This window comes from Massilia pseudoviolaceinigra (genome assembly GCF_030846505.1).
Lineage (GTDB): Bacteria > Pseudomonadota > Gammaproteobacteria > Burkholderiales > Burkholderiaceae_D > Telluria_A > Telluria_A violaceinigra.
Genome location: NZ_JAVCWL010000003.1, coordinates 56706 through 114376, shown reverse-complemented (window position 1 = coordinate 114376; position 57671 = coordinate 56706). Strand labels below are relative to the sequence as shown.

The 57671-nt window shown below is 64.9% G+C and carries 50 protein-coding genes and 1 tRNA gene (2 of these 51 cut by a window edge); 10 read left to right on the top strand and 41 right to left on the bottom strand.

Going from position 1 to position 57671, the window contains the following annotated elements:
• The 10 genes from RBA40_RS04100 to RBA40_RS04055 all read right to left on the bottom strand — a co-directional run.
• A protein-coding gene (locus tag RBA40_RS04100) for an O-antigen ligase family protein (RefSeq protein WP_306646197.1) crosses the window boundary here: on the bottom strand, positions 1–410 show its beginning. It extends 1120 nt beyond the left edge of the window; the window shows 410 of its 1530 coding nt (coding positions 1–410); the start codon lies at positions 408–410; its stop codon lies off the left edge, out of view.
• Positions 411–441: 31 nt separating this feature from the next.
• Positions 442–2049, bottom strand: a complete 1608-nt coding sequence (gene xrtB / locus RBA40_RS04095; RefSeq protein WP_306646196.1) for an exosortase B — start codon at positions 2047–2049, stop codon at positions 442–444.
• Positions 2046–2924: a chain length determinant protein tyrosine kinase EpsG gene (gene epsG, locus RBA40_RS04090; protein ID WP_306646194.1), complete on the bottom strand. Its 879-nt coding sequence runs from the start codon at positions 2922–2924 to the stop codon at positions 2046–2048. The genes xrtB and epsG overlap by 4 nt, the downstream gene beginning before the upstream one ends.
• Positions 2925–2957: 33 nt before the next feature.
• Entirely contained in the window at positions 2958–4367 is a 1410-nt protein-coding gene (gene epsF / locus RBA40_RS04085) for a chain length determinant protein EpsF (RefSeq protein WP_306646193.1), read from the bottom strand.
• A 73-nt stretch (positions 4368–4440) separates the two neighbouring features.
• Positions 4441–5229: a polysaccharide export protein EpsE gene (gene epsE, locus RBA40_RS04080; protein WP_306646192.1), complete on the bottom strand. Its 789-nt coding sequence runs from the start codon at positions 5227–5229 to the stop codon at positions 4441–4443.
• Between the two features lie 55 nt (positions 5230–5284).
• Positions 5285–6271: an EpsD family peptidyl-prolyl cis-trans isomerase gene (locus tag RBA40_RS04075; protein WP_306646191.1), complete on the bottom strand. Its 987-nt coding sequence runs from the start codon at positions 6269–6271 to the stop codon at positions 5285–5287.
• Positions 6272–6510: 239 nt separating this feature from the next.
• On the bottom strand, positions 6511–7893 hold the full coding sequence (locus RBA40_RS04070) for an undecaprenyl-phosphate glucose phosphotransferase (protein WP_306646189.1): 1383 nt from the start codon (positions 7891–7893) through the stop codon (positions 6511–6513).
• Positions 7894–7901: 8 nt separating this feature from the next.
• Entirely contained in the window at positions 7902–9149 is a 1248-nt protein-coding gene (epsL, locus tag RBA40_RS04065) for an XrtB/PEP-CTERM-associated polysaccharide biosynthesis outer membrane protein EpsL (protein WP_306646188.1), read from the bottom strand.
• A gap of 40 nt (positions 9150–9189) precedes the next feature.
• Positions 9190–9909, bottom strand: a complete 720-nt coding sequence (locus RBA40_RS04060) for a CAAX prenyl protease-related protein (protein ID WP_229413742.1) — start codon at positions 9907–9909, stop codon at positions 9190–9192.
• 49 nt (positions 9910–9958) lie between these two features.
• A complete protein-coding gene (locus tag RBA40_RS04055; RefSeq protein ID WP_306646186.1) occupies positions 9959–11866 on the bottom strand; it encodes an ATP-binding cassette domain-containing protein in 1908 nt (635 codons plus the stop codon).
• 180 nt (positions 11867–12046) lie between these two features.
• Here RBA40_RS04055 and RBA40_RS04050 point away from each other — a divergent pair.
• A tRNA-Arg gene (locus RBA40_RS04050) sits at positions 12047–12121 on the top strand.
• A 65-nt stretch (positions 12122–12186) separates the two neighbouring features.
• Here the strand turns inward: RBA40_RS04050 and RBA40_RS04045 are convergent.
• The 21 genes from RBA40_RS04045 to RBA40_RS03945 all read right to left on the bottom strand — a co-directional run bounded on the left by RBA40_RS04045 (position 12187) and on the right by RBA40_RS03945 (position 37353).
• Positions 12187–12522: a hypothetical protein gene (locus RBA40_RS04045; protein ID WP_306646184.1), complete on the bottom strand. Its 336-nt coding sequence runs from the start codon at positions 12520–12522 to the stop codon at positions 12187–12189.
• 143 nt (positions 12523–12665) lie between these two features.
• Positions 12666–12947 (bottom strand): hypothetical protein, encoded by a 282-nt coding sequence (locus RBA40_RS04040; protein WP_306646182.1) that lies wholly within the window; start codon positions 12945–12947, stop codon positions 12666–12668.
• 200 nt (positions 12948–13147) lie between these two features.
• Entirely contained in the window at positions 13148–14083 is a 936-nt protein-coding gene (locus RBA40_RS04035; RefSeq protein ID WP_306646180.1) for a CHAD domain-containing protein, read from the bottom strand.
• A 72-nt stretch (positions 14084–14155) separates the two neighbouring features.
• The gene (locus RBA40_RS04030; protein WP_306646178.1) at positions 14156–15313 is read right to left on the bottom strand and encodes a mechanosensitive ion channel family protein; all 1158 of its coding nucleotides are present in this window, start codon (positions 15311–15313) and stop codon (positions 14156–14158) included.
• Between the two features lie 136 nt (positions 15314–15449).
• Complete coding sequence (gene cydB / locus RBA40_RS04025; protein WP_306646176.1) at positions 15450–16466, bottom strand: cytochrome d ubiquinol oxidase subunit II; 1017 nt, start codon at positions 16464–16466, stop codon at positions 15450–15452.
• Positions 16463–17869, bottom strand: a complete 1407-nt coding sequence (locus RBA40_RS04020) for a cytochrome ubiquinol oxidase subunit I (protein WP_306646174.1) — start codon at positions 17867–17869, stop codon at positions 16463–16465. Before RBA40_RS04020 ends, cydB begins: the two co-directional genes overlap by 4 nt.
• Before the next feature lie 143 nt (positions 17870–18012).
• Positions 18013–18414, bottom strand: a complete 402-nt coding sequence (locus tag RBA40_RS04015; RefSeq protein WP_306646172.1) for a nuclear transport factor 2 family protein — start codon at positions 18412–18414, stop codon at positions 18013–18015.
• A 268-nt stretch (positions 18415–18682) separates the two neighbouring features.
• The gene (locus tag RBA40_RS04010) at positions 18683–19198 is read right to left on the bottom strand and encodes a hypothetical protein (RefSeq protein WP_306646170.1); all 516 of its coding nucleotides are present in this window, start codon (positions 19196–19198) and stop codon (positions 18683–18685) included.
• A gap of 248 nt (positions 19199–19446) precedes the next feature.
• A complete protein-coding gene (locus RBA40_RS04005; protein ID WP_306646168.1) occupies positions 19447–19839 on the bottom strand; it encodes a RidA family protein in 393 nt (130 codons plus the stop codon).
• 1 nt (position 19840) lies between these two features.
• Entirely contained in the window at positions 19841–20998 is a 1158-nt protein-coding gene (locus RBA40_RS04000; RefSeq protein ID WP_306646166.1) for an acyl-CoA dehydrogenase family protein, read from the bottom strand.
• 1 nt (position 20999) lies between these two features.
• Positions 21000–21854 (bottom strand): enoyl-CoA hydratase family protein, encoded by an 855-nt coding sequence (locus RBA40_RS03995; RefSeq protein ID WP_306646164.1) that lies wholly within the window; start codon positions 21852–21854, stop codon positions 21000–21002.
• Between the two features lie 8 nt (positions 21855–21862).
• Positions 21863–22354, bottom strand: coding sequence for a MarR family winged helix-turn-helix transcriptional regulator (locus RBA40_RS03990; RefSeq protein ID WP_306646162.1), 492 nt, complete (start codon positions 22352–22354; stop codon positions 21863–21865).
• A complete protein-coding gene (locus RBA40_RS03985; RefSeq protein WP_306646160.1) occupies positions 22354–24738 on the bottom strand; it encodes a bifunctional salicylyl-CoA 5-hydroxylase/oxidoreductase in 2385 nt (794 codons plus the stop codon). Before RBA40_RS03985 ends, RBA40_RS03990 begins: the two co-directional genes overlap by 1 nt.
• A gap of 16 nt (positions 24739–24754) precedes the next feature.
• On the bottom strand, positions 24755–26383 hold the full coding sequence (locus RBA40_RS03980; protein WP_306646158.1) for an AMP-binding protein: 1629 nt from the start codon (positions 26381–26383) through the stop codon (positions 24755–24757).
• Positions 26384–26471: 88 nt separating this feature from the next.
• Entirely contained in the window at positions 26472–27191 is a 720-nt protein-coding gene (locus RBA40_RS03975; protein ID WP_306646157.1) for a response regulator, read from the bottom strand.
• Positions 27192–27299: 108 nt separating this feature from the next.
• Complete coding sequence (locus RBA40_RS03970; protein ID WP_306646156.1) at positions 27300–32147, bottom strand: two-component regulator propeller domain-containing protein; 4848 nt, start codon at positions 32145–32147, stop codon at positions 27300–27302.
• Between the two features lie 80 nt (positions 32148–32227).
• Complete coding sequence (locus RBA40_RS03965; RefSeq protein WP_306646154.1) at positions 32228–32953, bottom strand: response regulator; 726 nt, start codon at positions 32951–32953, stop codon at positions 32228–32230.
• Positions 32954–32986: 33 nt separating this feature from the next.
• Entirely contained in the window at positions 32987–34156 is a 1170-nt protein-coding gene (locus RBA40_RS03960; RefSeq protein WP_099881663.1) for a patatin-like phospholipase family protein, read from the bottom strand.
• 71 nt (positions 34157–34227) lie between these two features.
• Positions 34228–36021: a gamma-glutamyltransferase gene (gene ggt, locus RBA40_RS03955; protein ID WP_306646152.1), complete on the bottom strand. Its 1794-nt coding sequence runs from the start codon at positions 36019–36021 to the stop codon at positions 34228–34230.
• A gap of 67 nt (positions 36022–36088) precedes the next feature.
• Entirely contained in the window at positions 36089–36847 is a 759-nt protein-coding gene (locus tag RBA40_RS03950; protein WP_099881667.1) for a 3-hydroxyacyl-CoA dehydrogenase, read from the bottom strand.
• A 98-nt stretch (positions 36848–36945) separates the two neighbouring features.
• Entirely contained in the window at positions 36946–37353 is a 408-nt protein-coding gene (locus RBA40_RS03945) for a hypothetical protein (protein ID WP_306646150.1), read from the bottom strand.
• 194 nt (positions 37354–37547) lie between these two features.
• Between RBA40_RS03945 and RBA40_RS03940 the strand changes: the two genes are divergently transcribed.
• The 4 genes from RBA40_RS03940 (at position 37548) to RBA40_RS03925 (ending at position 42963) form a co-directional block, all read left to right on the top strand.
• The gene (locus tag RBA40_RS03940) at positions 37548–39806 is read left to right on the top strand and encodes a hypothetical protein (RefSeq protein ID WP_306646148.1); all 2259 of its coding nucleotides are present in this window, start codon (positions 37548–37550) and stop codon (positions 39804–39806) included.
• Positions 39806–40900 (top strand): hypothetical protein, encoded by a 1095-nt coding sequence (locus RBA40_RS03935; RefSeq protein ID WP_306646146.1) that lies wholly within the window; start codon positions 39806–39808, stop codon positions 40898–40900. Before RBA40_RS03940 ends, RBA40_RS03935 begins: the two co-directional genes overlap by 1 nt.
• Entirely contained in the window at positions 40897–41589 is a 693-nt protein-coding gene (locus RBA40_RS03930) for a DUF1266 domain-containing protein (RefSeq protein WP_306646144.1), read from the top strand. Before RBA40_RS03935 ends, RBA40_RS03930 begins: the two co-directional genes overlap by 4 nt.
• A 75-nt stretch (positions 41590–41664) precedes the next feature.
• Positions 41665–42963: an acetyl-CoA hydrolase/transferase family protein gene (locus tag RBA40_RS03925; protein ID WP_306646142.1), complete on the top strand. Its 1299-nt coding sequence runs from the start codon at positions 41665–41667 to the stop codon at positions 42961–42963.
• A 7-nt stretch (positions 42964–42970) separates the two neighbouring features.
• Here RBA40_RS03925 and RBA40_RS03920 read toward each other — a convergent pair whose 3' ends face one another.
• The 10 genes from RBA40_RS03920 to RBA40_RS03875 form a co-directional block, all read right to left on the bottom strand.
• Complete coding sequence (locus tag RBA40_RS03920) at positions 42971–43699, bottom strand: PEP-CTERM sorting domain-containing protein (RefSeq protein ID WP_306646140.1); 729 nt, start codon at positions 43697–43699, stop codon at positions 42971–42973.
• A 53-nt stretch (positions 43700–43752) separates the two neighbouring features.
• The gene (locus RBA40_RS03915) at positions 43753–44475 is read right to left on the bottom strand and encodes a PEP-CTERM sorting domain-containing protein (protein ID WP_306646138.1); all 723 of its coding nucleotides are present in this window, start codon (positions 44473–44475) and stop codon (positions 43753–43755) included.
• Positions 44476–44726: 251 nt separating this feature from the next.
• Positions 44727–46109 (bottom strand): hypothetical protein, encoded by a 1383-nt coding sequence (locus RBA40_RS03910; RefSeq protein WP_306646136.1) that lies wholly within the window; start codon positions 46107–46109, stop codon positions 44727–44729.
• 115 nt (positions 46110–46224) lie between these two features.
• Positions 46225–48381, bottom strand: a complete 2157-nt coding sequence (locus RBA40_RS03905) for a sodium-translocating pyrophosphatase (RefSeq protein WP_306646135.1) — start codon at positions 48379–48381, stop codon at positions 46225–46227.
• 238 nt (positions 48382–48619) lie between these two features.
• A complete protein-coding gene (gene adk, locus RBA40_RS03900; protein WP_306646133.1) occupies positions 48620–49276 on the bottom strand; it encodes an adenylate kinase in 657 nt (218 codons plus the stop codon).
• 186 nt (positions 49277–49462) lie between these two features.
• Positions 49463–50215 (bottom strand): 3-deoxy-manno-octulosonate cytidylyltransferase, encoded by a 753-nt coding sequence (gene kdsB / locus RBA40_RS03895; RefSeq protein WP_306646131.1) that lies wholly within the window; start codon positions 50213–50215, stop codon positions 49463–49465.
• A gap of 3 nt (positions 50216–50218) precedes the next feature.
• A complete protein-coding gene (locus tag RBA40_RS03890) occupies positions 50219–50389 on the bottom strand; it encodes a Trm112 family protein (protein WP_099881687.1) in 171 nt (56 codons plus the stop codon).
• Complete coding sequence (lpxK, locus tag RBA40_RS03885) at positions 50370–51446, bottom strand: tetraacyldisaccharide 4'-kinase (protein ID WP_306646129.1); 1077 nt, start codon at positions 51444–51446, stop codon at positions 50370–50372. Before lpxK ends, RBA40_RS03890 begins: the two co-directional genes overlap by 20 nt.
• Positions 51447–51478: 32 nt before the next feature.
• Positions 51479–51931, bottom strand: coding sequence for an ExbD/TolR family protein (locus tag RBA40_RS03880; protein WP_099882979.1), 453 nt, complete (start codon positions 51929–51931; stop codon positions 51479–51481).
• Positions 51931–52536: a MotA/TolQ/ExbB proton channel family protein gene (locus RBA40_RS03875; RefSeq protein WP_306646127.1), complete on the bottom strand. Its 606-nt coding sequence runs from the start codon at positions 52534–52536 to the stop codon at positions 51931–51933. Before RBA40_RS03875 ends, RBA40_RS03880 begins: the two co-directional genes overlap by 1 nt.
• Before the next feature lie 1006 nt (positions 52537–53542).
• Between RBA40_RS03875 and xseA the strand changes: the two genes are divergently transcribed.
• From xseA to RBA40_RS03850, 5 genes are all read left to right on the top strand, one after another.
• The gene (gene xseA / locus RBA40_RS03870) at positions 53543–54904 is read left to right on the top strand and encodes an exodeoxyribonuclease VII large subunit (RefSeq protein WP_306646125.1); all 1362 of its coding nucleotides are present in this window, start codon (positions 53543–53545) and stop codon (positions 54902–54904) included.
• A 125-nt stretch (positions 54905–55029) separates the two neighbouring features.
• Positions 55030–55608 carry a superoxide dismutase [Fe] gene (gene sodB / locus RBA40_RS03865; RefSeq protein WP_306646124.1) on the top strand — a complete coding sequence of 193 codons (579 nt, stop codon included), beginning with the start codon at positions 55030–55032 and terminating at the stop codon, positions 55606–55608.
• A 114-nt stretch (positions 55609–55722) separates the two neighbouring features.
• Positions 55723–56265 carry a DUF4303 domain-containing protein gene (locus RBA40_RS03860; RefSeq protein WP_306646122.1) on the top strand — a complete coding sequence of 181 codons (543 nt, stop codon included), beginning with the start codon at positions 55723–55725 and terminating at the stop codon, positions 56263–56265.
• A gap of 327 nt (positions 56266–56592) precedes the next feature.
• Positions 56593–57108, top strand: coding sequence for a hypothetical protein (locus tag RBA40_RS03855; protein WP_306646121.1), 516 nt, complete (start codon positions 56593–56595; stop codon positions 57106–57108).
• 102 nt (positions 57109–57210) lie between these two features.
• Positions 57211–57671 carry the 5' portion of a response regulator gene (locus tag RBA40_RS03850; RefSeq protein ID WP_099881702.1) on the top strand. The gene runs 226 nt beyond the window's last position, so only the first 461 of its 687 coding nucleotides appear in the window; the start codon lies at positions 57211–57213; its stop codon lies off the right edge, out of view.

Here is a 57671-nt window from a genome sequence, read left to right as displayed (position 1 = left end):
CAGGCGACCAGGATCGGCAGGATGTACCAGCCGAGCAGGCGTCCGGGTGCGATCGGGTCTTTCCAGCGGCGCAGGCCGGCATGGACGACGTAAGAGACGATGGTGGCGATCAGGATCAGGTTCAGCGGGTTCAGGCCGCGGATGCCGAACATTTCACGCGGGAAGAAACTGAGCGGCGAAAGCGGCATGATGACCACGGCAAACGCCACCCCGACCCGGAAGTCGAGCATGACCCACAGGCCGACGCTGGCCAGGATCACGGCGATCGGCACCAGCGCGCCCAAGGTGGGCACGGCGGCGCCGAACAGGGCGGCGAGCATCAGCAGCGCGATCACGCCGGCGATCGCGGTCAGCTTGCCGCTGCCGCCCGGCTTGTAGCGCCGCGACTGGGGAACCGGGTGATCGATCATGCCGTCCCCGTGTTAAACAATCCGCACCACATCACGCAGGAGCGCCGATCAGCTTGGCGCGCACCGGTGGCGCAAGGTGCTTCATCAGGTCGTTCACAAACGCATCCTGGGCGGCGAAGGCGGCCTTGTCGTCGGGCTCGATGGACGAGACGCGGAACAGGTAGCCGTCCGGAATGAAGTCCGACAGGGCATACTTGAGCTGCACCACCTGGCGGTCGAGATAGCTGCGCACCACGCTGCTGCCCATGGTGAACCAGTAGGTGACCGGCTCGATGCGCGGGCCATTGCTGGCCACCATGCGCGTGACCGGTACCGGCATGCCGTCGAACACCAGGTTTTCATTATGCAGGTCGCGGATCTGGAAACCCTGGGCCGAGTAGCACACTTCCTGGCGGTGGGCGCGCATCGACTGGGTCTGGTTGGATCCGTAGGCGATGGTCAGCATCACGCGCTGGCCGCGGCTGTTGATGTAGGTGCGCGACAGGGTCTGGCTGTAGATGGTCGCCACTTTTTCCTGCTGCACGGACGACGGCACCATGGCCACCGCATCGGGATCGATCTTCCAGTCGCCGAATGCCCCCGGCACGCTAGTTTCCAGGCTGATCGCCGGCATGCTTTCAGAGAGCATTTTCTGCGGCTTGATGGCCACCGTGGCCAGCAGCGCGCCGCCCATCAGCAGCGCGGCCAGCGCGGCCATGCGCAGCGTTCCGTAGTCGGCCGTCAGGGCCGGCGGGCCTCCTGCGCCGGCGAACAGCGGCAGCGCTTCCTTGTCGGAGGCACCGAAGCGCAGCAGCGAATCGGTGGCGATAATGAGGAGCAGCGCCGAGACGAACAGCACCATGCCGGCGAAACCGTGCAGGAAGCCCTGCCCGGCCGCGTCGCCCAGGTGGTAGGTGATCAGGGTGAGCACCATGACCCGGATCACGTTGGAAAGGAACGAGATCGGCACGATCAGGATGGCCAGGGTGATGTTGCGGAACAGCGAATTGTGGCGCACGATGTTCAGGTACAGCAGGCCCAGCGCTTCCAGCGTGAACAGGGTGTGCAGGCCGGCGCAGGCATCGGCCACGAGCAGCTTGTACTGGCCGATCTGGAGAATGACGCCGCTGCGCGAGATCGGATAGCCGACCCAGTACAGCACGTTGCCGACGACCCAGGAGACGGCGGTTTTCATCGGCATGGTCAGCATGTCGACCAGCGAACCCGGCAGCGGCAGCATGAACAGCATGAAGAAGAACGGGAACCACTGGGCGCGCAGCGCGCGCGTGCCGCGCATGAGCAGGATCAGCGCCATCAGGGTGCCGAGGAAGGAGCCGATCTCGAAGATGGCGATGCCTTGCGAACGGCCGATGAAGTATACGAACACGGACAGCACCAGCAGCGGCCAGCCCAGCGAGCTGCCGCGCTGGCCTTCGCTGACGGCCAGCATCTGGCCCCAGTTGCGGTACAGCAGCCACAGCGAAATGCCGAGGATGATGGGGCCGTGGGCCTGCTCTTCGGTCGACCACAGGCCGGTGAGGATATCGTAGAAGCTCGGCACATACATCAGCAGCAGGCCGAGCGCGATCGGCGCCCAGGACGGCAGCGGCCCGTTGCCGGACAGTCCGGCCGGCAGGGTCGATTTGGCCTGCGCGCTCATTTGAAGTCCACCAGAACCGAGCCGACCACCACGGCGCCGTTCTGGGCGACCTGTTCGGCCAGGGCATTGACATCGCCCATATGGGTTTTGTTCTTGCGCGCGACGATCAGCACGCCGCCGGTGCGGGCGGCCAGCACCAGGGCGTCGAGCCCGGCCTGGCTGGCGGCCACGTCGTACAGGGTGACGTCGTATTTCGATTCGAGCTGGGCGTTCAGGCCGGCGAAATTGCTGCGGCTGAGCAGTTCCTGGGGATTCGGCGGCAAGGTGCCGGCGCCCAGCACCGACAGGTCGACGAAGGAGCCGACATGGGCCACCACGTCGAGGTCGGCGCGGCCGGCCAGCACGTCCGACAAGCCCTGGCGGCCGGGAATATTGAAGATGCTGTGCTGGGCCGGTTTGCGCAGGTTGGCGTCGACCAGCAGGGTGTGCTCGCCCAGCTGGGAAAACACCACCGCCAGGTTGGCCGCGAACAGGCTGGCGCCATCGCCGCGGTCGATGCCGACCACGGTGAGCGACTTGCGCCCGCGCGCGAACCAGCGCAGCATCAGCTGGCTGCGCACGGCGCGCAGGGTTTCGACCTGCGGGCTGAACGGATCGTAGGCCGCCACCAGGTGCGGCGAATAGCTGCCCTCGCCCGGCTGCAGGTAGGGATAGTCGAACTGGCGCGCCAGCACTTGCTGGATGTCGGCCTCATTGATCAGGCCCAGGCGCTGGGCGGCCTCGCCGAAGCGGATCCCCAGTTCCTTCTGCATGCGCAGCACGCGCTCGGCGTTCTCGGGGGTGATCTTGCCCGACTCCAGCAGCAAGCCGCCGATGCTCGAATCGGCGCGTTTCAGTTTCTCGGAGGCGGCGAGGGAAAGCTCGGTCTGCGTCATGGTGTTTCCTATTGTTGGTTCAGGCGCGGGCTGCTAGCCCAGGCGCAGGCGGCGCGGCAGCAGCGAATTGATCGCGCTGTAGCGGCGGCGCTTCGGCGCGGTCCAGTCGATCACGCCGAGCACCGGCATCTGCAGCACTTCGGCCATATCGGTTTCGGAACGCACGCGGCGGTCGATCATTTCGGTCAGCAGGGCGAAGCCCAGGCCCAGCATGACGCCGAGGAAGGCCGACAGCATGGTGTTGAGCATCACGCGCGGACCGTTGGCGCCCAGCGGTGCGGTGGCCGGATTGAGCACGGCGATGTCGGACTGCTCGGAAGCGCCCTCGATGCGGGTCTGCGAGAAACGCTGCGAGGTGGCATCGAATGCGCGCTGGGCGCTCTCGACATCCTTGACCAGCACGCCGAGTTCGTCGCGGCTGCGGTTCAGTTCCAGTACCTTGGCCTTCTGGGCTGCCAGCGCCGCACGCACCGACGCTTCGCGCTGCTGCAGGATGGCGGCGTTGCTGCCGACATTGTTGGAGGCGGCGCGCAGCTGGGTCGACAGGTTGGCGTTGATCTTGTCGACTTCGGCCTTGACGCTCAGGTACTGCGGATGGTTCTGGCCCAGGCGCTGGCCCACTTCGGCCAGGCGCGATTCGGCGCCGGCCAGCTGCACCTTGAGGTTCTGCACCAGCGGATTGGCGGCCACGTCGGGCGAATCGGCGCCGCGCGAACCCTGCGCCATGCCCTGGCGCGAATTGGCTTCCATGGCCTGGCCCTGGGCCGAGACCAGCTGGGCCGACAGATCGTTGAGGCGGTTCGATTCGACGTCGAGACGGTTGTCGACGCTGACGATACCATTGTCCTGCTGGTACTTGGAAAGGCGGCTCTGGGCCGCTTCAACGTTACCGCGCAGCATTTTGGTCTGCTCGTTGAAGTAGGCCGCGGCCTTTTTCATCGGCTCGACCTTCAGTTCGATGCTCAGCTTCTGGTATTCCTCGGCGAACGCATTCGCCACGGCCGCCACGAATTGCGGATCGGCGCCCTTGAAATTGATTTCCACCACGCTGCTTTCGCGCGAGGGCACCACGTCGAGCTTGTGCAGCAAGAGGCCGGCGAGCCAGTCGCGCACGGTACCGTTGCCGCCGGTGGCTTTCTTGAACTGATCGACCACGGTCGGGTTTTCCGCCATCTTGAGCTGGTCGACCACCCTTCCGGCAACGTTCTTGCTGCTGATGATATCGATCTGGGTTGCCATATAACCCGGCAACAATTGGCTCGGCATCGCCATCCCGGTCAGCGGATCCACACCCTTGTAGTTGAGCAGCACGGACGCCGTGGCCTGGTAAGTCTTGGGCATCGACAGGCTGACCATCAGGGTCAGGGTGACGGTGACCAGCAAGGTCGCGAGGATGATGTACTTGCGCGCATACAAAATCAGCAGGAACTGGGATAAATTCATTTAGTAACTCTCGATATGGTGCGGCGGCCAAGGCCGCGGGCCGGGGCCGCAGGCCGGGGCCCCGGCCAAAAAATTAGAACCAGCTTTCCTTGACGAAGACGACGTCGTCAACTTGCAGCAGGTCGTCCTGCTTGGCGTCGATCAGGCGAATCTTGCCGTCCGCATCGCGGCGCTTGATGACCAGGCCGCGCTCGGTGCCGCGCATGGACAGGCCGCCGCCGGCCGACAGGGCCTGCACCACGGTCATCGAACGCTCGAGGCGGAACGCGCCCGGACGCTGCACTTCGCCGTAGATGTAGAATTTCGGGGCGCGCTCGACGTACACGACGTCGTTGCCGGACAAGGCGTAATCCTTGGCCAGCTGGCCGGCGCGGATCATTTCGATGACATCGATTTCCTCGCGCGTGGTCTTGCCGTCGCGGGTGCGGATCAGGCTGACGCGGTCGCCGCCTTCGCCGTTGATGCCGCCGGCCATGGCCAGCAAGTCCATCAGGCTGCGCTTGCCTTCGATCGGGTAGCGGCCCGGGCGGTTAACCTGGCCCAGCACCGATACCTGCTGGCTCTGCACCGCGGTGACGATCACGTTCACTTGCGGCTTCTTGACGTAGTTGCCCGCTTCCAGCAGGGAAGCGATCTTCTTTTCCGCCGCCGCCGCCGACAGGCCGGCCACCGGCACCTGGCCGATCAGGGGGAAACTGATATTGCCGCCTTCGCTGACCCGGGTTTCCAGGGTCAGGTCGGGACTGCCGTAGACGGAGACCTTGAGCACGTCGCCCGGTCCGAGCAGCAGATCGGCGGCCATGGCCGCGCCCATCGTCATGGTCATCAGGAAAGCCATCAGGCCGTGTACCAGTTGTTTCATTATTTTCACCTCTAATCAGTTCAGTTTCAGTAGTCGGGACGGCGGCCGGGGCCGCTTATTTCAGGCCTGCCACGCCGCGCGCCGTGGCGGCGTCGTCGGCCCCCGGCTGGGCCGGCGCTGGCGCGGCGTCGGCTGGCGCCGCAGTCGCTGGCGCGGCGGCCGTCGCCGGAGCGGCTGGCGTGGCGGCCAGGGTCGGGGTTTTCAGGTAATCGATCTTGGCGGCCGTGCGCAGACGCTTGAGTTCGGCATCGGCGGCGTCCTTGGTGCGCTTGTTGAACAGGAATTTCTCGATCTGCGGCGAAGCCACTTCGAGCGAGGCCGGGTTGTCGCGTACGTCGACGATCGATACCAGCATGCTGCGCTCGCCTTCCTTGACGATGAACAGCTGGTTCTTCGGCATGCTCTTGAGCTTGGCGGACATTTCCGGCGCCAGGTCGGAGGTGGTGCGCGACGCCTGGGCGCGCATGTACTTGATCTTGTTGGCGTCGAACCAGACGGCCACGTCGTCGAGCGACTTGGCGTTCTCGGCCACGTTCTTGACTTCGTCGCTCAGGTCTTTCGACTGGATCACCAGCTGCTTCATGTCGAACTGCTTGCGGGCGGCGAAGAAGTCGGGATTCTTGGTGTAGTAATCGCTGATTTCGGCGGCGGTCGGACGGGCCAGGCCGCCGACTTTCTTTTGCATGTAGTACTGGGCGATGATCAGGGCCTTGGCCCGTTCGATCGCCTGCACCACCTTCGGATCGCGGTCGGTCTTGTCCTTGGCCGCCTCATTTTGCAGCAGCTGGCGGTCGATCAGGGCTTCGACCAGCTTCTTGCTGGCCTCGGCCTGCTGGGCCGGCGGCACATTGGCCAGCATCAGCTCTTCGCTCAGCTGCAGCTCGGTGATTTCTTCTCCATTGACGCTGACCAGCGCCTGGCCCACCTTGGGCTTGCTGTCTTTGTTGCCGCAGCCGGCAAGTCCGGCGAGCGCGACCATGAGGGCGGCGCACAGCAAACGTTTGTGGGATGGCGGCGACATGGCCAGGGTGGAGTTGTTCAATTTATTCCTCAATTTTGTTTATAAAGCTTGATTAATACACAACGAGATTGCCGGGATTATTACACACATCGGCAAATCGATGCGTTTAAATGGTGCTGCTATTGCGCCCTGCATGATGGCCGGCGGGCGGGCTGCGGCGCCCGCGCCGTCCTTCATTTTAGCGCGTTGCTGATGACGGCGAAACAACTTTTGCTGCACTGCGGTAGAGCATTAAGGCCGGCTTAATACGCCTTGTTGTATTAGTGCGCATTCTCGCGGCTGAACACCACCTTGACCGTCTTGACGATGATCCACAGGTCGAGCCAGAGCGACCAGCTGCGCAGATAATCGAGATCGTACTGGATGCGCGCTTCCATCTTGTCCAGCGTTTCGGTCTCGCCGCGCATGCCGTTGACCTGGGCCCAGCCGGTGATGCCGGGCTTGACCTTGTGGCGCAGCATGTAGCCCTTGATCAGCTTGCGGTACTGCTCGTTGTGCGCCACCGCGTGCGGACGCGGACCGACGATGCTCATGCGTCCCTGCAGCACGTTGAAGAACTGGGGCAGCTCGTCCAGCGAACTCTTGCGCAAAAACGCGCCGACCCGGGTGATGCGCTGGTCGCCCTTGCGCGCCTGCACGACGGTATCGCCATTTTCGGTCACGGTCATCGAGCGGAACTTGTAGACGATGATTTCCTCGCCGTACAGGCCATAGCGGCGCTGGCGGAAGATCACCGGTCCGGGCGAGGTGAACTTCACGGCGGCGGCGATGACGAGCATGATCGGCAGCAGCATCAGCTGGATGATCAGGCCGAGCACGATGTCGCTGGTGCGCTTGACCATGCTGTTCAAGCCCATGAACGGGGTTTCGCAGATGGCGATCACCGGCATGCCGCCGACGTTGTCGAAGCGCGCCTGCATCAGGTCGAACACATAGATATCGGGCAGGAAGTAGACCGAGGCCGTGGTGTCCTGCAGTTCGTCGAGCAGCTTGCGGATGCGCGGCTGGGCCGAGATCGGCTGGCTGATGAAGATCATCTTGATGTTATGTTCGCGCACATAGGCGGCGATATCGGCCATCTTGCCCAGCATCGGATGGCGCAGGTTGGCCGGATGGCGGTCTTCGGTGCGGTCGTCGAAAAAGCCGTGCATCTGCATGAACAGGTTCTTGTGGCGCTCGCAGATGCCGGCGAACTTGATGCCGACGTCATTGGCGCCGATCACCACCACCGAGCGCATTTCGGTATTGTTGCCGGGGCCGACGGAAACGCGGCGCACCGCCAGGTGGCTCACCAGCATCACGATCGGGGTGGCGATGAACCAGGCCAGCACCACTTTGTTGTCGTAATAATACGACAGCCCACTGGCCGAACCGAGAAACAGCAGCACGCACACGGTCAGGATCCAGCCGAACACGGTGTCGCGCATATAGGCCAGCATGCGCCCGCTGCGCCAGGTCCGGTACGGATCGACGTGCTGGTAGACGGCCGACGAGACGAAGAACGCGAGAATCATCAATACCAGCGAATAGCCCGTAAACGGTTCATCGAAGTACATCGACGAGACGTACAGGGTCCCCATGATGATCAGGGGATCGAGCACGCGCTGGAAGAACGAAATTAAGGGGATGTCATTGACCGTCATGGGCACCTTTAGAACTGCGCATTGGCGTTCACTGAAACCGTGTTCGCCTTGAAGCTTCCATTACCGAGGAATTGCGCGCCGCTGCGCTCCTGGTGGATGAAAGAGGTAGAAAATTGCACCGACTGCGCGGGAACCCAGGTGGCGCCGAACGTCGCCGTGCGCAATGTGTCGCTCAGGTCGCCCGGCGAATTGGGCAGCAGGCGGCCTTCGTAGGAGCGCTGTTCCACGCTCAGCGAGCTGTCGAAGCGCACCTTGGCCATGGCATCCCAGCTGGCGCCCAGGCTCGCGCCGCGGTTCAGGCTGAAGGTATAGTAATAATTATCGATGGCGGCAAACTCGCGCCAGGCCGCGGTAGTGAGGCGCAGCTTCTGGCGCGGACTGTAGTCCGCCGTGACGCGCCCGTTGAAGCCGCCGACATCGTGCGGGCCCGCCTGCGCATTCTTGCGCTTGGCGTAGCCGGCCAGCCCCTGCAGCGTGAGGATGGGCGTGGCGCGCCAGACCACGCGCGCCTTCAGTTCATCCTGCTCGTAATCGTCGTCGCGCACCAGGCCGGCGATAATGCGCTTGTTCAGGTACTTGCCGGTCAGGCGGCGCGCCACCAGGCCGGCGCTGCTGCCGCTGCGCGGCAGGTAGTCGAAGCCGGCTTCGACCGCGTCCTGGGTGCGGTCGTTATAGCGCTGCACCAGCAGCTCATACGTATATTTGTCGCGCGAGGCGGCGCCGCGCACGCGCCAGCTCGGATGCATGCGCCAGGCGGCATCGACGAACTGGCGGCGCTGCACGCGCAGGTTGCGCTCGCGGCTCTGGAAATCGGTGTACGGCGCCAGGCTCTGGGCGTACGTGGCGCCGAGGCTGCCTTCCAGATGGTTGCCGAGCTGCCAGTTCCAGGTACCCTGGAAATCCTTGCCGTCGTAATCGAGCTGGCGGAAGTGCGAGTACGCCACTTTCGACAGTTTGCCCTGCAGCTGGATGCGCTGGCGGCTGTAGGTTTTGTCGACAATGACCCCGGCCACGCTCTGGCGCGCCGAATCGCTGCGCTGATTGTCGTAACCAGGCGACTCGTCTTCCAGGCGAAACAGGTTGTCATCGTAGAAATAGCCGAGGCCGCCGTAAACGTGGAACGCATCGGACGGCCCGGCCCAGGCCGGAACGGCGGCAGCAACGCCCAGGGCAAGGGCCAGCGCGACGGCGCCCGGCGCGGCGGCGCCCGGCGCCCGGCGTGGGCAGGTCGGATAAGGTGGCAAGGAGGAAGGCATTTGTTAGTCTTTGTTCAAGTCATTTCGAATTGGCGAGATATTACCAGTATGTCCAATTTCCTGTTCGCACAATCCACAGCCCCAGGAGGCCGTTGGTGACGGCGTGCGCGAGGATGGATGACCACAGGCTGCGATGTTTCATGTACAACAGGGAATAGGCGGCGCCGGCGACGATCCCGGCCAGCCACAGGTTATGCTCAAATCCAAACAGGACGACGCCGATCACAAAACTTTTGAGGCTTATTTGTGCTGGATCAAGCGACTCGAAATGATCGGAATCGATCCAGCGCATCAGGAAAGAGCGCCAGAACAGTTCTTCCATGACGGGCACGACCAGGGCGGCGCCGGCGATGCGCACGGCCACCATCAGCCAGTCGATCTGGCCGCCGGTGGTGGGATTGAAGCCCTCGGGCGCGCCAATCACCATCCAGTCGGCGTTCAGGCTGACCCACAGCACCAGCACCACCACGCCGGTGACGACGGCCACGGCACTGGCCAGCGCGCCCAGGCGCCAGGCATGCAGTTCGGTGTAATCGCGCCAGAACCAGGCCAGGGTGGCCAGGACGGCGCCGATCTTGAGGGCGTACATCCAGCGCAGCGCCTGGGCGTCGAAGCCCAGGCGGGTCAGGACATCGACCGCGATGATGAAGAAGATATAGACCAGGAACGGCAGGATGCGGGCCCAGGCCGAGCGACTGAACATCGGAACGTTGGCAGCGGCAGGCGCCGTCAGGTCGGGTTGTTCATTGCGTTCGGACATGGTTCTTCATCTGCCAGGCAACTGCCTGCTCCTGTTTAATCTATGGTGATCATCCCTTTGAACGGGCTTCGATCAGTTCCCACTTTTCCAGCGCATCGCTCAGAAGCTGATCGATTTCGGCAAAGCGCGTATTGAGGCGCTTGGCATCGGCCGGGTTGGTCCTGTAAAAGTCCGGTGCATTGAGTTGCTGCGTGATGGCCGATTGCTCGTCCTCCAGGCTGGCTATCAATAATGGCAGCTCTTCGAGCTCGCGCTGTTCCTTGTTACTCAATTTTACCTTTTTGGCAACAGGAACACCAGCAGATGTTGTAGGAGTTTTAACAACGGCTTTCGGCGCGGCGGCGCTGCTCTGGGCCTGGATCTGGCCTTTCACGCGTTCCCAGTCGGAATAGCCACCCACGAATTCGCGCCAGTTGCCCTCGCCTTCGGCCACGATCACCTGGGTCACGACATTGTCGAGGAAGGTACGATCGTGGCTGACCAGGAACACGGTGCCGGTGTAGTCTTCCAACAACTCTTCGAGCAGTTCGAGGGTATCGATGTCCAGATCGTTGGTCGGCTCATCGAGCACCAGGCAGTTGGCCGGCTTGGCGAACAGGCGCGCCAGCAGCAGGCGGTTGCGCTCGCCGCCGGAGAGCGACTTGACCGGCGAACGGGCCCGTTCCGGCGCGAACAGGAAGTCGTTCAGGTAGGTCATGACGTGCTTGCGCGCGCCATTGATCTCGACCCAGTCGCTGCCCGGGGCGATGGTTTCCATCAGATTGGCTTCTTCATTGAGCTGGGCGCGCATCTGGTCGAAGTACGCGACCTGCAGCTTGGTGCCAAGACGCACGGTGCCGCTGTCGGCTTGCTCTTCGCCAAGGATCATTTTCAGCAAGGTGGTCTTGCCTGCGCCGTTGGCGCCGATCAGGCCGACCTTGTCGCCACGCAAGATGGTGCCGCTGAAGTTGCTGACGATGACTTTGTCGCCGTACGCCTTGTTGACGTTTTCCAGGTCCGCCACGATCTTGCCCGAGCGCTCGCCCGACGACACTTCGAGCTTGACCTGGCCCTGCTGGTCGCGGCGCGCGGCGCGCAGCAGGCGCAGCGCTTCCAGGCGGCGCACGCGGCCTTCGTCGCGCACGCGGCGCGCCTTGACGCCCTTGCGGATCCAGACTTCTTCCTGGGCCAGGAATTTATCGAACTTGGCCGCTTCGACTTCTTCGATTTCCAGCTGTTCGGCCTTGCGCGTCTGGTAGGCGCTGAAATTGCCCGGATACGACAGCAGCTTGCCGCGGTCGAGTTCGATGATGCGGGTGGCGACGTTATCGAGGAAGCTACGATCGTGGGTGATGAACAGGACCGAGCCCTTGAAGTCGCGCAACAGGCTTTCCAGCCACAGGATCGAGCGGAAGTCGAGGTGGTTGGTCGGCTCGTCGAGCAGCAGCACGTCGGGCGCGGAGACCAGCGCCACGGCCAGCGCGACGCGCTTTTGCATCCCGCCCGACAGCGTGCCCATGAGCGCATCGCCGGACAGGCTGAGGCGGTCGAGGGTGGTGTCGACCTTGTTTTGCATGCTCCAGCCATCGGTAGCGTCGAGCTGGACTTGCAGCTCGTGCATGCGTTCCATCAGCGCATCGTCGTCGCCCTGGCCGAACTGGCCGGTCAACTCTTCGTATTCGGCCAGCATGGCGGCCTGGCCACCCATGCCGGCGGCAACCGCATCGAACACCGACATGCTCGGGTCGAAGGTCGGTTCCTGCTCGACATAGGCGATTTTGATGCCTTGTTGCATGACCAGCAAGCCATCATCGAGCTTGAATTTGCCCGAAATGGTTTTCAGCAGCGAGGACTTGCCGGTGCCGTTGCGCCCGATCAGGCCGACGCGCTCCGTGGTTTCAAGGGAAAATTCCGCGTGATCGAGCAACGCGACGTGGCCGAACGCAAGTTGCGCCGACGAGAGAGAAATGACAGCCATAGAGGGTAAGTGCGCAGGCAGGAAAACCGGCCAGATGAATGAATGAAGCACGCATTGTACCGACTTGGGACAGAGGACACCCAATTTGCCGCCATTTAGGGCGCAATCCTCGGCTATAATTGCGTCGATTCACGACACCGGGCCGCCTCAGGCGGGCGCCGATCGCCGAATCGCAGCGTCCTCTCCGTAGCACAATGGATAGTGCACATGCCTCCTAAGCGTGGGATACAAGTTCGATTCTTGTCGGAGGGACCAGTCTGTTCGGGGCGATAAGCATCGCCCGGACAAGGGGCGCGGCAGCCTGCCTGCGCGCCGCATGGCTACTGCAAGCCCAGACCGCTTCCGGCCAGCGCGCCGATGGAGCCTGCCACCGCTACGCTGGCAAACCAGACCAGCATCGTTTTCGTGACGACCCAGTACGCCGCACGTTCTTGCGGGTCGAGGAACCAGGTAGTGCTGAAACAGCCAGTATCGCGGCCAATCACGAGGAAAAACACGGGCACAAAGAGAAACACGGCAGAGCCCGCAAAAAACACCAGGTTGTGGCCAAGGACGGAATCCGGATTTGCGGCGTCCACGGCCTCGAATCCGATCATGCCGATGGCGGTCCATGCTCCGGCCAACGCGGCAGTACGGTAGCTTGGTGTGATATTCATTTCATCCCCTTCGGCGAGCAGCCAACCATTGGCAGTGATGCAAGTTAGCGTCCGCCCGATGGGCAAGTGACAGATACGTCGAGACAGTACATGGCATGCTGGGCTTCAGCGGATCGGTCCTGTCGCAGGCAATGCCCGCTTGCTTATCCGCCGACGCATTTGAAGCTGATCTCGGCCGACGAGGTACGCGCGAACGGAATGGCGTTCTTGCCCTCGCCGCTGATCAGTTCGAGCGTTTTACCGTTTTTGGTGCAGAAGGCCACGCCCTCCTGGATCAGGTCGGCCTTGACCGTGGCGCCCGAGACAAACATGCCGCCGCCGCTGGTTTTAGCGATCATATAGGTGTCCTTGCCGGTTTGAACCGGACCGGACGAGGCACAGCCGGCCAGCAAGACAGCGGTAAGGACGATCGGGAACGGGCGCATCAACACTTTCACAAAGCGTCGATGCGCCGGGAGAGGACATCGACTTGGCGGAGGATCGCGATCATGGGAGAATTGCCACTGATCACATTAAATTAAAAATAAATAATGATCCGATTGTATCCGACGACGCGGTTTTGGCCCAGCCACGTCTTTTTCAGCGCACCTTGTACGATGTCCACATTCTCATCCGCAGCGATCTATTATCCCGGCGCGCGCAAAGGTACAAAACGCTTCCACAGTTTGCGCAATTTGCCGTCGCCCTGGCGGCGGTGCGAAGCCAGGTAGCCGCGCAGGAACCCTGTGCCGTCCTTCAACTCTTCGTCGCCTTCACTTAGCTGCCGGAGCAGGCCGTCGGCCACGCTGACGTCGTTCATTAAGCCGAGTTCCTCCTGCAAGCTGGCCAGCGCCTTGACGTAGGGCCGCACGGTTTTGCGCGGATACAGCGAGGCGAAAAATTCGGCGGCATAGCGCGTTTTCTTGGCGGCGATGCGCACCCGGTGGCGTGCCTCGGGATCGGCGCCTTTCAGTTTGCGGCCACGCTTGATAAGACGCTGCTGGTCTTTTTCGAGAATGCCCCTGGCGAAGTCGCCAATGCGCATCTTGAGCTTTACCTTGTCGGCAGGCAGCTGCATCGCGCGCCAGCCGCGCTCGTCAAACCAGCGCTCGAGATTGCCGATCAGGTTCTGGTAGCGCTCCGACGCGATGGCCGCTCCGGCCGCCGCATGCAGGGCCATGGCTTTGTCGGCGGCGGCATGCTGCACCCGCACCAGCGGCGCGTCCGTATCGAGCGTATTGGTGATGCGCGGCAAGGTCGACCCGGCCAGCACATCCCAGTCGCGCGCCGGCCCCAGCTGGGAGACCAGCCAGTCGAGCTCCTGGCGCAGCGCCACGGGCAGGCTGAGCACCTCGTCGAACATGCCCAGGGCCGAGCGCAGGCGGCGCAGGCCGACCCGCATCTGGTGCAGGCTCTCGACATCGTGGTACTTGATCACGCCGGTTTCGTTGGCCTCGATCTGGTCGAGGCAATTGCGCACGATGGCCTGGAAGGCTTTCTCGACGCTCATGCGGGCCGACAGCTCGAGCGCGCGCGCCCGGATGGCCTTGGGCGTAGTGGGAAATCTGACTGCGGTATCCATATTGCACATTCCTCCTTGGAGACATTGTGCGCGGAAACGCCGACCCAGGCCGTTTCGTTACCGCTGCAAAACTCACATTCCGGCCGGCTGCTTGCGCGTCGACACGATATTGTGCAGCGCCGCTGCCGGCTTGACGGTCGCCGCCGGTTTGGCGCTGCCGGGGCGCGCGACGCGCTCGATCAGCAGATGGCGCGACGCGCCGACCGTGGACACGCCCAGTTGCTCGAACGCCTCCATCGCCGCCAGCAGGATGGATTGCTGGATATCCATGTAGCGTCCGTAGGAAGGATCGAGCACATGGAACACGACATCGAATTCGAGCGCTTCCTGGGTCACGCTTTTCAGGTGCACGCGGTCGTAGCGCACGCCCTCCTGCGCTTCGATAATGGCGCGCAGGGCCGGCGGCACCTGGGCTGCCTGGGCCGTGGTGGTGGCCGGATTGGCGCGCAGCGAAAACTGCACGCGCCGGGTCGACATGCGCTTGAAGTTGCGCAGCGTGTTTTTCAGCAGTTCGGCGTTGGCGATGACGATCTGCTCGCCGCTGTCGGAGCGGATGCGGGTCGTCTTCAGACCCACGTGTTCGACATTGCCCGAAAAGCCGGCGACGCTGATCGAGTCGCCCACCTCGAACGGCTTGTCGACGGCAATCGAGAGCGAGGCGAACAGGTCGCCGAGCACATTTTGCACCGCCAGCGCGACGGCTATGCCGCCAATCCCAAGGCTGGCCACCAGGGTCGATACATCGATGCCCACGTTCGACAGCACGGCCAGCAAAAACACCACCCACAGCACGGTTTTCAGCACCCAGACCATGAGCGTGTTCGCCACGGTGGCGGGCGCGTCCGGCGCGCTGGCGCGGCTGCGGAAGTAGCGCTGCGCGCCGACGCTCAGGGCGCGGTCCAGATACAGCGCCAGCTGGGCGCCAAGGGCGATGAACCACAGATGGCGCACCCGGTCGTCCCAAGGCGCGCCGAGATCGAGCACCGTCAGCCCGAACAGCAGCGCGGTGACGATCAGCGCCAGCTTGCTGGTGCGCGCCAGGGTGGCCTTGAGCAATTCGGCGGCGGGCCGGTCGGCCCGTCCCTGCTCGCTCAGCCTGGCGAGATGGCGGCGGAACAGCACGACGGCGCCGTGCATGATGACATAGCTGGCGATGGCCACGGCCAAGGCGAGCAGCCAGTTGGCCGGGGCGATCCCGGCCAGCGGGGAAGTGATGGCATGGATATCCAAATGTGGTCTCCTTCAAGTGCGGTGTACGGCTCGCTGCGGGCCGCCCGAAAGCCGCAGCCTACAAGCTCAGCCTGAAAGTTGTCGCACATTTCGGCTGAGAAACGTCCGCGCCAGCGCCTTGCGCGCCCCGCGCCGCTCAAGCGTGATAGCCCTCCCCCGCCCTGATCTTGCCCCTGAAAAGCCAGAACACCAGCGCCGTGTACGCCAGTATCATCGGCAGCAGGATCGCCGCGCCCACCAGATAGAAAAGCTGCGATGCCGGATGGGACGCGGCCTGCCATACCGTGAGCACGGGCGGCACCACGTAAGGCATGTTCGACAGCACCAGCCCCGCCATCGCCAGCAGGAACACGCCCACCGCTGCCGCGAACGCCAGCACGCTGCGCCCGTGGCGGATGCCGCGCCAGCACAGCCACGCGCAAAGCGCGGTGGCCACCGGCACCAGGGAAAGGAACACGATGTTCGGTACGCTGAACCAGCGCTGCGCAATGCGGGGAATCTGCAGCGGCGTCCAGACGCTGACCAGCACGATGAACCCCAGCAGCCCGGCCAGCAAGGCGGGCGCCATCCTGCGCACCTTGCGTTCGACCTCGCCCTCGGTCTTCATCAGCAGCCAGGTCGCGCCCAGCAGCGCGTAGCCGCTGACCAGCCCCAGCCCGCACATGATCGCGAACGGGGTCATCCAGTCGAAAGGGGCGCCCGCGAACTGGCCGTCGCGCACCCGGATCTCTTGCAGCAGGCCGCCCAGGATCACGCCTTGCGCGAACGCGGCCAAGGTCGAGCCGGCGGCGAAAGCGCCATCCCAGACGCGCTGATGATGCCTGGCCACCCAACGGAACTCGAATGCCACCCCGCGGAAAATCAATGCCAGCAGCAGCACCAGCACCGGCAGGTACATGGCCGGCAGGATGATGGCGAAAGCCTTGGGAAACGCCGCCCATAGCGTGACGCCACCGAGTACCAGCCAGGTCTCGTTGCCATCCCAGAAAGGCGCCACCGAATTCATCATCTGATCGCGCGCCGATTCGTCGCGAAAGAAAGGGAACAGGATGCCGATGCCCAGGTCGAAGCCGTCGAGCACGACGTACATCGACAAGGCCACGCCCAGCACCAGCGCCAGGATCACGGGCAGCAGGTACGCCGGGTCGCTCATGGCGTCACCTGCGGCTGCGCTGGCGGCGCCGGCTGGCCGCCCGCCAGCGGGCGGTTGGGCAAGGTGTCCGGCCCCGGCAGCGCAGGCTGCGGCCCGCTGCCGATCATCCGGCCGATATACCACACGCCAACCGAAAACACGACCACATACACGAGCACGAACAGCGCCAGCGACGTGGCAACCTGGGCGGCAGTGACGGGCGACGCCGCCTGGGCGGTACGCAGCACGCCGTACACGATCCAGGGCTGGCGCCCGATTTCGGTGACCATCCAGCCGGCCAGGATGGCGATGAAGCCGAGCGGCCAGGCACGCGCCAGCGGCCGCAGGAACCAGCGCGCGTCAATCAGTCGCTTGCGCCACCACAGCCAGGCGCCAACCCAGCCGATGGCAATCATCAGCAAGCCCAGCGCGACCATCAGCCGGAACATGAAAAACACGGGCAGCACGGGCGGGCGCTGGTCGGCGGGAAAGTCGAGCAATCCGCGAAAGCGCCCGTTCCAGTCGTGCGTGACGATCAGGCTGCCCAGGTTCGGTATCGCGACTTCGGCCCGGTTGCGGCCGGCGGCACTGTCGGGCCAGGCGAACAGGACCAGCGGAGCCGGCCGCGAACCGTCCCAGTGCGCCTCGATCGCCGCGACCTTGGCCGGCTGGTATTGCAAGGTGTTCAGGCCATGCAGGTCGCCCACGACCGCCTGCAGCGGCGCCAGCACCGCCAGCATGCCCAGGCCCATATGCAGCATGGTGCGCGCCTCCGGCATGAAGCGCCCGGCCAGCGCATAGCGGGCGCCGGTCGCGCAGACCACCAGCGAGGTCGTCAGGTAGGCGGCGATCATCATGTGCGTGAAGCGGTACGGAAAGCTGGGGTTGAAGATGATGTCGAACCAGCTGACGGGATAGGTGATGCCCTGCTCCATCGCAAACCCGGCCGGCGTGTGCATCCAGCTGTTGGCCGAGAGAATCCAGAACCCGGACAGCGCCGTCCCGAACGCGACCACGATGCAGGCGAGCGTGTGCAGCCATGGCGGAAAGCGATTCCAGCCGAACAGCATAATCCCGAGGAAGCTCGCTTCGAGAAAGAAGGCGGTGAGCACCTCGTAGCTGAACAGGGGTCCCAGGGTGTTGCCGATGATCTGGGCGAAGCGGCTCCAGTTGGTGCCCAGCTGGTATTCCATGACGATGCCCGATACCACGCCCATGGCGAACGACACCGCGAATATCTTGGTCCAGAAGCGCGCCAGCGTGTGGTAATGCGTTTTCTTGGTGCGCAGCCACAGCACTTCGAGGGTGGCGATAAAGGCCGACAGCCCGATCGTAAAGGCTGGGAATACAATATGAAACGCGATCGTGAACCCGAACTGGATTCTTGAAAACAGTATCGCGTCGATCCCTGCCACCGTGTCCATTGCCGCTCCCGCTCAGTCGCTATATATCGCTCTGTATCGCTCTGTATCGCTCTGTATCGCTCTGTATCGCTCTCTGTCGCCATGCCGCCCCGTCGATCCCGCGCGGTCATGCCCGCGCCGGCCGTGGCGCAACCCGCCTGCTGTTAGTGCGCCGGTGCTTCGATCCGGACTTGCCGGCTGTCGAAATAGCCGTGGAAACGGGTAATTTGCCCGGCATCGTCGAATTCGAGCAGGGTGACGCCTTCGTACTCGACCGGCTGGCCGTGCGGACCGGTGCCGGCCGAGCGCCAGAACAGGCCTGCGCAGGCGTCGGCGGTGGTGATGTGGGAGAACGCGGAGCGCACCGTGCCGAAGCTGGCGCGGTAGCTACGCCAGAAGGCGGCGATCTGCTCGCGGCCCGCATGGTCGGCGATGGGATTGCGCAGATGCGCATTGTCGGCAAACAGTCTGGCCAGCGCATCGGCCGCGGATGGACCGCCGTCTTCAAGATGGCGCAACTGGTCGATGAAACGTGCCGCGTGCTGCCTGGCTTGTTGCTGGTCCATTGTTTCCCCGCAGAATGATGGGTGATCGTGCCCGGATACTGGTCAGAGTGCGTGACAACGCAAAAGTTCGGCGCCATTGGCATGGTTGATGAAAAATTGGTGTCAGCACTGTAGAGAGGGTGGATGCGGCAATACGGGTGACGGTGTCAGTGCCGCAGCGCCAGGCGCGGGCGCCACGCGAACGTCAGCTTGCCGGAAATGCCAATAACGCCGCAGGAGCATGCCCCGGCTCACACCGGGCCGCGCGTGGCAACGCAATCGGCGCTGTTTAGCCGGGTTCCGCTGCGGGCCCCGGCTGGGGCGGCGCAGGAGGTACCGCCCGCGTGGGTGATGCCGCCGGCCGGTCCGGTCCCGGCGCCACGGGAGAGGCTGGAGGCAGGCGCGCAGCGAGCTTATTGATCTGGGTTCCCAGATACAGACCTTGGCCGGCCATGCCGGCAAACAGCGTTAAGGCGATACCAGCGCACCATTTCACGGTGCTCATCAACGCAGCGTCTAAATCCGAACGCAATCTGTCCATTTTTTCGTTCAGGTCCAGACGCAACTTGTCCATTTTTTCGTTCAGGTCCAGACGCAACTTGTCCGTTTTTTCGTTCAGATCCAGACGCAGGCCGGCCAAGTCCGCCTTGGTAGCCAGGGTCGGCAAGATGGTGTCAAAGCGCGTTTCGAGCACGGTAAGGCGGCGGTCCATGTCGCCATCATACGGCGGCCCGCCGCCGCCGGCAACCGGCGCACCATTGTCGTCAGGTTCCGGCGGCCCGCTCGGCACGGCATTCATGCTCATCGACTTTCCCTGGTTGGCACGGCACGCGCCGCGCCATCAAGTGTAGGCTTGTGCGAGTGCCGTCATCGGGCATTCCACGAGCGCCTTGAGGTGAGTCAGACAACGTACGGACGAGGGGAACAAAGCGAAAAAATTTCAAAAGCTCAGCGCTGTGCCGGCGGCAAAGCATCATACGGCGGCCCGCCATCACCCGTAACGGGCGCACGTTTGGCATCCGTTCCGGCGCCCCGCCCGCCGCGGCAGGCAAGCTACGCCGGCACAATGGCCGTCACCTCGATTTCCACGCGCGCCCTGTCCTCGACCAGACCAGCCACCTGCACCGCCGTCATCGCCGGAAAATGCCGGCCGATCACATCGCGATACGCAGCGCCGACTTCCTTGTGCGCGCCCAGATACTCATGCTTGTCGAGCACATACCAGGTCATGCGCACGATGTGCTCTGGCCGCGCACCGCCCTCGGCCAGCACATCGACCACGTTCTGCAGCGCCTGGCGCACCTGTCCGGCGAAGTCATCCGTATGGAACACGCCCTGCCCGTCCCAGCCGATCATGCCGCTCACGCACACCGTGCGCCCGCTGGCGGCCACGCCATTCGAATAGCCGCGTGCCCGCACCCAGCCCGGCGGTTGTAGAAATTCCATGCTATGCCTTTCCTTCCACCGCTGGCGCGGCTTCGCGCAGCAGCGCGCGCGCGATGATCAATTGCTGCACCTCGGTGGCGCCTTCATAAATGCGCAGCGCGCGGATTTCGCGGTACAGCCGCTCCACCGGATGCTCGCTGACCACGCCCATCGCGCCGAACATCTGCAGCGCGGCGTCGATGACTTTCTGCGCCGTTTCGGTCGCCGTCATCTTGGCCATGGCCGCTTCCTTGGTGACCTTGCGGCCCTGGTCGCGCTGCCACGCGGCCCGGTACGTGAGCAGCGCCGCAGCGTCGATCCCGGTCGCCATCTCCGCCAGCTTGGCCTGCGTGAGCTGGAAATCGGCCAGGGTCTGGCCGAACATCTTGCGCGTGCTGGCATGCGCGATCGCCTCGTCGAAGGCGCGCCGTGCAAAGCCCAGCGCCGCCGCCGCGACCGAGGTGCGGAACACGTCCAGGGTCGCCATCGCCACCTTGAAGCCCTGCCCTGCCTCGCCCAGGCGCTGCGAGCTCGGGACGCGGCAGCCATCGAAACGCAGGCGCGCCAGCGGATGCGGGGCGATCACCTCGATCCGTTCGGCCACCGAAAACCCGCGCGTGTCCGCATCGACGATAAACGCGCTGATGCCACGCGCCCCGGGCGCCTCGCCGGTGCGCGCGAACACCACGTAAAAGTCGGCGATGCCGCCGTTGGAAATCCAGGTCTTCTCGCCATCGAGCACGTAGTCGTCGCCGTCACGCACGGCCGCGCACTGCATCGCCGCCACGTCCGACCCGGCCTGCGGCTCGGACAGCGCAAACGCCGCAATCGCCTCGCCGCGCGCCACGCGCGGCAGGTAACGCTCCTTGTTGGCGGCGCTGCCGAACAGCGAAATCGCGCCCGATCCCAGCCCCTGCATGGCGAACGCGAAATCGGCCAGGCCATCGTGGCGCGCCAGCGTTTCGCGGATCACGCAAATGGCGCGCGTGTCGATGGCGCCGACAGCATGATCAAGCCAGCCGCCCTCACCCAGCTGGCGCACCAGCGCGCGGCAGGCGCCATCGACCTCCCGCCCGTGCGTGGGCGCCAGATTGGCGCTCGCCCACGTGTCCAGTGCCTGTTCCAGCGCGGCGTGTCCGGCGTTAAAAAACGGCCACTCCAGATACGTTTTGTCGGCCATGTCAGTCCCCCTCGAACACAGGCCGCTGCTTGGCCACGAACGCGTGATAGGCGCGATGGAAGTCGTTGGTCGCCATGCAGATTGCCTGCGCCTGCGCTTCCGCCTCGATGGCTTCATCGACGCCCATGTTCCATTCCTGCTGCAGCATTTTCTTGGTCATGCCATGCGCAAAAGTGGGCCCGGAAGCGAGCGATGCGGCCAGCGCCCGGGCGTCGGCCAGCAGCGTTTCCGGCTCGCTGATACTGTTGAAAAAGCCCCAGCGCTCCGCTTCGCTGCCCGACATCGAGCGGCCCGTGTACAGCAGTTCGGCGGCGCGCCCCTGCCCGATCACGCGCGGCAGCAGCGCGCACGCGCCCATGTCGCAACCGGCCAGGCCAACGCGGGTGAACAGAAACGCCGTCTTGCTGCGCGCGGTCCCCAGCCGCATGTCCGACGACAGCGCCAGGATCGCGCCGGCGCCCGCGCAGATGCCATCGACCGCGCTGATCACCGGCTGCGGGCAGGCCCGCATCGCCTTGACCAGATCGCCCGTCATGCGCGTAAAGGCCAGCAGGCCGGGCATGTCGAGCTGGGTCAAGGGACCGATGATGTCGTGCACATCGCCGCCCGAGCAAAAATTCTCGCCCGCGCCGGTGATGACCACCGCCTTCACATCGTCGGCATATGCCAGCGCGCGAAACAGGTCGCGCAGCTCTGCGTAGGAGTCGAACGTGAGCGGGTTTTTGCGCTCGGGCCGGTTGAGGGTCAAGGTCGCGACGGCGCCCTCGACCTCGAAACGAAAGTGGCTGGCCTGGTACGACGCCAGCGCGCTGCGGTTGCCGGGCAATTGCTGCGCCTGGCCTGGTAGGTAACGCATGGGATTCCTTATTGGAGATGCTGTTTCATTTGCGAGAGCAGCGCGATGAGCTGCCCTTTGTCGTCGGGCGAGATATCCTTGAGCAGGTCGGCGATCCACTCTTCGTGCACCACCGCCATTTTGGCGAACGCCATGTGGCCCTCGCGCGTCAGCTTGACACTGTAGGCGCGCCGGTCCCTGGGGTCGGGCACGCGCACCACCAGCGCTTCCTGCTCCAGCTGGTCGGTGATGCCGGTGATATTGCCGCCGGTGACCATCATGCGCCTGGACAGCTCGCCCATGCGCAGCCCGTCCGGATGGCGCTCCAGCTGCGCCATCAGGTCGAAACGCGGCAAGGTGATGTCGAACGTCGTGCGCAGGCGGCTGCGAATCTCGTTCTCGATGCGCACCGTGCACGAAAGCATGCGCAGCCACAGCTTGAGCGATTGATGATGATCCTGCGTCAGGCGGCTGGCCAGGTCCAGCGCCGTGCCGTCGTTGTGCGGCGTGAGCTCGTCCATCAGCCCTCCAGCAATCTGGCTGCGACCTGCTGCGGGCTCATACCTGCGCCCGCGGCGGCCAGCTGGCGTTCGCGTTCCAGGTTGCGCTCCAGCTGCAGCTTGGCCGGCCGGTACTGCTTCGGCCAGTCGATCGCCGAAAAGCCGATGCGCGCCGCCTCGGTCAGCGTCCACGCCGCATTGGCAAGGTGCGGCCGCCCCACCGCGCACAGATCGGCGCGGCCGGCCGCGATGATGCTGTTGGCGTGATCGGCCTCGAAAATCGAGCCGACCGCGATCGTCGGAATCTTCGCCTCGTTGCGCACGCGGTCGGCGAAAGGGGTCTGGAACATGCGCCCGTACACCGGCTTTTCGCGCTTGCTGACCTGCCCCGACGAGCAGTCGATCATGTCGGCGCCGGCCTCCTTGAACAGGCGCGCGATCCGCACCGCATCGTCGGGCGTGATGCCGCCATCGACCCAGTCGTGCGCGGAAATGCGTACGCTGATCGGCCGGTCCACCGGCCATGCGGCGCGCATCGCGCGAAACACCCGCAGCGGATAGCGGCAGCGGTTTTCCAGGCATCCCCCGAATGCGTCATCGCGCCGGTTGGTCAGCGGCGAAATGAAGGACGACAGCAGATAGCCGTGCGCGCAATGCAGCTCCAGCCAGTCGAAGCCCGCTTCGGCGGCCGCGCGCGTGGCGCGCACGAAATCGGCTTCAATGCGGTCCATGTCATCGAACGTGGCGGCGCGCGCGGTCTGCGATACGCCCTCCAGATACTGTTCGCTCGACGCGGCCACGAGCGGCCAGTTGCCGCTCTCGAGCGGCTGGTCGATCCCGTCCCACATGGCCCTGGTCGATCCTTTCGGACCCGCATGGCCCAGTTGCAGCGCGATCTTGGCGTCCGAACTGGCATGCACGAAGTCGACGATGCGCTTCCACGCCGCCGTGTGACCGGGCGCGTACATGCCCGGGCAGCTTGGGGTGATGCGCGCGTCGGCCGACACGCACGTCATCTCGGCAAACACCAGGCCCGCGCCGCCCAGGGCGCGCGCTCCGAGGTGCACCAGATGATAGTCGCCCGCCACGCCGTCAATCGCCGAGTACTGCGCCATGGGCGAGACCACGATGCGGTTTTTCAGCGTGACGCCGCGCAGCTTGAAGGGCGTGAGCATCGGCAGCACGCGCGCGCCGGCCGGCGGCACCAGGCCGGCCTGCTCGCAGGCGCGCCGTGCAATCCAGGTTTCGAAGCCGGCGATGTAATCAGGGTCGCGCAGGCGCAGGTTTTCGTGCGACAGGCGCTGGCTGCGCGTGAGCATCGAGTACGCGAACTGCGGCGCCTCCATGGCGGTGTAGCGCTCCACGTTCTCGAACCATTCCATCGAATTGCGCGCCGCGCTTTGCAGCTTGAGCACCTCGACCGCGCGCACTTCCTGGTACTCCGCCAGCGCCTGCGCCGCATCCGCGTGCGTGCCGAAACAGCGCGCCAGCTCGATCGCGTCTTCCAGCGCCAGCTTGGTTCCCGAACCGATCGAGTAATGCGCCGAATGGGCCGCATCGCCCATCAGCACCACCGGGACCCGGGTCGATCCCACCATGCTCCAGTGCACCCACTGCGCGCACACCACGCGCGGGAAAGTGATCCACATGGCGGAACCGCGCAGATGGGGCGAGTTCGACATCAGCGCATGCCCGTCCAGCTGATCGGCGAACAGGCGCTCGCAGTACGCGATGCCCTCTTCCTGCGTCATCTGGTCAAGTCCGGCGCGGCGCCACACCTCTTCCGGCGTTTCGACAATGAAGGTCGAGGTGTCGCCATCGTACTGATAAATATGCGCCTGGAACCAGCCGTGCTCCGTCTCCGTGAAGGCGAACGTGAACGCATCGAACTTCTTGCGCGTGCCAAGCCACACGAAGCGGCAGCGGCGCGCCTCGATCTCGGGTCGATAGGTCCCGGCGTAGCGCTTGCGGGTACGGCTGTTCAAGCCGTCAGAGGCGATCACCAGGTCGGCGCCGTACTTGCCCGCCAGCGCCTGGTCGTCCTCGACCTCGTTCTCGAACACCAGCTGCACACCCAGTTCCTCGCAGCGCTGCTGCAGGATATTGAGCAGGCGCTTGCGCCCGATGCCGCAGAAACCATGCCCGCCCGAAGTGACTTTCTCGCCCCTGAAGAAGATGTCGATGTCGTCCCAGTGATTGAACGACTGCGAAATGGCGCGCGCGCTCTGCTCATCGGCGCCCACCAGGTTGCCCAGCGTCTGGTCGGAAAACACCACGCCCCAGCCGAAGGTATCGTAAGGGCGATTGCGTTCGACGACGGTGATCTGGTGGGACGGGTCCTGCTTTTTCATCAGCAGGCTGAAATACAGTCCGGCGGGGCCGCCGCCGATGCACACAATATTCATGAGGTTCGTCTTCGGTTTAGGTAGCGCGCAGCTTGAAGCGCTGCAGCTTGCCGGTTTCGGTACGCGGCAGTTTGTCGATGAACCTGAGCGAGCGGGGATATTTATAGGGAGCGATCTGCAGTTTGACGAAGTCCTGCAACTGGGCGGCCAGCGCCTCGGTCGGCTCGAAGCCCGGTTGAAGCACCACGTGCGCTTCCACCACCTGGCCGCGCTCCTCGCATGCCCGCCCGATCACGCCGCATTCGGCCACCGCTTCATGGCGCAGCAGCACCTCTTCGACTTCGGCGCCGGCGATGTTGTAGCCGGCCGAGATGATCATGTCGTCGGTGCGCGAACGATAGTAGAAATAACCGTCGGCGTCCATTTCATAGGCGTCGCCGGTGAGGTTCCAGCCACCGAGCACGTAATCCTTCTGGCGCTCGTCGGCCAGGTAGCGGCACCCGGTCGGCCCCTTCACCGCCAGGCGGCCGATCACGCCCGGCCCCACCTGCTGGCCGTTCGCATCGAGAATGCAGGCCTGGTAACCCGGTACCGGCTTGCCGGTCGCCCCTGGCCGGATCGCGTCGCCCGCCGCCGAAATGAAGATGTGCAGCAGCTCGGTCGCGCCAATGCCGTCGATCATGCGCAGGCCGGTGGCAGCCTGCCAGGCTTCGCGCGTGGCCAGCGGCAGCGCTTCGCCGGCCGACACCGTGCGTGTCAGGCTCGATACATCGTAGTTCGCCGCCAGCGGCGCCATCTGGCGATAGAAGGTGGGCGCGGTAAAGCACACTGTGGCGCGATATTTTTCAATGGCGGCCAGCAGCGTGTCGGGCGTGAGTTTTTCAAGCAGCACGCCGGCGGCGCCGACCCGCATCGGAAACAGCAGGAGCCCGCCCAGCCCGAAAGTGAACGCCAGCGGCGGCGTGCCGATGAAGACGTCGGTTTCGGCCGCGGCCAGCGTATGGCGCGGAAAACAGTCGCAGATGGCCAGCACGTCGCGGTGAAAATGCATGGTCCCCTTGGGGATGCCGGTGGTGCCCGAGGTAAAACTGATCAGGCACACGTCGTCGGCGGCGCAGGCGTGCGCCGCGAACGGCACCGGATGGCGCGCCATCATGGCTTCCAGCGAGGCGGGGTTGTCGGGATCGTTGAACGTCACCACATGGCGCGGCAACGCTGCGATGGCGTCGATCTCGCCGCGCAGGCTGGCCGCGCACAGCACCGCGTCCACGCTGGCCTTGTCGACGATGGCGGTCAGTTCGCGCGCGCGCAGCAGCGGCATGGTGGGCACGGCGATCAGGCCGGCCTTGAGCACGGCCAGCAGGCAGGCCGCCATCATCGGGTTGTTCGCGCCGCGCAGCAGCACGCGGTTGCCGGTGACCAGTCCCAGGTCGGCGCGCAGCACGTGGGCGATGCGGTCGACCCGGCGCTGCAGTTCCGCGTAGGTCCAGCTTTCGCGCTCGCCGACGATGGCGATGCGCCCTCCCGCCCCACGCTCGACCGCCGCGTCGAGCAGTTCGGCGGCGCAGTTGACGCGCTGCGGATAATCCAGCTCGGGCAGGTCGAATAAAAACTCGGGCCACTGGGCCGGTGGCGGCAGGAGTTCGCGCGCAAAGCCGTCCTGGTAGGCCGAGGCGCTCAGTAGCGATGCGGTCAAGCGTGTCATGGTCGCCCCGAAAAAAGTGTCAGTGGTTCACCCGACGGATACTTTAGACTTAAACTATCACAACATCAAGCGCTTTCGCATGACTGCGTCAGGAAGCGCTTCCCTGGCGTTTGAGCGCTTCGCTCTGGTGCATTGCCGAGCGCACCACCTCGGCCAGCGCCAGCTTGACCTGGGCGCCATCGAGCTCCCCGGGGGGCAGCGTCTTGAGCGTGTCGGCCGCGCCGTTCAGCCCCAGCGTCATGCAGCCGGCATGCAGGCGGTCGATGCGCACATGGGCCGCGCCATGGTCGCCGCGTTCGAGCAGGTCGGCGATGTCGGTGCCGGCCGCCGCCACCTGCGACTGCAGGCCGCCCAGGTAGATCATCAGGCGCTCGGCGCCGATCCCGAGGCGCAGCAGCGTAGCCTGCACCTTTTCGGCGCGCGGCGCCACCGCGATCGGATCGCTGCCGGTCAGGCCGGCCATGTGCTCGCGCACCTGCTCGCCCTGGAACGGCTTGACGATATAGCCCGACGCGCCAAGGCCGCTGGCCTGGTCGAACGTGTCGCGGTCGGTGGCCGAGGACACCAGCACGAAGGGCATCGCGCCCAGGGCGCCGTCGGCGCGCACGCGCTGCAGCAGGTCCATGCCGGACAGGCGCGGCATGCGCAGGTCGCAAAAACAGATCGCCGGGCGCAAGCCCTGTTCGAGCTGGTTCCAGGCGTCGGCGCCGTCTTCCGCTTCGAGGATCTCGAATTGGCCGCAGGAGTCGATCAGGTGCATCAGCACCATGCGCGATACGATGTCGTCATCCACCACCAGAACCTTCATTTGGCCACCCTCCGTACGCAGTAACGCCACAAAACACGCCTGTCCAACTCATTCCTTCGGCTAATACCTCTAGCTTATACGCCAATATTACAGCATATGCATAGCGGGTCAGCGCTTGAGCGGTCCCGCGCTGTCGTAGGCGGACAGCAGTTCGCGCAGGCGCGGCATAGCCACGGCGATCAAGTCCCAGCGGCGCGCGTCGGCCGCTTCTTCCATCTCGCCCGACAGCTGATGCAGTTCGGTCGCCTCCAGGTACGAGGAGCTGCCCTTGAAGCCGTGCAGCAGGCGCCCGGCCGTCTCGGCATCGTGCGTGACGAGGGCTTCTTCCAGGTCGGCGCGGCGGCTCGGCAGGTCGCTGGCAAAGGCGGCCCGCATGCGCGCTTTCAGGTCGCTGGCGCGGCGCCCGGCATTGTGGGCGGCCGGTCCCGCCAGCGGCGCCGGGCCGGTATCGACGCCGAACATGGCGTCCAGTTCGGCCGTGGTGGGCGCTCGTTCCACGCGCGCCTGCGGCATCGGCGCCAGGGCGATGCCGCGCTGGAGCTGGCGTTCGATGGCCCGGCTCAGGTGATGATGCAGGGCCGCTTCGTCGATCGGCTTGGTCAGGAAGTCGTCCATGCCGCAGGCCAGGTAGCGGCTGCGGTCTTCCTCGCTGGCGTTGGCGGTCAGCGCCACGATCATCAGCTCCTGGTCGCGCACCGGCGCCTCCGGCGGCCCGCCGGCGCGGATCAGGCGCGTGGCGCTGGCGCCGTCCATCTCGGGCATGCGTCCATCCATCAGAATCAGGTCGTAGCGCGTGCGCGCGCACGCCGCCACCGCCAGCAAGCCATTGTCGGCGATGTCGACCTTGTGCCCCAGGTCTTCAAGCATCATGCGGATGATGATCTGGTTGGTCGGGAAGTCTTCCGCGCACAGCACCTTCAGGCGGTGGCTGTGCGGTTCGCGCGGCACGTGCGGCACCATCGGCGGGGCCACGCCGTCGGCCAGCGGCAGCAGCACGCTGAAGGTGCTGCCCACGCCTTCGGTGCTGTCGACGCTGATGGACCCGCCCATCAGGTCGACCAGCTGGCGGCAAATCGCCAGCCCCAGCCCGGTGCCGCCGTAGCGGCGCGTGGTGGTGCTGTCGGCCTGTTCGAACTTCTGGAACAGCCGTTCGAGCGCATCCGGCGCAATGCCGATGCCGGTGTCGCTCACCGAAAAACGGATGGTGTTTACGCCCGGCGCGCTGCCGTCAAGGGGGGCCGCGCGTTCCACCGCCAGCCGCACCGCGCCGTTGTTGGTGAACTTGAAGGCATTGCCGACCAGGTTGACCAGCACCTGGCGCAGGCGGGTCGGGTCGCCCACCACGAAGCGCGGCAAGTCCTCGGCCAGCGCCACGTTGAAGCCCACGCTTTGCGCCGCGGCCTGCTCCTCGAACAGGCTGACCACGTTTTCGACGGCGGCGGTGAGCGCGAAATCGATGTTCTCGATGGTCAGCTTGCCCGCCTCGATCTTGGAAAAATCGAGCAGGTCGTTAATGATGGTCAGCAGCGACTGCGCGTTGGCCTGGCCGCGCAGGATCTGTTCGCGCGTGTTTTCCTGCAGCTGGCCGTCGCGCAGCGCGAACCCGAGCATGCCGATCACGCCCGCCAGCGGGGTGCGCATCTCGTGGCTCATATTGGCCAGGAATTCGGACTTCTGGCGCGTGGCGTCTTCCGCCTTCTGCTTGGCCAGGCGCAATCGCTCATCGTTTTCCTGGAGCGCGCGGTTGGCCAGCGCCAGTTCGTCGGTGTTCAGGCGCACCTGGCGCTCCTGCTCCACCAGGCGCGCCTGGGTTTCTTCCAGCTCGCGGTAGGCGCGCGCATTGTCGAGCGCCACCGCCGCGTGCGCGGCCAGCGTCTTGAGCATGTCCAGATGCACGCGGTGGTAGGCATTGAGCTCCACGCTCTGCACGCACAGCACGCCCATCATGCGTTCCTTGACGATCAGCGGCACGTACATCATCGCCACCGGCAGCGAGCGCGGACTGCCGTCCAGGCGCAGCGGCGGGATCGGCACCGCGCTCTGCTCCGCGTCCAGGTAGCGGTGATATTCGGCCTCCAGATCGTTGATGAACACTTCGCGCCGGTGCTTCAGGCACCACACCGCGAACTGGTGCGGATCGTCCAGCGGGCGGGTGTAGACCTCGCTGCGCACGCCCTGGTCCATCGCGAACGGGAACTCGATCACGCCGATGTCTTCGCGATAAAAGCCGATGCCGAAGATACGCGCATCCATCAGGTGGTGCACGTGGCGGTACACGGTGCTCATGATGGTTTCCATGTCGAGCGTGGCGGTCAGCTCGCGCCCGATCTCGGAGAGCACCGAGATATTCCGGTGCGCCAGTTCGACGTTCTCTTTCTGGCGCTCGACTTCTTCCTTCTGGCGTTCGGCGTCGAAGCGGCGCTGCTCGGCTTCGGCGCGCTGGTTGTCGGCGTCGAGGCGCTGCGCTTCGAGCTCGCGTTTCTGGCGTTCCAGCAGGCGGTTCTGCTGCTCGATTTCCTCGGTGCGCGCGGCCACCTGGGTTTCCAGCATCTCCTTCTGGCGCCGCAGGCCGGACAGGCGCGCGCGATAGGCCCAGTAAGCGCTGCCCAGCACCAGCAGCACCGACAGGGTGCGGAACCACCAGGTTTTCCAGACCGGCGGCAGGATCGTGATGGCCATCGTGGCGCCCTCGTCGCTCCACACGCCATCCTTGTTGGCGGCGCGCACGCGGAAGGTGTAGGTGCCCGGATCGAGGTTGGTGTAGGTGGCGAAGCGGCGGCTGGCGTCGGTGCTGACCCAGTTCTGGTCGAAGCCATCGAGCCGGTACGAAAACAGGTTGCGCTGGGGCGCCGCGTAATGCAGGGCCGCGAACTCCAGCGAAAACACCGAATCGGCCGCCGCCAACGTGACCGCGCGGGTCGACTCGATCGGCCCCTTGAACAGGCCCGGACGCGCCAGCGCGGCCGGCCGGTTGAAGATCTGGAAGCCCGTGATGACCGCGCGCGGGGCGATCCGGTTGTCGCTGATGGCTTTTGGATTAAAGGCGGTCACGCCATTGAAGCCGCCGAAGTACATGGTGCCGTCCGGCGCGCGCAGCGCCGAGCCGTCGAAGTAGGCGCCTTCGATGGTGCCGTCGCCGGCGCTGTAGTTGCGGAAGGTGCCGGTCAGGGGATCGAAGCGCGAAATGCCGGTGTTCGTGCTAATCCAGAGTTTGCCTTCCTCGTCCTCCAGGATGGCGGCAATGGCGTCGTCGGCCAGGCCATCGGCCGCCGTGTAGCGGCGAAAGCTCACCGCGCCGCCGGCGCCGATGCTCATCTTGTTCAAGCCGGCCGCGGTGCCGACCCACAGGGTGCCCTTCCGGTCTTCATGCAGATAGTGCACCTCGTCGTGACTGAGGCTGGCCGGGTTGGCCGGATCGTGGCGGAAGTGGCGGAACTTGCCGCTGGCGCGATCGAGCATGTCGAGGCCATCGAAGGTGCCGATCCACAGCTGGCCGCGGCGGTCTTCGAGCAGCGGGCGCACCACGTTGTCGGCCAGGCTGGAACTGTCGGCGGCGTCGTGGCGGTAGGTGACGACGGCGCGCGTGGCCGGGTCGAGCCGGTGCAAGCCGCCGCGCGAAGCGATCCACATCACGCCCGCGCGGTCCGAGAGCATGCCGCGGATATGGTTGCCGTCCGGGTCGCCCTCGGCGAAGGACTGGCGCGAGAAATTGCCGCTGGCCGGATCGAACCGCGCCACGCCCGAATGGCTGCCGATCCACAGCATGCCGTCGCGGTCGTGCGCCAGCGCGCTGGCCGGAATGCCGGCCAGGCTGTTGGGATTATCCGGGTCGTGCCGGTACAGGCGCGCCTGGCCGGTTTCGGGATCGAGCCGGTTCAAGCCGCTGTTGGCGCCGATCCACAGGTCGCCCCCGGGAGCGGCGGCAAGCGCGCGCACCTTGTTGTCGGACAGGGTATCGGGTATCTCGGCGTGGCGCGCAATGCGCGCGAAGCCGCCGCTGTTCAAGTCGACCCGGCTCACGCCCGCATACCAGGTACCGACCCAGAAGGTGCCGACACGGTCGCGGTACATGGCCGAAATCTGGTTGTCGGCCACGCTGTGCTTGTCGCCCGGCAGATGGCGGTAGTTGGCGAAGCGGCGCGTGGCCGGCTGCCAGCGATACAGGCCGTCGGTATGGCTGCCGACCCAGACATTGCGGTCCTGGTCCTGGTACAAGGTGGTGATGTAGCCCGAGCGCAGGCCGTCGGACACCCCCAGTCGGCGCCGCTGCGAGGCGGCGCTGCCGATCTTCCAGGTCTCCAGGCCACCCAGGGTGCCGATCCACAGGGTCTGCTCGGTGTCGACCAGCAGCGCCTGCACCATATTGTGTTTGTGGTCGGTCCCGGGCGCCGGATGGTGCTCGAAAGCGCGCGCCCCGATCGCCAGACTGTCCACGCCGGACGAGGTGCCGACCCACACGCGCCCGCCGGCATCGACCGCCAGCGCGTTGACCTGGTCGTCGGCCAGGCTGCCCGGGTCGCCCGGCACATGGTGCCAGACCTTGAATTTGCCGCTGACCATGTCGAAGTGCTGCAAGCCGTCGCTGGTGCCCAGCCACAGTCCCTGGCGGCCGTCGCCGGCGATGGCGCGCACATGCCGGTTGCCGTTGCCGCGCTTGACCGGTTCGTCCGGCGCGTAATGGGTGAAGGTCTGGGTGGCCGGATCGAAGCGGTCAAGGCCGCCGTCGGTGCCGATCCACAGGCGGCCCGCCTGGTCCACATGCAGCACGCGCACCCAGTTGTTGACCAGGCTGCGCGGGTTGCTGACCACGTTGCGGTAGGTGGTGACGCGGTAGCCGTCGAAGCGCGACAGGCCGCCCTGGCTGCCGAACCACATGAAACCCTCGGCATCCTGGGCCACCGCCAGCACCGATTCCTGGGCCAGGCCCTGCTCCACGCTCAGGTGCTCGAAGCGCAAGGTGCGCGCGGGCGCGGCCTGGCTGCCCGCGTATGGCAGGCAGCACAGCAGGAGGAACAGCGCAATGAGTCGGATCGGGTTCAGGCAAGCGCTCCTTCGCCATCGGCCGCGCCGGCGCGCAGGCGGATCAGCTGGCGGCGCACCGATTCGCTCACCTCGGCCAGCACCACGGCCACATTGCGCGCGTCGGGCAGGCCGCGGCGCGCCGTATCGAGCTGGGACGCGACGTGCCACAGGCCGAGCGTCATGCAGCCGGTGTGCACCGAATCGATGCGCAGGCGCGCGTCGGCGCCCTCCCCGGCGTCGAGCAGCGCCACGATGTCGGCGCGTCCGGTGAGCAGCTGTTCGCCGAATGCGGCCAGGTAGGCGCCCAGCCGGTCCGGCCCGATGTTCAGGCGTTTCATGGTGGTGCCCGGGTCCTCGGCCAGCTTGTCGAGCGTGATGCGGAAGATTTTTTCGAGATGCGCGCGCGCTTCGGCCGCGTGCAGCGGTTTCAGTATGTAGCCGACCGCGCCCAGCGTCACCGCCTGCAGCACCGTGTCGCGGTCGGACGCCGACGAGACCAGCACGAACGGCACGTCGGCCAGGTTCGGATCGCCCTTCATGCGCTCGAGCAGGGCGATGCCCGACATGCGCGGCATGCGCACGTCGCAAAAGCAGATCACCGGATGCAGGCCCTCCTGCATCAGGCTCCAGGCCGCGGCGCCGTCTTCCGCTTCGACCGGGTCGAAAATGCCGTACACGGACAGCAGGTCCATCAGCGCGATGCGCGAGACAACGTCGTCGTCAACAATCAGTGCTTTCATGAAGTTCTCCATGGCGGTTACGGCACGCGCGGCTCAGGAGCCAAAAAAAGTCAGGACATCGGCGCGGCGCGCATGGGTGTCGCGCTGGCCGAGCTGGATCAGTTCACAGGTGTAGCTCGACTCGAACAGCAGGTACGACGCCAGCGCCGATCCGCGCGCCTCGGTCGCGCCGATCCCCGAGAGCATGGTGCGGATCGGCGCCGGCAGGCTGGCCGTGTGGCGGCTGGCGATGACGTCGAGCCGTTCGGACGGCGCGATCACCAGCAGCTCCACCGGTTTGAGCGGCATTTTATGACGGTATTCCTCCGGCAGCATCGACAGCGTCAGGTTGATGCGGTTCAGGCGCTCGATGTCGACCGCCAGGCTGTCGAGAAAAATCGAGGACATGGCGTGGCCGGCGATCTGCGCCAGGCTCGGATAGCGCGCCTGGCCGGGCGTATCGCGGGTCGGCTCCGACAGGCGCCCGGCGCCCACCACCAGCACCTTGGAGGCGCCCAGGTGGATTGCAGGCGAAATGGGCGCCAGCTGGCGCATCGAGCCGTCGCCGCAAAATTCGCGGTGGCTGCCCAGGTACAGCGGCACCGCCGGGAAAATGAAGGGAATCGCCGACGACGCCAGCAGGTGCTCGACCCCGATCTGGTCCTGCAGCGCGATGCGCTGCATGCGTACCCAGGGCGCGATGTCGGCGGCGGTCTGGTAAAAAGTGATGTGGTTGCCGGCCGTGTAGGACGAGGCGGTGACCGCCAGCGCATGCAGCAGGCCGTCCGACATGGCCGCGTCCAGGCGCGGCAAATCGAGCATGCGGTGCAGCAGGCCCACCAGCGGGGTGTTGTCCAGCAGCGACGCCGGCGGCGCGGCGCGCCATTTGCGCAGCAGCCAGCCGAACGAGAGCAGCGAGAGCCAGCGCGCGCCCGAGCGCAGCACCCCCAGCGAATCGGCGCGGTAGACCTGTTCGACGGTGAAGTTTTCCCACACGTCGAGCAGCTTTTGCACGCCCTCGCCGAAGTTATCGGCGCGGCAGGCCAGGGCCACGGCGTTGATCGCCCCGGCCGAGGTGCCGCAGATGATATCGAAAGGATTGCGCGCCGGGCGCCAGCCGGCCTCCCACAAGATTTGCGAGATCGCCTGCAGTACCCCCACCTGGTAGGCGGCGCGCGCGCCACCGCCGGTGAGGATCAAGCCCGTTTTCTGTTCCGTTTCCATTCGCCAAGCGTATCAGGGTCTGCCCGCCTTGCGGGAGAAAACTGATGGCTTGTCCACTTTTTACAATAGACTCAATCGCCCCTGGCCACGCCTTCGCGGCGCGGATCGGCCCCGCCGAACCACCACGGCTCGCCATGGATCAGGATGCGCTGCACGCCATGCAGGCCCGATGTCATCTCGTAGCTGCGCAGGGCGTGGCCGCGCGCCTTGAGTTGATCCTGCACGGCCGGACTGAAACGCCCCTGTTCCAGTTCGGTCGGCCCGTTGCGGCTGCCGAAGTTGGGCAGGCTGATGGCCTGCTGCACATTCAAGCCCCAGTCGAGCGTGCCGACCAGGGTCTTGGCCACGTAGTTGATGATGGCCGGGCCGCCGGGCGAACCGACCGCCAGCACCAGTTTGCCGCTCTGGCGGTCGAACACCACCGTCGGCGACATGGCGCTGCGCGGGCGCTTGCCGGGCTGGACCCGGTTGGCCACGGGGCCATTCGCGTCGGCCGAGTCGAAGGAGAAATCGGTGAGCTGGTTGTTCAGGATGAAGCCGCCCACCATCTGGCGCGAGCCGAAGGCGTCTTCCACCGTGCTCGTCATCGACAGGCCGGCGCCCTTGCCGTCGACCACTACGAAGTGCGAGGTGGATGCCGTTTCGATGGCGTTGTCGAGGCCCCACGCCACTTCCATGCCGGGCGGGGTGCCGGCTGCAGCGGTGCCCATCGACTTGTCGCCGATCAGGGCGGCGCGCTGGCGCAGGTAGGTCTTATCGATCAGGCTCGGAATGCCGCGTCCCGGCAGCGGCACGAAGTCGGTGTCGGCCGCATAGCGGTTGCGGTCGGCGTAGGCCAGGCGCCCCGCTTCCGTGAACAGGTGCACCGCCTCAAGCCCGATCACGCCATTGACGGGCGCGTAGGCGCGCATGTCTTTCGTTTCCAGCATGCCCAGCATCTGCGCCACCGCGATGCCGCCCGAGGACGGCGGCGGCATGCCGCACACGGTGTACGCGCGGTAGTCGCTGCATACCGGCACGCGCACCTTGGGCTGGTAGCCGGCGATATCAAGCGCCGTCAACAGGCCCGGGTTGCCCGGGTGGGCCGCCACCTTGGCCGCGATGTCCTTGGCGATGCGGCCCTTGTAGAAGGCGTCGGCGCCGCCGGCGGCGATCTCGCGCAAGGTGGTGGCCAGCGCGGGATTGCGCAGCAGGTGGCCGATCGGCCACGGCTTGCCATCCTTGTCGTAGAAATAGGCGGCGGCGACCGGGTCCTTGCGCAGGTGCTGGTCGAACATCAGCATGCCGTTGAGGCGCTGGCTGACCGGGAAGCCCTTGTCGGCCATGGCGATCGCCGGCGCGAACAGCGCCTTCCACGGCAGCTTGCCGTGCTGGCGGTGCGCCATTTCGAGCATGCGCAGCACGCCCGGCGCGCCCACCGAACGCCCGCCCACCACGCCGGCGCTGCGCGAGAGCGGCGTGCCATCCTTGTTCTGGAACAGGTGCTCGTCGGCCGCCGCGGGCGCGGTTTCGCGGCCATCGAAGGCTTGCACGTTCTTGCCGTCGTAGTGCATCAGGAAGGCGCCGCCGCCGATGCCGGACGATTGCGGCTCCACCAGCGTGAGCATCAGCTGGGTGGCGATGGCGGCGTCGATCGCGCTGCCGCCGCGGCGCAGGATCTGGTAGCCGGCATCGACCGCCATCGGATTGGCGGCGGCGACCATGAATTTTTTGGCGGCCCAGCCGGCCTTGTCGGCATAGCCGGTATGGATTTCGGGCGCGTCGGCCGGACGCACGGCGGCGTCCTGGGCGAAAGCGGGGGCGCTGACGATGGCAGCGGCGGTCGCGATGTAGAGCGCGAAAGGAAGGTACTTCAACCTGAGCATGGATTCTCCAATGAGAAACGCGCGACCACAGCCGCGCGTCCGATCCCGCTATCGTACAGGAATTGAATTACTTCGGCTGCATGCGGATCGCGCCGTCAAGGCGGATGGTTTCGCCGTTGAGCATGGTGTTTTCGATGATGGCCTTGGCCAGGTGGGCGTATTCGGCGGGACGGCCGAGGCGCTGCGGGAACGGTACCATGTTGCCCAGCGCGCCGCGCACTTCTTCCGGCATGCCCATCAGCATGGGCGTCTCGAAGATGCCGGGAGCGATGGTCATCACGCGCACGCCGCTGCGGGCCAGGTCGCGCGCCATCGGCAGGGTCATGCCGGCCACCGCCGCCTTGGACGAGGCGTAGGCCGCCTGGCCGATCTGGCCGTCGAAAGCCGCCACCGACGCGGTATTGATGATGATGCCGCGCTCGCCGGAATCCATCGCTTCGGTCTTGCCCATGGCGTCAGCCGCCAGGCGCGCCATGTTGAAGGTGCCGACCAGGTTGATGTTCACGGTGCGCTGGAATACTTCCAGCGGATGCGGGCCATCCTTGCCGACGGTCTTGACCGCCGGCGCCACTCCGGCGCAGTTGACCAGTCCGCGCAGGGTGCCCAGCGCCAGCGCCGCGGCGACCACGGCCTGGCCGTCGGCCTCGGAAGTGACGTCGCACTTCACGAACGTGCCCTTGAGTTCAGCGGCCAGCGCTTCGCCCGCCTCGACCTGCACGTCGGCCAGCACAACCTTGCCGCCCGCTTCGGTGATCATGCGCGCCGTCGCCGCGCCCAGGCCCGATGCGCCGCCCGTGATGATGAATACATTGTCCTGAATTTGCATGGTGTCCTCTTCTCTTATAAGTTCTTTTTGACGTTTACGTAAACGTCAACTAACCGGATTGTAGCGAACTTTTCACAGAAAACACCAATCGTGGTGCATTAAAAACACTGGATCGTGCCGCCATTGCTGGTGCAGGGCCGGCCCTGGGGGCTGATCACGGTGTTGCCGGCCGCGCCGTTGTAGCGCGTGCCGTTGACGTCGGTGCAGCCGCCGGCGTCGCAGCGGCCGATCACGGCGGGCGGCGGCGCCACCACCGACGGCGACACCGGTGCCGGCAACGCGCTCACCGGCACCGGCGGCGGCGTGCTCAGGCGCGGGCCGTAGGCGGGCATGCCGTCGACAATCTGCTGCACGGCGCGGCGCTTCGGCGGCGGCTTCGCGGGCTTCATTGGCTTGGTTGGCTTGGCCTGGACGGCAGGCGGCGCGGGCGGGCTTTCCGTCTGTGCCAGGGCAGTGCCGCCAGCGACGCACGCCAGCAGGATCAGGGCAATTTTCGGGACCGGCATGATGCACCGCGCAGGAGGATGAATGAAGCCGCCAGCCTACCATTTTTGCCAGAATCGTGACGGACCGGCGCGCCCGGATGCTGGACAAACTGGAATCAACCATTTACATCGAGGCAATATTTATTGTTGACCAAAAGTACAGGAGGGACGATACTTCCCGCACCCTGAAACAGCACACCACCAGTCCACCGCCCATGAATGCCATCCTTGAACCCGTCAGCGCCAGCCGCCTCGACGCCTACCTCGACCAGACCGAAGCCGCCCTCCAACAGCAGGACGACGCCGAGCTCGACCCCGAACTGATCCAGGCGGGCCTGAAGGCCTCGATGGCTGGCCAGCGCTTTCGCGCCGATACCCTGGGCAGCGTGCGCCGCCTGTTCCGGCTGTGGCTGCGCGCCGGCGACCCGGCCGCGGCATCGCGCGTAATCGACATCGACGGCCGTGAGGCGCTCGCCGCCCTGCCTGCGGCCGAACGTCCCGACTGGGAGCTGTCGCTGGCGTTCTGGCGCCTCGAACCGCTGGTCGCGCAGCGCGACGACGCCGCCCTGCATGCCGCGCTTGATGTCGCGTTCACGGTACTGACATCGCTGCCGGGCGCCCTGCAGTACGACAAGGCCTGGGAGTATCTGGAGGAGCAAGCCACGCAGGCCGGCGCGCATGCCATGTCGCGCCGCTGCCTGGCCGCGCGCAACGCACTGCAGCACAAAGACCCCGAGCGCGCCGCCTATCGTGCCTGGGACGATGCGCTGATGGCCGCGCGCCAGGCCCAAAGCTTCGCGCTGGAAGGACGGGATCAAGAGGCCACGGACGCCGCCGCGCGCGCCATCGACAGCCTGGCCAAGGCGGGCGCGGACCAGGATATCGACCATAACGACTGGCTGCGCATCGGCCATGCCCTTTACACCATCGTCCCCGGCTCGATTGCCGGCGTCGTGGGCCAGGTGCGCGCGCTCACACCGGCCAGCACCGTATTCTTTGCCCGGCGCGACATCGACGTGCGCATCGCGCGGCTCGAAGCGCTGACCCTGCACCATCAGGGCGCGCTCGACCAGGCGCTGGCGCGGCTCGCCCTGGGGCGTTCCATCATCACCGGCGACGCCGACGACCGCTATAGCGCCGTCATGCTCGACTGGTTGCTGGAAGCGGGAAGACACGAAGACGCCGCCCGGCTCGCGTTCGAATCCGTATTCCACGAACGCCAGGTCTCGGCCGAACATGGGGCGCGCAGCGCTACGCGCGCGGTGAGCGAGAGCCTGGCCGGCCAGCCTTACTGGCAACTGGCGCTGGCGTATGCCGGCATGGCCGACGACACCATGGAGGTACGCGGGCACGAGAGCGAGGCCGCCTACGTGCGCCGCCATCTGGCGCTGGCGCGCGGCCAGGCGAGCGCGCATCCGGCCATCGATGCGGTCGAAGGCCTGTTCCTGATCAAATCGGCGGGCGACTACCATCAGGCCCTGCCGCTGCTCGAAGCGGCGGCGCGCGAGCTCTCGCTGGCCAATTCGGACGTCCTCTTCAAGCTGTGGGTGGCGCGCATCCGCGTGCACGGTGCGCAGGCCGCGCTGGAGATGCCTTTCGTGCCGGCCTCGAGCGGCGTATCGTGCTACAACCTGGGCGTCACGCTCGACAACGACCTCGACGAGCAGCTGCCCGAAGGCGTGACGGTACCGAAGGAAGCGCTGGAGGCACTCGCCGCGCGCTACTACGAAACGGGCCTGGCGCGCTTTGAAGCGTTCGTCGTGAGCGGCGAAGGCAACCCGCGCGACGGCAACGCGCACAGCTACTCGATGCTGTGCAATAACCTGGCCATCCACTACCGTTGCGACAAGTCCGACCCCGGCGCCGCCCTGCCCCTGCATCACAAGGGCATCGCCGCCAGCCCGTTCTCCGAACACTACCAGGGCGTGATGAGCTGCCACCGCGACAGCGGCAACGACGCGGCCATGATCGATAGCGGCGACCAGCTGTGGCATTACTCGGCCGACCATGGCTACAGCCGGCACGATCCGACCGATTACATCGACGATGTCGTCGCCGCCCTGCACCGTCTGGGGCGCAACACCGACATTGCCATCTGGCTGCAGCGGCTCGACGAATGGTGGGACAGCGTGGAGCAGGACGAGCGCGCCGGGTACGAGGAATCGTACGTACGGGCGCTGGCCTCGGTGCTGTACCACCTGGCGCATACCCAGCCCGACGACGCCATGCTGCGCCTGGACGCCGTGCTGCCCCGGCTGCGCGCCGCCGCCAGTCCCTACACCACCCGCATGGCAGCGCACACGCTGCGCACCGCCGGCCAGTTCGAGCGCGCGCAGGCGATGTACGCGGAGGCGCTGGGTCATGTCAAACCGGGCGAGTCGTGGCACGAATCGCAGCGCAAGGCGATCATCGAAGGCGCGGCTGAATGCAAGCGCATGCAGCGCGCGGCCCAGCCCTGGTGGAAGCTCTGGTAATGGCGCCAACGACAGGCCGCGCCAGCGCCTACGGCGCGCGCGACGTGGTCAACGCGCCGGCGCTCAAACAGGCCATCGCCAGGCGCAGCGCGCAGCGCGGCGACGCGCCCGACGTGGCCGCGTGGCTGGCCAATCACTTCTTCCGCTACGCGGTCGGCAATCTGAACGCGCCCGAACCGGCGCTGACGCGCATCGCCTCCAGCGCGCAGGCGCGCTCCCTGTTCGCGCCCGGCGCCGTGCCCGACTGGGTGGCATCGCGCCTGCGCCAGGGCGAGGGCGACGCCATGTGGTGGGTGGCGCCCGATGGCGCCGAACTGCTCGCGATGGAAGCGAAACTGGTCGAATTCCTCGGTGCGCGCCAAGGCACCGCGCTCGAAGGCAAGCTACAGCGCATCAACTGCCGCCAGGCGCTGGCGCTGTGGAACGCCGAACACGCCGCCTTTGAGGCCAAGAGCGCGGCCGGCTGGCGCGAGCACCAGATCGAGGCGGTGGCGACGCGCTGGGAGGGCGAGGCCGGCAGCGTGGTCGAATTGCTCGGCTCAAGCGCGCTGCTGCGCGCGGAGATGGCGTTCGAGAGCCAGGTGATGCGCCATTGCCTGGGCCAGTTCAGCGACCGGCGCCAGCTCAGCGGCGGTTACGGCGAACATTATGCGGCGGCCTGCGAAGCGGGCAAGATGCGGCTTTTCAGCTACCGCGGCCGCAACGGCCATGCGCACATCACCATCAGCGCCAATGTCGCCCCGGACGGGCGCCTGCAGCTCGATCAGATCAAGGGCAAGCACAATCGCCCGCCGGTGGAGCGCTACCGCGGCGAGCTGCTGGCCTTCCTGCGCAGCGTGGACTGCGACGTACACACGCCGCCGGACGCCCTGAGCATGGGCATGGTGTGCCTGCCCTCGGGCTGGGCGATGGTGGAGGACGCGCGCGGCGAGGCCGACCAGCTGTTCGTCGCGCACCACTTCCCCGCCCTGTTCCGGCAATTGCCCGCGCCGTCGGTGCTGGCCCAGTGGATCGCCGCCGCGCGCGCGCCCGAGCAGTTGCAGGACATGGCGCTGCACCCGGTGGTGGCGCACGCGGTAAGGAGCGCGGCATGAACTGGATCATCCTGCTGCTGTTCCTGTGGGCGATGCGGCGCGTGTATGTGCTGATCCGCGACAGCATCCGGTCCAGGAAGGGCCGCACCGTGCGCGTGCGCTACAAGTTCGACGCCCGCCAGAACCGGGCGCTGGCCCTGGCGCACCCGATCGCCAGCGCGCGCGCGCTGGGCGCCTACGCCAATCCCAAGGCGCCGGTGCCGACGGCGGAGCAGGCGCAGGCACTGCGCGCCAGCCTGCTGCATATCATCGGCCTGCGCGCCAGCATGCAGGACGACGCCATCAAGGCCGCGCTGCCGGAGCTGCTGCGGCGCCACTGGTTCCGCATCGACCTGGACCGCCTGCGGGCGGACGACGACCCGCGCGCGGCGATGGCGTTCGCCTCGGCGCGGGTGGCCTTTGCGGTGCGCACGGCGGCCTTGCTCGGCTGGCTCGATCCGGCCCTGCAATGGGAGGTGCTGTACCAGAACGCCCAGCGCGCCAGCGACTGTTTCGGCAGCTGGGAGGAGTTTGGCGCCGCGCTGGCGCGCGGGCGCCAGCAATGGATCGCCGGCGCGCGCGCCGACAGCCTCGGGGTGGCCTTCGACGAGACGAAACTGGCGCAGTGGCTCGCCAGCGGCGACCATCCGTGGCGCAGCCTGCCCTGGCGCGGCGAGGTCCTGTTCGCGCCACAGGAGACGAGCGCCTGACGCCTGGCGCGCGCTTGCAGTAAGCGCTTGGTCAGTTTCCCGAGGTACTATTTACCCATAAAAAAGGAGACAGCCATGCAAACCCCGCACCAGCTTTACCAGCAAAAACTGACCACGCCCGCCGAGGCCCTGCGCCTCGTGCGCGACGGCGACATGATCGTGGTGCCGACCGGCGTGGGCGAGCCGCCCGCGCTGCTCACCGCCCTGTCAAGCCAGCGCCAGCAGTTCCACGATGTGAAGGTGGCACAGATCCTGGCCATGCGCAAGTTCGGCTACTTCGACCAGGATAGCGCGCACCACGTGCGCCACGCCTCGCTGTTTTTCGGCGGCGCCTCGCGCGCCTCCGGCCAGGGCGGCTGGTGCGACTTCATCCCCAATTATTTTTCCGAACTGCCCGGCCTGATCGAACAGGGCCTGATGCCGGCCGACGTGGTCTTCGCCATGGCCTCGCCCATGAACGAGCAGGGGTTTTTCTCGTTGAGCCTGGCGGTCGACTACACCATGGCCGCCATCGGCAAGGCGCGCGCGGTGGTCCTCGAAGTCAATCCGCACGTGCCGTTCGCGCACGGCCAATGCCATGTGCATGTGTCGCAGGTGACGGCGCTGGTCGAAAGCGGCGAAGCGATCCTGGAAGTGGGTCTGCCGAAAATCGGCACGGTGCAGGAAGCCATCGGCAAATACGTGGCCGACATGATCGACGACGGCTCGACCCTGCAGATCGGCTACGGCGGCATTCCGGATGCGGTGGTGATGCAGCTGACCTCCAAGCACGACCTGGGCATCCACACCGAAATGATCGGCGACGGCATCCTGACCCTGATCGAAGCGGGCGCGGTCACCAACCGCAAGAAGACCTACATGCCCGGCAAGATGGTGGCGACCTTCGCGCTCGGCTCGCAAAAGCTGTACAAATTCTTGCATCACAATCCGATGATCGAGATGCATCCGTCGAACTTTACCAACGACCCGTACCTGGCCGCGCAAAACGACAATCTGATGACGATCAACGCAACCTTGCAGATCGACCTGCTGGGCCAGTGCGGCTCGGAGAGCATCGCGCACCTGCCCTATTCCGGCACCGGCGGCCAGGTCGATTTCGTCAGGGCGGGCAACCGTTCGCGCGGCGGCAAGTCGTTCATCGTGCTGCCGTCGACGGCCAAGGACAATACGATCTCGCGCATCGTGCCCACGCTTACGCCTGGCACGCACGCCACGACCAGCAAGAACGACATCAATTATGTGGTGACCGAGTATGGCGTGGCGCAGTTGCGCGGCAAGTCGGCCAAGCAGCGCGCGCAGGCGCTGATCGCGATCGCCCATCCGGACTTCCGCGCGTCGCTGCGCGCGGAAGCGAACCGGATGTGCGTGCTGTAATCCGGGTTCAGGCAAGCCGGCGGCGACGGCGCGCCAGGCCGATGACCGCTATGCCGGCCAGCAGCATGCCGCAGGTTTCCGGCTCCGGCACGGCCGAGGTGTAGATGGTCAGGGTCGGGTTCAGGATTTGCATCGAGGACAGGGTGAGCACTTGCGGGCCCGAGCTGCCGTCAGCAGGTCCGGGCGGGTAGTAAGGCGTCGACGTCACGTTCACCGGACTCCACATCGACAAAGAGACCTTGTCCGTCAGCGACAGGGGGCCGCTGGCCAGCACGAAGGGAATCGCACCGTCAACCATGCTGTGCTGCATGGTCTGCTTGCTGGACCAGCCGGTGGCGGACGATGAGGCGTACAGATCGATTTTCGCGGAGTTGGTCGTGAAGCCGTCGCCCGGTTTGCCGCCCGGCGTCCTGACCGGTCCCAATTCGCCCAGCACGGTACCGGACGCGGAAAAGCCCGTCATGCGATAGCCGGGACGCAGCGTGATGCCGAACCAGCCATTGTAACCGTCGCCATTCTCGTAATGCGTGGTGGAGCTCTGCAGGGTCCTTGCGGCATCGGTCATGGCGATCGTGGTGATGCCGTTGGCGTCCGAGGTGATCACGTCGGCCTTGTCGGCCCATTCATTCTCCATCGAGAACGTGGCGGCGTCGATGGTGATCGGGCCGTTGGCAAACGCAGGGGCGGCGGTGAGCGCGAATGCGAACAGCGCGGCGCGCGGCAGTAAGGAAGTCATCAGATTCTTTCTTTCAGCGCTACATTGGAGAGGTGATAGATGGAACCAAACTGTCAAGATTGCTCATGTTTATTTGCGCGACGCCGCAGCGACACCACAATGCCCAGCCCGGCCAACAGCATGGCATAGTGGCCGGGTTCGGGCACGGCCATGGTGTAGATCGTGAATACGGGATTGACGACCCGCAGGCTGGCAAAGGAATCGATGCCGGACGGATACTGCGGCGTGACGGTCGGGTAGGCCGAGACCAGGATCAGGCCTTGCAGCGACAGATTGAAATCGGTGGTCAGGGACAACTGCCCGCTGGACATCGTGAACGGCAGCGCGCCATCGAGCATGTCGACACGCTGGGTATGCTCGCCATAAAACACGCCGTGCGGGCGCGAGCCGGCGCTGAATTCGATATTGCCGGAGTTGAAAGCGAATCCGTTGCCGGGCGTGCCGTTGGGATTGGGCGCCACATCGAGCACGCCCGCGAAGGTGCCGGAAAAGGAAAATCCGGTCACCCGGTAGCCGGCATGGACGGTCACCTCGAACAGGCCGGCGTAGAAGTTGCCTTCCTGGTAGCGCGAGGTGAAGGCGTCGAGGCTGTCGGCGGCGGACGTGAGGCCGATCCGGGTCACGCCGTTGCTGTTCGAGAGCAGCACGTCGGGAGAATCGCCCCACTGGTTGACTATCGAAAAGGCGGCGGTATCAATGCGCGCGGTGGCGTGGGCGGTGCTGACAGAGGCCAAAGCAAGCGCTGCCGTAATGAGCAGCCGTGTCATCGTATTCATCAGTCATCCTTCTGGTCACAGTGGGAAGCGGCCGGGGATCCGGCCGGGACGCGTCGTCTTGCCGAAAAGTGAAGTGAAGGAGCGTCAAGAACGACGAACAGAAATACTACGTTGCTATTGCAAAAAAAATATCACCCCAACGATGATTTTTTGCAAGCGTGGCGGCAATACGTCAGCTTCGCGCCGTAACAATAGAATGGCCGTCCAGTCGGGCGAGCGGACGGCCTGCGGCAAGCGAATTGCGCCGTCGTTTACGGCAGGACCAGCTTAAGCACGCGGCCGTTGGCGCTGACGTACAGCGCGCCGGCGGCGTCGGTCGCGAGGCCGACCGGTTTGCCGGTTGCCAGGCCGGCTGGCTTTGCGAGCCCGGCGGCGCCAGTGAAGCGATCATCGCTGCCGTTCGGATCGGCGGCCACCGACAGCTTGCCGTCCGCCGCAATCTTGCCGATGGCGCCGGCGGGCCAGTCGCTCTGGCGGCCACTGAACGGTTCGGTCGAGAAGAACAGGTTGCCGCTGGTATCGACCGCGATGGCGGTGATGAACGCCTGGGTGTTGTCCATCAGCGTCACAGCGACACCGGCGGCATCGAGCGTGCGGATACCCCTGTCGTCGAGGACGTACAGCTTGCCATTCTTGCCGACCGCCAGGTCGGTGATGGTGGCGCTGGCGGAGTGCGGGCCCAGGTTTTCGAACACGGTCGTCACCGTGCCATCCGCAGCCACTTTACGCACGATGGCGCGCTTGAAGCAGGAACTGCACTCCGGCTCGCCGGGACGCGTGACTTCGCTCGCGACGTACAGATTGCCGGCAACGTCGCTGGCAATCGCGGTAAACACCGGCGGCGCGATGTTGGTCCCGGTCGGGTCGCCCGGCGTGGGGCCCAGCTCGATGGTGCTGACCGCGCCGTCGGCGCCGATCTTGCGCACGAACGTCGACGGCGAACCGTCGGCGCCGTCAATGACATACCTGACACCGTTCGCGCCGGCGGCGACATCGCGCAGGGTACGCAATGCCGGTGCGGGGGTGCCGCCAACGATGACGGTGCTTACCACGCCGGCCGGCGTGATCTTGCGCACCGAGTTGACGCCGGTATCGACCAGCAGCAGGTTGCCGGCGCCATCGTTCGCAAGCGCTCCGGCGTTCAGGAAACGCGCCAGCTTGCCGACGCCATCGACCTGGGCACGGGTCGGTTCGACCGCGCCGCCGGCCAGCACGCGCGCGCCGACGCCTTCCACCTGCAGGGCGACAGCGTCGCTGGTGCTGGTGCCGGCATCGTTACGCACGACCACGCTGAGCACGTCGCCGCTGTCGCCCAGGGTGGCCGCCAGGGTGGTGTAGATGGCGCTGGTGGCGCCCGGGATCGCCACGCCGTTGCGCCACCATTGGTAGCTCAGCGTGCCGGAGCCGGTGGCCACTACCGAAAACGTGGCGGGCTGACCGGCTTGCACGGCTTGCGTTTTGGGCTGGGTCGTGATGCTGGCCGCCGTGACCGGTTGTGGCGAGACCACCGGGTCGGGCTGTTTCACGGGCGTCGTGCTGTCGTCGTCGCTGCCGCAAGCGGTAATGCCAGCGAGGCAGATCAAGCCGCTGGCAAGCGCGCCGCTGCGGAAAAACCGGTTTTTCAGATCACTCATGCTGGCATTCCTTCAAAAAGAAATATTAATAAAGAAGGAACATTACGCCAATTATAAGTTTTTTACTAGAAATATCTCACCCGGCCGGGATACCGGGTGAGATCCGCTAGACTGCTCAGGGCGCGGGAGCGGCGGCCAAGGTGGCTGGCACGGGCGCCGGCGTGGCATGGGCAACCGGGCCCGGCACCACCGTGTTTACCGGCGGGTGCGCCGCCGGCACCGTCACCGCGATCCAGCCGGTTACCGGCAGCAGCGGCACCAGCAGCAAGGCCACGATGTTGATAATCTTGATGAGCGGATTGACGGCCGGGCCGGCGGTGTCCTTGTACGGGTCGCCCACGGTGTCGCCGGTGACGGCGGCCTTGTGCGCTTCCGAGCCCTTGCCGCCGAAATGGCCATCCTCGATGTATTTCTTGGCGTTGTCCCAGGCGCCGCCGCCGGTGGTCATGGAAATGGCCACGAACAGGCCGGTGACGATGGTCCCCATCAGCAGCCCGCCCAACGCGGCCGGGCCGAGCAGCATGCCGACCACCACCGGCACCACCACCGGCAGCAGCGATGGCAGGATCATTTCGCGGATGGCCGAGGCGGTCAGCATGTCGACCGCCTTGTCGTATTCGGGCTTGCCGGTGCCGTCCATGATGCCCTTGATGTCGCGGAACTGGCGCCGCACCTCGACCACCACGGCGCCGGCGGCGCGCCCCACCGCTTCCATCGCCATGGCGCCGAACAGGTAGGGAATCAGGCCGCCGATGAACAAGCCCACGATCACCATCGGATTCGACAGGTCGAACGAGACATGCTTGCCGACCGACTCCAGGGCGTGGGTATAGTCGGCGAACAGCACCAGCGCGGCCAGCCCGGCCGAACCGATGGCGTAACCCTTGGTGACGGCCTTGGTGGTGTTGCCGACCGCATCCAACGGGTCGGTAATGGCGCGCACCGATTCGGGCATGCCCGACATTTCGGCGATGCCGCCGGCGTTGTCGGTGATCGGTCCGTAGGCGTCGAGCGCGACGACGATGCCGGCCATCGACAGCATGGAGGTGGCGGCAATGGCGATGCCGTACAGCTGCGCCATCTGGTAAGACGCCAGAATGGCCGCGCACACGGCCAGCACCGGATACGCGGTCGACTTCATCGACACGCCCAGGCCGGCGATGATGTTGGTGCCGTGGCCGGTGGTGGAGGCTTCGGCGATATGCTTGACCGGCTTGAAGTCGGTGCCGGTGTAGTACTCGGTGATGTAGACCATCAGCCCGGTGAGGACGATGCCGACCAGCGCGCAGCCCATCATCTTCAAGCGCATGGCATCGTCGCCCCAGACCAGCCAGGTGACGCCGGCAAAGCCGATCAGCGACAGGCCGGCGGCCCACCACAGGCCCGTGTACAGGGCCGACATGATCTTCTTGCCCGGCTTGGCCTTGACCAGCGAGCAGCCGACGATCGATCCGATGATCGACACCGCCCCCAGCAGCAGCGGATAGATCACCGCTTCGCCGCCCGGCGTGGCCATCATCAGCGCGCCCAGCAGCATGGTGGCGATCAGGGTGACGACATAGGTCTCGAACAGGTCGGCGGCCATGCCGGCGCAGTCGCCCACGTTGTCGCCCACGTTATCGGCGATCACGGCCGGGTTGCGCGGATCGTCCTCGGGGATGCCGGCTTCGACCTTGCCGACCAGGTCGGCGCCGACGTCGGCCCCCTTGGTGAAGATGCCGCCGCCAAGGCGCGCGAAAATGGAAATGAGCGAAGCGCCGAAGGCCAGCCCGATCAGGGGCTTGATGACGTCATGCTGGGAGGCGCTGCCGCCGGCCGCCTGGGCGGTGAGCATCCAGTAGAACAGGGTCACGCCGAGCAGGCCCAGCCCGACCACCAGCATGCCGGTGATGGCCCCGCCCTTGAAGGCGACATCGAGCGCTTCGTTCATGCCGCGCGTGGCGGCTTGGGCGGTGCGCACATTGGCGCGCACCGACACGTTCATGCCGATGAAGCCGCAGGCGCCCGAGAGGACCGCGCCGATCAGGAAACCGATCGCGGTATTGAGGTCGAGCAGCACGCCGATGGCGATGAGCAGTACCAGGCCGACCATGCCGATGGTGCGGTACTGGCGCCCGAGGTAGGCGGCGGCGCCTTCCTGGATGGCCTGGGCGATGGCCTGCATGCGGGCGTTGCCCGGGTCCTGGCGCAGAATCCAGCTGCGCGTGACCAATCCATAAATCACGGCAATGACGCCGCACACAACTGCAAAGACAAGAAATCTTGCTGCCATATCGTCCCCTCGCTTTTTTATCAAGTAACACAACAACACATTTGAAAGACCGCTCCAACCACATGTGAAAGAGATGGGCCAACCTCACTGCGTACTGCAAAACTTTGAATCCAAAAAAACCGGGAACGCCGGCCGCGCAACGGCGGCCAGGGCAAGACTATCCATTCGTGCTGTGACGACCGCAGGGCGCGGCCATCAAAAAAGCGGACCGAAGTCCGCTCTTGTGCTTTTCTTACTTTTATTCCGACAGCGCCGCGAAAGCCGCCTCGCGGATTTGATCCACAGGGCCGATGCCGGAGATGCGGCGGTATTTCGGCGCGCCGGGCAGGCCCGATTGCGCCCACTGGTTGTAGTAGCCCAGCAGCACTTCGGTCTGGTTGTGGTAGACCGACAGGCGCTGCTTGACGATTTCTTCCTTGTCGTCGTCGCGCTGGATCAGCGCTTCGCCGGTGATATCGTCCACGTTATCCACTTTTGGCGGATTGTTCGTGATGTGGTATACGCGGCCCGAACCCGGATGGGAACGGCGCCCGCTCATGCGCTCGACGATGAATTCGTCGGGCACGTTAATTTCGAGTACATAATCGACGTCGATGCCGGCTTCTTTCATGGCATCAGCCTGCGCGATGGTGCGCGGGAAGCCGTCGAACAGATAACCGTTCTGGCAGTCCGATTCCTTGAGGCGATTCTTGACCAGGCCGATCATGATGTCATCGGACACCAAACCGCCTGCATCCATCACTTTTTTAGCCGCCATGCCCAGCTCGGTGCCGGCCTTGATCGCGGCGCGCAGCATGTCGCCGGTCGAGATTTGCGGAATATTATATTTTTCCTTGATGAAGTTAGCTTGGGTGCCTTTGCCGGCTCCAGGAGCTCCTAACAGAATCAGACGCATGAAAATTCCTAAAACAGATTTTAAAATTGGAGGCGATGCATACTTGACTACCTTGGTACGAAACTTACCACAAAAGTCACGGAGAACGCCAATCCGAGGGCGTATTCGCCATTTTTTTGCTTGATCTGGCGCAAGCTATGCGTCGGTTACTGATGAGAACCGCGCACATGCTGCGCTGTCACAAAGCTAAGCCGGGTAATGCTGGCGCACCCGTTCAAGATCTTCGGGGGTGTCGACGCCGGCCGCCGGCGCGCTGTCGGTCACGTGCACGGCGATCGGATAGCCATGCCACAGCACGCGCAACTGCTCCAGCGCTTCGACCGCTTCAAGCGGCGCCGGCTCCAGGGTGGGATAGGTTTGCAGGAAGGCGTTGGTGTACGCGTACAGCCCGATATGGCGCAGCGCGACGTACGCCGCCGGCAAGGCGTCGCGCGATTGCGCGAAACCGTCGCGGTGCCAGGGAATCGTGGCGCGCGAAAAATACAGGGCGCGCCCGGCCTTGTCGAGCACCACCTTGACCACGTTCGGATTGAAGGCGTCGGCGGCGGCGTGCAGCGGATGGGCGCAGGTGGCCATCGGCACGTCCACGCCGACGCGGGCCGCGGTGGCGGCCAGCAGCGCCGGGTCGATCAGCGGCTCGTCGCCCTGCAGGTTGACCACCACGGCATCGGGCGCCAGGTTCAGCGCGCGCGCCACTTCGGCGATGCGGTCGGTGCCGGACGGATGGTCGGCGCGCGTCATGCACACTTCCACCCCGTGCTCGCGGCAGGCGGCGGCGATGGCCTCATGGTCGGTGGCGACGATGATGCGCGCGGCGCCCGAGGCAGCCGCGCGTTCGGCCACGCGCACCACCATCGGCTTGCCGCCCAGGTCGGCCAGCGGCTTGTTCGGCAGCCGGGTCGAGGCCAGGCGCGCCGGAATGATGACGATGAAACCCATCGCCTACAGCGCTTCGATCTTGCGCGCCTGGTCGGCCCACATGATGGGAATGCCGTCGCGGATCGGAAACGCCAGGCGGTCGCCGCGGCAGATCAGTTCCTGGGCTTTTTTGTCCAGTTCGAGCGGGCCCTTGCATACAGGGCAGACCAGGATATCAAGCAGTCGAGCATCCACGACATTTCTCCACAATTTGTTCGGCCAGCGCGGCATCGAGCTGCGCCGTCACCGGTACGACCCACAGTCTCGGGTCGTTTTTGAGATTTTCAATTTGCGCACATTTTACTGCATCCTTCTCGGTGATCAGGATGCAGTCCGCTTCGATGGCGGCAAATGGCTGGTCGAGGAAATCGTGATGGTCCGGCAGCGGCAGTTCGGCGAACGCCAGGCCGGCGCCGCGCAGCAGGGTAAAGAAGCGCTGCGGATTGCCGATGCCGCAGGCGGCCACGATGCGTTTGCCGCGCAGGCTGGCCAACGGCACGCGCTCGCCCGGGCGCGCCAACGGCTCGGCGAACTCGCCCGCCAGTTGCATGCGGAACGGAATGCCGCCGACCGCCTGGCGCAAGGCCGGCGTCAGTTCGGGCGCATTGACGATGGTGAAGTCGCGCCGGCGCGATGGCGCCTCGCGCAAGGGTCCCGCCGGCAGCAGCCAGCCGTTGCCGGTGCCGCGTCCGTCGAACAGCATGATTTCGATATCGCGCCGCAGGGCGTAGTGCTGCAGGCCGTCGTCGGTAAGGATCACGTCGACGTCGGGATGGGCGGCCAGCAAGGCGCGTCCGGCGGCGCCACGGTCGCGCCCCACCACCACCGGGCAGCCGGTGCGGCGCGCGATCAGCAGCGGCTCGTCGCCGACATCGCGCGCGCTCGATTCAAGCGTCACCGCGCGCGGCGCGCTATGCGACGCGCTAGGCGACGCGCTATCGCCACCGCCACCGCCATGGCCGCGCGAGATGATGCCGGGTGTGAAGCCGGCGGCGCGCAAGGCGTCGGCCAGCCAGATCGTCAGCGGGGTCTTGCCGGTGCCGCCGATAAAAATATTGCCGACCACGATAACCGGCACCGGCAGCCGCGTCGAGCCCAGCAGGCCAAAACGAAACAGCAGCGCGCGCACGCCGGCCACCAGGCGAAACAGCAAGGAGAGCGGCCACAGCGCGCAAGCGAGCGCGCCGCGCCGCTGCCAGGCACGCTGAAGCCTCGATTCGAGGGAGGAAGATGAGGGGGAAGTGGAAGACATAGGCGGCAGGCGAATCGCTTCGCCTGCGCTTGTTACTTCTTCTCGCCGGTCTGGGCGGCGAAGGTCAGCTTGTCGTAGCCTGCCATGCGCGCCGCTTCCAGCACGTTGATGACCATCTGGTGCATCGCGAACTGGTCGGCGTTGACGACCACGACCGGGCCCTTCTCGCCGGTTGGCGCCGGCTGGCCGTTGTTGCCGGTGCGGGCTGCGGTTTTCAGATCTTCCGCCAGGCCAGCCACGTTGCTGAACGAGACCGGCTCGTTGTTGATCGTGTAGTTACCCTTGGCGTCGACCGTGACGTTCAGTTCGAACGGCTTTTCGAGCGCCTTTTCGGCGTCGGCCGTCGGCAGGGTAATTTTCAACTCGGTAAACTTGCTGTAGGTGGTCGTGACCATCAGGAAAATCAGCACCACCAGCAGCACGTCGATGAAGGGGATCAGATTGATCTCTGGATCTTCACGTTTCTGGCCGCGGCGAAAGTTCATCATTTGCGGGCACCGTGCACGACGTCGACGAACTTAACTGCCTGCAATTCCATGTCGATGATGAAGCTGTCGACCAGGGCGCGGAAGTGGCGGTATGCAATCAGGGCCGGCATGGCGATGGCGATACCGAAAGCGGTGTTGTAGAGCGCTACCGAAATACCGTGGGCCAGCTGGGCCGGATTGACGCCGGTCGCGTTGGTGGAGCCAAAAATCTCGATCATGCCGACCACCGTGCCGAACAGGCCCATCAGCGGAGCGAGCGAGGCGATGGTGCCGATCGTGGTCAGGAAGCGTTCCAGCACATGGGCCACGCCGCGCCCTGCTTCTTCGATCGATTCCTTCATCACGTCGCGTGGGGCGTCGACGTTGCGCAGGGCAGCGGCGAGCACGGCGCCGAGCGGCGAATTCTTTTCCAGCGACTCGACCACATCCTTGGTGATCTTACCGTTGTGATACACGCGCACCACTTCATCGAGCAACTGCGGTGGCAGGATCTTGGCGCGGCGCAGATAAATGATGCGCTCGACGATCAAGGCTAAAGCGACGAGAGAGGCGATCAGCAACGGCCAGACTGGCCAACCTGCAGCTTGAAGAATAGGCAGCAAAACAAACTCCTGAGTGAATGGTAATTCTTGATAAGAACGAACCCCGGCAATGTAACGTGTTGCCCGCCACTCGGCAAGTCCACTTCTGCACACCTTCTGTGGATAAGATTGTGCGCAAGCGGCCCCAAGAGGCATGATGTGCTTGATTTTAAAGGAAAAGTTTGCCGTGCGTAAAAACAAGGCATGTCAAAAATTAAAAATTCCATCGATGTTCTGAACAAAAACTGTGGATAAGATTGTTAGCAATACCGGGGGTGGGCAGTCAAGTCCCTGATTAAAAAGGGAAAAAGATTTAAGCGCAAAAATAAGGCAGGCTGGCGCGACCATCTTCTGCACATCTTTTGTGGATAAGATTGTGCGCAAAGACGCGGAAGCCCTCCCAAGTCATTGATTACATTAATTAATACAGTCGTGCACAAATATGCGGCAAACAGGGATAACTGGCTGTTTGGGCGCCCAAAATGCCTTCATGGGCGCCCATTTCTGGCGTTTTACCCGGCAGTGGACAAGTCCGCGCGTTCTGCACACCTTTTGTGGACAAGATTGTGAGCAAGCCAGTCGACATTGGATCAAGCCATTGATTTCAAAGGAATAACTCCCAGTGCTCAAATGAATGGCAGAGGTGGCGCGGCGGCCGGGCGGTGGATAAGCCCGGCACTTCTGCACAGCTTCTGTGGACAAGATTGTGTGCAAGGCCTTCCGAAAGCGCGTAAGCGCTTGATTCCAAAGACATAGCACCCCGGTGCGCAAGCGGCAGGCAGCTCATTGTGTGTACGTACAGAAAAACTTCTACACAATTTCTGTGGATAACTTTGTGAGCAACTCCCGCCCGGACCGCCAAAGTGCTTGATTTAGAAGGGATTTCAGCCATTGCGAGATAAACCAGCACCTCGGCTTTTTCGTTTAAAATCATCGACTTAGAAAAAAGTCTTGTTGTTCTACGCGATATGTGACATAAGCATGACCGCTTCAACATTTTGTGGACAGTTATTCCGGAACTCATCCCATGCATACCGATTTCGACCAAGATCTCCTGACCGCCGGGCCGCCGGTACTGACCGTCACCGCGCTCAATGCCCAGGTGGCACGCCTGCTGGAACGCTCCTTTCCGCTGACCTGGATCAGCGGTGAAATCTCGAACTTCACGCGCGCCAGTTCGGGCCACTGGTATTTCACGCTCAAGGACGACGCGGCCCAGGTGCGCGCCGTGATGTTCCGCGGCCGCGCCCAGTACGCCGGCTTCATTCCGCGCGAAGGCGACAAGGTCGAGGTACGCGCGCTGGTGACCCTGTACGGCGCGCGCGGCGATTACCAGATCAACGTCGAGGCGATCCGCCGCGCCGGCGTGGGGGCGCTGTACGAAGCCTTCCTGCGCCTGAAGGACAAGCTGGGCGCGCAGGGCCTGTTCGACCAGGAGCGCAAGCGTCCCCTGCCCCTGTTCACGCGCAGCATCGGCATCGTCACCAGCCCGCAGGCGGCGGCGCTGCGCGACATCCTCAGCGCGCTCAAGCGGCGCGCGCCGCACGTGCGCATCGTGCTCTACCCGGCCCCCGTGCAGGGCCAGGGCGCGGCCGAACGGATTGCCGGCGCCATTCAAACGGCCTCGCTCCGGGCGGAAGTGGACGTGCTGCTGGTGTGCCGCGGCGGCGGCTCGATCGAAGACTTGTGGAGCTTTAACGAAGAAGTGGTCGCCCACGCGATCGCCAACTGCGCCATGCCGGTCATTTCCGGAGTCGGCCACGAGACCGATTTCACCATCGCCGATTTTGCCGCCGACCTGCGCGCGGCCACCCCCACCGCCGCCGCCGAACTGGCCGCCACCCCGCACGCGGACTGGATCGCCTCGCTGTCGGCCGATTGCGGCGACCTGCGGCGCGCGATGCGCCACACCCTCAACGATGCGCACCAGAGCCTGGACAACTGGCAGCGCCGGCTGCTCAGCCCATCGGCGCGCATCGGCCACCAGCGCCTGGAACTGGTGGCGCTGTCGACCGCGATGACGCACGCCATGCGCGCGCCGGTGCAGCGCCAGGGCTACCTGCTGGCGCAAGTGCGCGCGCGCTGGGCCAGCCACCGGCCGGACGTGCGCGCCCTGCGCAGCGAAATCGCCTCGCAGCAGCGCCGCTACACCAGCAGCCTGGCCAGCCAGCTGACACAGAAGCGCGATGCGCTCGGCGCGCTGGCCGCTCAGCTCGAACTGCTCAATCCCCAGCGCACCCTCGAACGCGGCTACGCCATCGTGCGCGACGCCAAGGGCAAGGTTTTACGCTCGCCCTTGCAGATCAAGCCGAACGAGGTGCTCACGGTGCGCCTGGCCGAGGGCAGCGCCGAGGTGGGCGTATCGAGCGTCCAGACCCGGCTCGAGTAGCGCCGGCTGGTACGCAGGCAAGCGTGCTTTCCGGCGCGAAGCAAATAAGCAACGAACGGCCATCCGAATTACAATAAGCACCGGTTCAGAATCATTGACGCTTTTCCAAACAAAAAGGACACAACATGGAACACACACTGCCGCCTCTGCCGTATGAAATGGACGCCCTGGCTCCCAACATTTCGAAAGAAACGCTGGAATACCACTACGGCAAGCATCACCAGACCTATGTGACCAACCTGAACAACCTGATCAAGGGCACCGAGTTCGAGAACCTGTCGCTCGAAGAAATCATCAAGAAATCCTCCGGCGGCGTGTTCAACAACGCAGCCCAGGTGTGGAACCACACCTTCTACTGGAACGGCATGAAGCCGAACGGTGGCGGCGCGCCAAGCGGCAAGGTCGCTGACGCGATCAACGCCAAGTGGGGCTCGTTCGACAAATTCAAGGAAGAATTCACCAAGTCGTGCCTGGGCAACTTCGGTTCCGGCTGGACCTGGCTGGTGCAGAAAGCCGACGGCGGCGTTGACATCGTCAACACCTCGAACGCCGGCTGCCCGCTGACCACCGGCGACAAGCCACTGCTGACCTGCGACGTCTGGGAGCACGCTTACTACATCGACTACCGCAACGCACGCGCCAAGTATGTCGAAACCTTCTGGGGCCTGGTCAACTGGGACTTCGTCGCGCAAAACGCGGCCTGATCGAACGGCAAGCGTGGCTGCGCCACGCTTGCCGGTGTTCCAAAAAAAGAAGCCTGCGCGTTCAGCCCAGGCTTCTTTTTTATTGCCGCTTCAGCTACACGATAAGGATTTGCCATGCAGGCTCCCGATTTGCTCCCCATCGAAGAACGGTTGTTCGCCCTGTCGATGGAATCGATCCGGCTGTTCGCCGAGGCCCATCAGGACGAGAGCTTCTATGGCTTCGGCATCGACTGCGACGCCGAAATGGGCATGTTCCTGCTGTGCTTCAACAGCGAAGCCGCGTTTGCCGACACCGCCCGGGAATATGTGGATCGGTTTAACTACGACGCCGCCCGCCTGGCGCAACTGAAAACCAATTTCGGCGACTGGAAATACCAGGGTTTCAACCAGGACCAGGCGCACTGGGACGCGGGCTGGGGCGCGCTCCGGGAAGCGATCGAGGCTTACCTGACGGATGACGCGATGGAAGTGGAAGCGGCCAATCTCTATATCGAGCAATTGATGCGCTGCGCGTGTCGCGTCTTGGTGCGTATTGAGCGCTCGGGCATCCTGGAACGCACCAAAATGGACCGAGGATTCACCACCTTGGTGATGGATCACGATCAAGATCACCAAGAAGCAACAGTTCGTTTAAATACTGTGCGCGCGGAATCTTAACGGCTGATTGCAATTGGGATACAAACTGATGATTTCGTTCGTGGAAATTCAATTTTTTCCACCTTATATAAGTTATTTTCCTTAAAAACGCCTAATTATACCTATGTTTACTAGTGTTGCTTTTCATGCACACAAATGTCCGTAGATCAGTCATAATGTTCGGCAATACGGGAGATTTTAACCCTTCCGGATGACCTGGCGTACCCACGCTGTTGATAGGAAAGTGACTTGAGAAGAATGGACGGTGACATGAATTCCCCACACAAAGCCTGCTTGCTGCGGACGCGTCGTTTAACCCTGGGTATTTCCGCACTGTCTGGACGTCACATGGCCAAACTGTTCTTTCCGGCGGCATTGCTGCTGGGTGGCGCGGCGCAGGCGCAAACCGTCAATGCGGCCACCGCCGCCGTCTTCTCCAAACCCGCCCTGCTCGGCGTGCAGCTATCGATGAAGGCCGGCGCCAAACAGGGCAAGGTCACGGCCGAGCAGTTCCAATGCGTGCAGGCGCTCGACCCTGCCAGTTTCGACGAGGTCTACAAGCAATTGCTGCTCGCGAATCTCGACAGCAAAGAATTGACGCGCACCCAATCCTTCCTGGCCAAATCGGTCGGCAAGAAATTCGCCAAGCACGGTTACCTGGGCGTGTTCGCGGCGGCCGGCGAACCGCTGCCGGAAGCGCTGCCGCGCTTTACTGAGGACGAGATGGTCGATTTCGAGCAATTCCGCACCAGCTCGGCGGGCGAAAAACTTGTGACCAACCGGATCCTCGAAGCACCCGCCGCCCGCGCCATCCTCAACGAGCGCATCGAAAAAGTGCTGGAAGTCTGTATTCCCCAGCAGTAAGGTAGCCAGAGTGTCATGAAAGTGTAGCAAATTGTCCGCGCTGGTCTGCAACTGGCTTTTTTCGTAGTAGCTCTTATACAATGGGCGGCTAGGAGAAAACTCATGTTTCGTGTAATGCTGGTGGAAGACGATGCGCGCCTGGCGCAGCTGGTCACGGAGTACCTGAGCGGATACGAGTTCACGGTCGACCTGGTCACGCGCGGCGACGCCGCGCTCGAACGCTTCAAGGCGCTCACCCCGGATGTGGTCATTCTCGACCTGATGCTGCCCGGCCTGGACGGCATGGTGGTGTGCCGCCAGATCCGCGAACTGAGCGAAACGCCCATCCTGATCCTGACCGCGCGCGAAGATTCCTACGACGAAGTGTCGGTCCTGGAACAGGGCGCGGACGATTTCGTCAACAAGCCGGTGCAGCCACGCGTGCTGCTGGCGCGCCTGCGCGCCCTGCTGCGGCGCGCCCAGGGCAAACCGGGCAGCGACCCGGCGGCGCTCGAATTCGGTGCCCTGTCGATCATCGCCAGCGACCGCATCGTCACCTGGCGCGGCGAGCAGTGCCTGCTCAG

Excerpts from the sequence above, each read along its gene's own strand:
- RBA40_RS03960 (WP_099881663.1), bottom strand. The coding sequence starts at position 34,156 with ATGGAAACGGAACAGAAAACGGGCTTGATCCTCACCGGCGGTGGCGCG.
- epsE (WP_306646192.1), bottom strand. The coding sequence starts at position 5,229 with ATGAAACAACTGGTACACGGCCTGATGGCTTTCCTGATGACCATGACG.
- RBA40_RS04010 (WP_306646170.1), bottom strand. The coding sequence starts at position 19,198 with ATGAGCATGAATGCCGTGCCGAGCGGGCCGCCGGAACCTGACGACAAT.
- RBA40_RS03990 (WP_306646162.1), bottom strand. The coding sequence starts at position 22,354 with ATGGACGAGCTCACGCCGCACAACGACGGCACGGCGCTGGACCTGGCC.
- cydB (WP_306646176.1), bottom strand. The coding sequence starts at position 16,466 with ATGAGCGACCCGGCGTACCTGCTGCCCGTGATCCTGGCGCTGGTGCTG.
- RBA40_RS04060 (WP_229413742.1), bottom strand. The coding sequence starts at position 9,909 with ATGTCCGAACGCAATGAACAACCCGACCTGACGGCGCCTGCCGCTGCC.
- xrtB (WP_306646196.1), bottom strand. The coding sequence starts at position 2,049 with ATGAGCGCGCAGGCCAAATCGACCCTGCCGGCCGGACTGTCCGGCAAC.
- RBA40_RS04020 (WP_306646174.1), bottom strand. The coding sequence starts at position 17,869 with ATGGACACGGTGGCAGGGATCGACGCGATACTGTTTTCAAGAATCCAG.
- ggt (WP_306646152.1), bottom strand. The coding sequence starts at position 36,021 with ATGCTCAGGTTGAAGTACCTTCCTTTCGCGCTCTACATCGCGACCGCC.
- RBA40_RS03920 (WP_306646140.1), bottom strand. The coding sequence starts at position 43,699 with ATGACTTCCTTACTGCCGCGCGCCGCGCTGTTCGCATTCGCGCTCACC.
- adk (WP_306646133.1), bottom strand. The coding sequence starts at position 49,276 with ATGCGTCTGATTCTGTTAGGAGCTCCTGGAGCCGGCAAAGGCACCCAA.
- RBA40_RS04045 (WP_306646184.1), bottom strand. The coding sequence starts at position 12,522 with ATGAATATCACACCAAGCTACCGTACTGCCGCGTTGGCCGGAGCATGG.
- RBA40_RS03930 (WP_306646144.1), top strand. The coding sequence starts at position 40,897 with ATGAACTGGATCATCCTGCTGCTGTTCCTGTGGGCGATGCGGCGCGTG.
- RBA40_RS03945 (WP_306646150.1), bottom strand. The coding sequence starts at position 37,353 with ATGCCGGTCCCGAAAATTGCCCTGATCCTGCTGGCGTGCGTCGCTGGC.
- sodB (WP_306646124.1), top strand. The coding sequence starts at position 55,030 with ATGGAACACACACTGCCGCCTCTGCCGTATGAAATGGACGCCCTGGCT.
- RBA40_RS03940 (WP_306646148.1), top strand. The coding sequence starts at position 37,548 with ATGAATGCCATCCTTGAACCCGTCAGCGCCAGCCGCCTCGACGCCTAC.
- kdsB (WP_306646131.1), bottom strand. The coding sequence starts at position 50,215 with ATGGGTTTCATCGTCATCATTCCGGCGCGCCTGGCCTCGACCCGGCTG.
- RBA40_RS04040 (WP_306646182.1), bottom strand. The coding sequence starts at position 12,947 with ATGCGCCCGTTCCCGATCGTCCTTACCGCTGTCTTGCTGGCCGGCTGT.
- RBA40_RS03880 (WP_099882979.1), bottom strand. The coding sequence starts at position 51,931 with ATGAACTTTCGCCGCGGCCAGAAACGTGAAGATCCAGAGATCAATCTG.
- RBA40_RS03985 (WP_306646160.1), bottom strand. The coding sequence starts at position 24,738 with ATGAATATTGTGTGCATCGGCGGCGGCCCCGCCGGACTGTATTTCAGC.
- epsF (WP_306646193.1), bottom strand. The coding sequence starts at position 4,367 with ATGAATTTATCCCAGTTCCTGCTGATTTTGTATGCGCGCAAGTACATC.
- RBA40_RS03995 (WP_306646164.1), bottom strand. The coding sequence starts at position 21,854 with ATGCGTTACCTACCAGGCCAGGCGCAGCAATTGCCCGGCAACCGCAGC.
- RBA40_RS03910 (WP_306646136.1), bottom strand. The coding sequence starts at position 46,109 with ATGAGTGATCTGAAAAACCGGTTTTTCCGCAGCGGCGCGCTTGCCAGC.
- lpxK (WP_306646129.1), bottom strand. The coding sequence starts at position 51,446 with ATGTCTTCCACTTCCCCCTCATCTTCCTCCCTCGAATCGAGGCTTCAG.
- RBA40_RS03975 (WP_306646157.1), bottom strand. The coding sequence starts at position 27,191 with ATGAAGGTTCTGGTGGTGGATGACGACATCGTATCGCGCATGGTGCTG.
- RBA40_RS03935 (WP_306646146.1), top strand. The coding sequence starts at position 39,806 with ATGGCGCCAACGACAGGCCGCGCCAGCGCCTACGGCGCGCGCGACGTG.
- RBA40_RS04015 (WP_306646172.1), bottom strand. The coding sequence starts at position 18,414 with ATGGACCAGCAACAAGCCAGGCAGCACGCGGCACGTTTCATCGACCAG.
- epsG (WP_306646194.1), bottom strand. The coding sequence starts at position 2,924 with ATGACGCAGACCGAGCTTTCCCTCGCCGCCTCCGAGAAACTGAAACGC.
- RBA40_RS03860 (WP_306646122.1), top strand. The coding sequence starts at position 55,723 with ATGCAGGCTCCCGATTTGCTCCCCATCGAAGAACGGTTGTTCGCCCTG.
- RBA40_RS03950 (WP_099881667.1), bottom strand. The coding sequence starts at position 36,847 with ATGCAAATTCAGGACAATGTATTCATCATCACGGGCGGCGCATCGGGC.
- RBA40_RS03905 (WP_306646135.1), bottom strand. The coding sequence starts at position 48,381 with ATGGCAGCAAGATTTCTTGTCTTTGCAGTTGTGTGCGGCGTCATTGCC.
- RBA40_RS04005 (WP_306646168.1), bottom strand. The coding sequence starts at position 19,839 with ATGGAATTTCTACAACCGCCGGGCTGGGTGCGGGCACGCGGCTATTCG.
- RBA40_RS03855 (WP_306646121.1), top strand. The coding sequence starts at position 56,593 with ATGGCCAAACTGTTCTTTCCGGCGGCATTGCTGCTGGGTGGCGCGGCG.
- RBA40_RS03925 (WP_306646142.1), top strand. The coding sequence starts at position 41,665 with ATGCAAACCCCGCACCAGCTTTACCAGCAAAAACTGACCACGCCCGCC.
- RBA40_RS03980 (WP_306646158.1), bottom strand. The coding sequence starts at position 26,383 with ATGACACGCTTGACCGCATCGCTACTGAGCGCCTCGGCCTACCAGGAC.
- xseA (WP_306646125.1), top strand. The coding sequence starts at position 53,543 with ATGCATACCGATTTCGACCAAGATCTCCTGACCGCCGGGCCGCCGGTA.
- RBA40_RS04070 (WP_306646189.1), bottom strand. The coding sequence starts at position 7,893 with ATGACGGTCAATGACATCCCCTTAATTTCGTTCTTCCAGCGCGTGCTC.
- RBA40_RS04055 (WP_306646186.1), bottom strand. The coding sequence starts at position 11,866 with ATGGCTGTCATTTCTCTCTCGTCGGCGCAACTTGCGTTCGGCCACGTC.
- RBA40_RS04000 (WP_306646166.1), bottom strand. The coding sequence starts at position 20,998 with ATGGCCGACAAAACGTATCTGGAGTGGCCGTTTTTTAACGCCGGACAC.
- RBA40_RS03915 (WP_306646138.1), bottom strand. The coding sequence starts at position 44,475 with ATGAATACGATGACACGGCTGCTCATTACGGCAGCGCTTGCTTTGGCC.
- RBA40_RS04035 (WP_306646180.1), bottom strand. The coding sequence starts at position 14,083 with ATGGATACCGCAGTCAGATTTCCCACTACGCCCAAGGCCATCCGGGCG.
- RBA40_RS03965 (WP_306646154.1), bottom strand. The coding sequence starts at position 32,953 with ATGAAAGCACTGATTGTTGACGACGACGTTGTCTCGCGCATCGCGCTG.
- epsL (WP_306646188.1), bottom strand. The coding sequence starts at position 9,149 with ATGCCTTCCTCCTTGCCACCTTATCCGACCTGCCCACGCCGGGCGCCG.